We start from the raw sequence: 57671 nt of genomic DNA, 5'->3' as shown, positions 1-57671 counted from the left end.
GTGCACCTCGCCGATGCTCCGCGCCCACCAGCGCGGGCCACCCTCGGCACTCGCGGGCAGCGGGAAGAGCTCCCGGTAGGTGGTGATGTCCCAGGCCCGCGGGTGCGCGCCGTGGAACTGCAGCTCCAGCGGTACGGTCGTCGACCAGCGCCCCATCACCTCGTGGTTGCCGATGGTCGGGAAGATCGGCGTGTGCTGGAGGATCGGCGCGCCCACGTACCGGCGCCCCGCCAGCTCGCGGTCGGCGCGCCCGGTGAAGCTGGCGAAGAAGGCGGCGCCGTCGGCGTGGTCGAACCAGTCGCTGGCCCGGTCCGGCACGTTCACCATGTCCCCGGCCATCAGCACGCCGTCCAGCTCGACGCCGACCGTCTCGGCCACCTTGGCCAGGTTCGCCGGGACCATCGGCTTGAGCTGGTGGTCGCTGCTCAGCAGCAGCCGTACCGGGGCGTCGCCGGGCCGGGCCGGGGCGAGCGACCAGGCCGGCGTCACCGTCGCCGCGCCGGCCTCGTCGACCGAGACGACCCGGTAGGGGGTGCGGCCGGGGCCGAGCCGGTCCACGGTGGCGAACTGCCGGTACACCGGCCGGGCCCGGACCGTCTCGTAGGCCGGGCCGGGCAGTACCGACTCCGGGTCCTCGCGGGTGCGGCTCAGCGCGCTGGTGACCGCCGCGACGGCGCGCCAGCCGGGCCCCGCCCCGGCCGGCTCCTCGGCCGCGGCGCGGGCGGCCGCGTCGGTGAGCCCGGCGACGCCGGGGCCGACGAGCACCACGTGCCGCCCGCCGGGGGTGTCCGTGTGCCAGATCACATGGACCCGGTCGGCTCCCGGGTCGAGAAGGTACGGGTCGCAGAGGAGGGCCACGCCGTGCAGTATGCGCGGGGCGGCGAAACCCGCCGGAGCGGGTGATCGGATAGCGTCGGGGGATGCCCGAGACCGGTTACCCCTGGCCGATCGAGACGACCCGGCTCGACAACGGGTTGCGCGTCGTGGTCAGCGAGGATCGCAGCGTTCCCGTCGTCGCCGTCAACCTCTGGTACGACGTGGGCTCCCGGCACGAGCCCGCCGGACAGACCGGCTTCGCCCACCTCTTCGAGCACCTGATGTTCGAGGGCTCGGTCAACGTCGCGAAGACCGAGCACATGCGGTACGTCCAGGGCTCGGGTGGCACCCTCAACGCCACCACCAACCCGGACCGGACCAACTACTTCGACACGGTTCCCGCCGAACACCTGGAGCTGGTGCTCTGGCTGGAGGCCGACCGGATGGGCGGGCTAATCCCGGCGCTGACCCAGGAGACGCTGGACAACCAGCGCGAGGTGGTGAAGAACGAGCGGCGCCAGCGCTACGAGAACGTCCCGTACGGGGACGCGTGGCTGCGGCTGCTGCCGTTGCTCTACCCGCCCGGACACCCGTACCACCACGCGACGATCGGCTCGATGGCCGACCTGAACGCCGCCGACCTGGAGACCTTCAAGGCGTTCCACACCACGTACTACGCGCCGAACAACGCGGTGCTGACGGTGGCCGGCGACGCGGCGCCGGACGAGGTCTTCGCGCTGGCGGAGCGCTACTTCGGCGGGCTCGCCCCCCGCCCGGACATCCCGCCGGCCCCGGACGGGCGCCACGTGCCCGCCACCGGCGCGCCGGCCCGGGAGGCGGTCGTCGCCGACGTACCGTCGCCCCGGGTCTACCTGTCGCACCGCACCCACCCGTTCGGCAGCGCCGAGTACGACGCGGTCACCCTGCTCGCCACGGTGCTCGGCGGCGGCCGGGGCAGCCGGCTGTACCAGCGGCTGGCGGACGGGGCGCGGCTGGCCCAGCCGGACAGCGTCGGGGCGTACGGGGTGGACCTGGCGCACGCGCCGGCCCCGCTGATCGTGACCGCCACCGCCCGCCCCGGGGTCACCATCGAGCGGCTGGAGGAGGGTCTGGTCGAGGTGGTGGACGAACTGGCCAGCGGCGGCGTGACCGAGGCCGAGCTGGAGCGGGCCCGCGCCCTGCTCACCACCGGCTGGTGGCGGCAGATGGCCACCGTCGACGGCCGGGCCGACACCCTCGGCCGGTACGCCGTGCAGTTCGGCGACCCGGCGCTGGCCGGGCAGCGGCTGCCGAACTGGCTCGCCGTCACCGCCGACCGGGTGGCCGAGGTCGCGGCGGAGGTGCTCCGGCCGGCCGACCGGGTGACGCTGACCTACACGCCGCCGGCGGAGACCGAACCGGCGGAGTCGAGCGCCGGCGAGCGCGGGAAGTGAGCCGGGTGAGCCAGCCGCGCAGTCGCGAACGAGAGGTGTGGTCATGACGTTGATCAGCGAGCGCCCGGGCCCGGGAGCGGCCCGTCCGTACCGCTTCCCGCCGGTCGTACGCCGCTCGGTGGCGGGCGGTGACGTGGTCGCGGCGCACCTGCCGGGCCACAACCTCGCCGTCGCCGCCCTGCTGCTCGACGCGGGCGCCGGCCGGGAGCCGGTCGGGCGGGAGGGGCTGGCCGTGGTGGTGGCCAAGGCCCTGGAGGAGGGTACGACCCGCCGCGACTCGACCGCGTACGCGTTGGCGCTGGAGAACCTCGGTACCGAGCTGTTCACCGCGTCCGACTGGGACTCCTTCCAGGTCAGCGTGCAGGTACCGGTGCAGCGGTTGCTGCCCGCCGTGGAACTGCTCGCCGAGGCGGTGCGTACGCCCCGGCTCGACCCGGAGGACGTGACCCGGGTCCGGGACGACGAGGCGACCGCGCTGCGGATGGACTGGGCCAACCCGGGCCCGCGGGCGGACGCGGCGCTGCGGGCCGACCTCTTCGGGCCGGGGATGCGCCACGGCCGGCCGATGGACGGCGACCCGGAGTCCGTCGCCGCGCTCGGCGTGGACGACGTGACCGGGTACCACGCCGAGTGGCTGACCCGGCCCGGCACCCTGCTCGTCGCCGGCGACCTGGACCGGATCGACCTGGACGCGCTCGCCGCGGCGGCGTTCGCCGGGGCCACGGGGCGGCCGGCCGACGCGGGCGGCCCGTTCGACGTGGCGCTGCGTGACGAGCGGCGGATCATCCTGGTCGACCGGCCGAGCTCGGTGCAGTCGACGCTGCGCCTCGGGCACGTCGCGCCGCACCGCGCCCACCCGGACCACGTACCGATGGTGCTGGCCGGCACGGTCCTCGGCGGCGCGTTCACGTCCCGGCTCAACCACCTGATCCGCGAGGTGCGCGGCTACACGTACGGCATCCGGGCGGACTTCGGCACCTCGCGGCGGTTCGGGCGCTTCACGGTCAGCTCCGGCGTGCAGACGGCCGTCACCGCGCCCGCGCTGGTGGACGCGGTCGGCGAGATCTCCCGTACCCAGGCGGACGGGGTGACCGAGGAGGAGCTGGCGGTGGCGCGCTCCTGGCGGGCCGGGCAGCTCTCGGTGGAGCTGCAGACCCCCCGCGCGATCGTCTCGGCGCTCGCCACGCTGGTGGTGCACGGCCTGCCGGACGACTACCACGCGACGCTGCGGGAGCAGCTCCTCTCCGCCACCGAGGCCGAGGTCTCCGCGGCGGCGGCACGTTACCTGCACCCGCAGGGGCTGACGCTGGTGGTCGAGGGGGACGCCGCCCTGATCCGGGACGAGCTGGTCGCCGCCGGGCTCGGCGAGGTGGTCGACGGCTAGGCCGATGGTGTGTCGGGCGGCGGCGCGGTGGGAATCGGATTGCCGGACCGCGCCGTCGCCCCGGTAGCCTCGCTGACATGAGGATCGGCATTGTGGGAGCCACCGGCCAGGTCGGCGGCGTCATGCGCCAGGTGCTGGCGGAGCGGAAGTTTCCGGTGGAACAGCTGCGGTTGTTCGCCTCGGCGCGCTCGGCGGGGCGGACCCTGCCCTGGGCCGACGGCGAGGTCACGGTGGAGGACGCCGCCACCGCCGACTACCGCGGCCTGGACGTCGTGCTCTTCTCGGCCGGCAAGCAGACCTCGAAGGAGCTGGCGCCCCGGGTGGCCGAGGCCGGCGCCGTGGTGATCGACAACTCCTCCGCCTGGCGGATGGACCCCGAGGTGCCGCTGGTGGTGGCCGAGGTCAACCCGCACGCCGCCGCCGTACGCCCCAGGGGCATCATCGCCAACCCCAACTGCACCACGATGGCCGTGATGCCGGCCCTGCGCCCGCTGCACGCGGAGGCCGGGCTGGTCGCCCTCGTCGCCACCACGTACCAGGCGGTCTCCGGCGCCGGGCTGGCCGGCGTCGCCGAGCTGCACGAGCAGGTGGACAAGGTCGCCGGGCAGGCGGCCGGGCTGGCCTTCGACGGCGCGGCCGTCGAGTTCCCCGAACCCCGGGTCTTCGCCCAGCCGATCGCCTTCAACGTGCTCCCGCTCGCCGGCTCGATCGTCGACGACGGCTCCGCCGAGACCGACGAGGAGCAGAAGCTCCGCAACGAGAGCCGCAAGATCCTGGAGATTCCCGACCTGAAGGTCTCCGGCACCTGCGTCCGGGTGCCGGTCTTCACCGGGCACTCGTTGCAGGTCAACGCCCGGTTCGCCCGCCCGCTCGACCCCGCCCGGGCCCGCGAGCTGCTCGCCGGGGCACCCGGGGTGGAGCTGACCGAGGTGCCGACGCCGCTGCGGGCGGCCGGCGCGGACCCGACCTTCGTCGGCCGGATCCGGGTGGACGAGACGGCGGAGAACGCGCTGGCCTTCTTCTGCTCGAACGACAACCTGCGCAAGGGCGCCGCGCTGAACGCGGTACAGCTCGCCGAGCTGGTGGCGGCGGAGGGCTGATCGGATGACGACCAACGAGGAGAGGCTGCTCGACCTGCTCGGCAGCGGGCAGCTCGGGGTACTCGCGACGATTCGGCGGGACGGCCGGCCGCAGCTCTCCAACGTCAACTACACCTTCGACCGGGCCCGGAAGCTGATCCGGGTCAGCGTCACCGAGGACCGGGCGAAGACCGTCAACCTGCGGCGCGACCCGCGGGCGAGCTTCCACGTGAGCGCGCCGGACGGCTGGTCGTACGTGGTGGCGGACGCCGCGGCCGAGCTGAGCCCGGTGGCGGCGGATCCGCACGACGCCACGGTCGAGGAACTGATCGACATCTACCGGGCCATCGGGGGCGAGCACCCGGACTGGGACGACTACCGGCGCGCGATGGTCGCCGACCGCCGCGTCGCCCTGCACCTGCGGGTGGAACGGGTCTACGGCATGCCGCCGCGGGCCTGACGCCCGTACCGACGGGCCGCGCCGCCACCGGCCGGCCCGCCGGCTCAGCCTGGCCGGGGTATCCGGCGGAGGTAGTCGTCCAGGGTCATCGGCCGGTGGCCGGCGACCCGCTCGACCGCGTCACTGACCCGGGCCAGCTCGCCGGCCGCGATCGCGGTGTAGGTGCTGACCCAGGCGTCCACCTGCCAGTCCGGCGCGCCGAAGCGGGCCCGGGAGGCGTACGCCTCGGCGAGGCTCTCCGGCTCGTACCGGATCAGCCGCCCGGTGGCCCGGGTCAGCCGGGCGGCGACCTCGGCGAGCGTGAGCGCCTCCGGCCCGGTGAGCTCGTACACGGCGCCGACGTGCGCCTCGGGGCGGCGCAGCACCGCCACCGCGACGTCGGCGATGTCGTCCTGCGCCACCGCGGCCACGCGGCCCGTGCCGGCCGGCCCCCGGATCACCCCGTCGTCGCCGGTGAGCAGCGGGAAGAAGTCGATGTAAAGGTTGTCCCGCAGCATCGTGGCGGCCAGCCCGCTGGCCCGGATGTGCTCCTCGGTGGCCCAGTGGTCCCGGGCGAGGGTGAAGGTGGCGTCCGGGGCGGCGCCGCAGAACGAGACGTAGACCAGGTGGCGCACCCCGGCGGCCACGGCCGCGTCGACGAAGGTGCGGTGCTGGTCGATCCGGTCGGGCGCCTCCGCCCCAGAGACCATGAGGACCGTCTCGACGCCGGCGAGCGCGCGCACCACCGCGTCACGGTCGGCGTACGCGGCCCGGGCCACCTCCGCGTCGTCCAGGTCGGGGAGCCGGGCGGGGTCGCGTACGACCAGCCGCTGCCGTACGCCCGCGGCGGCCAGCCGCCGGGCCACTCGGCCGCCGAGCCGCCCGGTGGCGCCGGTGACCGCGATGCGCGGGGCCGACGACGTCATGGCCGAAACTCTACGGCCCTGGTCCGCGCACCGGGCGTGGCTCGCGGTGCCCGGGCCGCCCGAGCACGGCTCGCGGCGGCTGGCGGCGGCCCACGGCCGGCGTGGCTCGCGGTGGCTGGCGTGGCTCGCGGTGGCTGGCGTGGCTCGCGGTGGCAACGGAGCCGGCGTGGCTCGCGGTGCGCGCCGACCGGCGCGGGTCGGCAGGCGGCGCCCCGGCTCCGCGTCCTGGCCGGTCCCGGCCCGGTCCGCGCCGGTTGGGGTGGGGCGTCCCCGTTAGCTTCTCGGGCGGCCCGGGTAGTCGGCGGCGATCGCAGACTGAGAGGGGTTGCACCATGACGACTGTCGGAGAGTTCATGACCACCCGTCTGGTGACCATGGACGGCAGCGACACGCTCACCGCGGCGGCGCAGGAAATGCGCGACAGCGCCATCGGCGACGTCATCGTCACGAACGGCGACGAGGTGGTCGGGATCGTGACCGACCGCGACATCACGGTGCGCGGGGTGGCCGAGAACATGGACGTCGACACCGCCACGCTGAGCCAGATCGTCACGCAGGACGTCGTCACGGTGACCCAGTACGACGACGCGGTGGCCGCCGCGGACCTGATGCGCACGTACGGCATCCGGCGGCTGCCGGTGGTCGAGGACGGGCGGCTGATCGGGCTGGTCTCCCTGGGCGACCTGGCGGTGGAGCGGGAACCGCAGTCCGTACTGGCGGACATCAGCGCCGACGAGCCGAACAACTGACCGGCGAGTCCCCCGACCCGGCCGGTTCACCCGGTCCGGGCGATGCGGGGACACCCGGGTGGGCGGGACGCTCACCCGGGTGGCGCCTCTGGCGCCGGACCGGCCCGTGACGGTGACGGAGGGAGCGACGCGGTGACCGATGCGACCGCCAAGTTCTTCGAGAGTCTGGAACGGCGTGGGCACGAACCGCTCCTGGAGAAGGCGACCGGCACGCTCCGGGTGGATCTGCGTACCGACCACTACACCGAGCACTGGACCATCCACATCAACCGGGGCGACCTGTCGGTGTCGCGGGAGCAGCGGGACGCCGAGGCGGTGGTCGGTTCCAGCCCGGAGCTGTTCGAACGGCTGGTCCGGGGGGAGGAGAACGCGGTGGCGGCGATGCTGCGCGGAGACATGACCGTCTTCGGCAACCTCCAGCTGATCCTGCGGGTCGAGCGGCTCTTTCCCGGCCCGCCCGACGCCCGCGGCCCGCGGCGGGGGTTCGGGAAGGGTAGGTAGGGATGGGCCTGACCGGTGTGCTCGACGGATACACCTTCGTCATCTGCGACGAGCGCGGCGACGTCGAGGGCTCCCCGACGGAGCCGACCGGACTCTTCACCGGTGACACGCGCTACCTCTCGAAGTGGCTGCTCACGGTCAACGGCGAGCGGCTCACCGCGCTGTCGGTGGACGACCTGCAGTACTACGAGAACCGCTTCTTCCTGGTACCGAACGTGAACGTGCAGTACGTCGACGCGAAGTACTCGGTGATCCGGCAACGGATGGTCGGCGGCAGCTTCCAGGAACAGCTGACCATCCTCAATCACAGCACCGACCCGCTTGACCTGGAGATCCGGCTGGAGGCCGGGTCCGACTTCGCGGACCTGTTCGAGATCAAGGACGACGTGCTGAAGAAGCAGGGGACCTACTACCACCACGTCGAGTCCGACCGGCTGCGCCTCGGCTACCAGCGGGGCAACTACCGCCGCGAGACCGTCATCTCCTCGGACCACCCGGCGCACTACGACGAGCACGGGCTCACCTTCCGTACCGAGATCGAGCCGCACGGGCGGTGGATCGCCAGCATCAAAGTGATCACCGCGGTGGTCGGGCCGACCGGCGAGGACCTGCGGATCGGGCTGGAGACGCACAACCGGGAGCGGCTGGCGCTGGAACAGGACCTCGCCGACTGGCTGGGCCAGGCGCCGAGCGTGGTCTGCGAGTGCGAGCCGCTGGCCCAGACGTACCGGCGCAGTCTCGTGGACCTCGCGGCGCTGCGCTTCTCGCCGCTCTCGCTCGCCGGGGCGGTGCTGCCCGCCGCCGGGTTGCCCTGGTTCATGACGCTCTTCGGCCGGGACAGCATCTTCACCAGCCTCCAGACGCTGCCGTTCACCCCGGTTCTCTCCGCCACCACGCTGCGGCTGCTCGCGTCGCTGCAGGGCACCCGGCTGGACGACTTCCGCGAGGAGGAGCCGGGCAAGATCCTGCACGAGATGCGGTACGGCGAGTCGGCGGCGTTCGAGGAGCAGCCGCACTCGCCGTACTACGGCTCGGTCGACTCCACCCCGCTCTTCCTGGTGCTGCTGGACGAGTACGAGCGGTGGACCGGCGACGTGGGCCTGGTGCGCGAGCTGGAGCACGAGGCGCGGGCGGCGCTGTCCTGGATCGACGGCTACGCCGACCTGGTGGGAAACGGCTACCTCTGGTACGAGCGCCGCAACCACAAGAACGGGCTGGAGAATCAGTGCTGGAAGGACTCCTGGGACTCCATCTCGTACCGGGACGGCCGCCTGCCGGGCTTCCCCCGTGCCATCTGCGAGGTGCAGGGGTACGCGTACGACGCGAAGGTGCGCGCCGCCCGGCTGGCGCGCCTGGTCTGGAACGATCCGGCGCTGGCCGACCGGCTGGAGCGCGAGGCGGCCGAGCTGAAGGAGCGGTTCAACCGGGACTTCTGGGTGGCCGACGGCGAGTTCTACGCGCTGGCGCTGGACGCCGACGGCGGTCAGGTCGACACGCTCACGTCCAACATGGGGCACCTGCTCTGGAGCGGCATCGCCACCCCGGAGCGGGCCGCCAAGGTCGCCGAGCACCTGATCGGGCCACGCCTCTTCTCCGGCTGGGGCGTGCGTACCCTCGCCGAGGGCTCGGCCCGGTACAACCCGATCGGCTACCACGTCGGCACGGTCTGGCCGTTCGACAACTCCTTCATCGCCTGGGGGCTGCGCAAGTACGGCTTCCACGACGAGGCCGCCACCATCGCCGAGGGCATCCTGGACGCGGCGCAGTACTTCCAGGGCCGGCTGCCGGAGGCGTTCGCCGGTTATCCGCGCGCGTTGACCAGCTACCCGGTGCAGTACCCGACCGCGTGCAGCCCGCAGGCGTGGTCGACCGGGGCGCCGCTGCTGTTGATCCGTACGATGCTCGGCCTGGAGCCGCACGAAGGGCACCTCGCCGTGGAGCCGGCGCTGCCGGTCAGCTTCGGCCGGGTGGAGCTGCTCGACATCCCCGGCCGCTGGGGCCGCGTCGACGCCTTCGCCCGCGGCCGGATCCGCACGAGGCTCTAGCGGGATCCACACCGGGTCGGGTCCACCAGCGGGTTCCGGCGGGGGCCGGCCGGAAACCGGTACGGGTCACTCCGGCCGAGGTACGGCGTAGCCGGGTACCGACGGCCAACGCACGGTGAGCACGATGGACTCCTCCTCGGCGTACCAGGAGTGGTCGACCCCCGGTCCCCAGACCACGTAGTCGCCCGGCGCGTCCAGCACCGGGCTGCACTTCCGGAAGTCGAGCCGGAACCGGCCGCTGATCAGCACCAGCAGGGCGGTGCGGGTCTCGCCCGTGGCCCATCGCGCCCGTTGGTCGCCGGCCGGGTGCACGCCCCACTTGATCTCCACGTCGGTGCTGTGCCGGATGTCGCCCACCGGCTTGAAGTGGCCGAGCAACCAGCCCCGGTCACTGGCGGCGTCCGGACCGGCCTTGCCCAGGTATATCCCCTGTGTCACGGACGGCGACGCTAGCACGGCGGCCCGCGCCGGGCCCGGCTCCGCTGCCCGGGCCCGGTAAGCCGGCGGTAAGCGGCGGGATAGCCGTGGCTGGGACGCTGCCCGCGGCGCGGCTGCCACCAGGTGGCCCGCGCGTGGGGAGGGTGGCTGCTGTGCGGCAATTCGGAGTACGCCGGTTTCTTCGGCGGCCGGGGCGGACGGGCGCCGCGGTGGGGGCGCTGCTGTTGATCTCATCCCTGGCGGTCGCCTCGGCACCGCTCGACGGACCGGCGCCGAGGTACCGCGGGCCGCGGGTCGCCGAGGCACCGGACACCGGTACGGCGATCACGGCGGCGGTACGGCAGGGCTCGCCGGTGGCGATCAGCGAGCTGACCACCGGGGACCGGCTGGTGCACGCGCAGCCGGACGGCACCCTGGAGGCGGAGCTGAGCCCCCGCACGGTGCGGGTGCGCCAGGGCGACCGGTGGGTCGCCGCCGACCCGGCCCTGGTCCGCCGCGCCGACGGTACGCTCGCCCCGCGCGCGGCCGACGCCGACCTGACCTTCTCCGGTGGCGGTACCGGCACGCCGCTCGTCCGCTACGGCCGGGGCGGAAAGTCGATCGCGCTGAGCTGGCCGGGGCGGCTGCCGGTACCCACAGTGGACGGCGCGAGCGCGACCTACGCCGAGGTGCTGCCCGGCGTCGACCTGGTGATGCGGGCCGACGTGGACGGGTACCTCCAGCATCTGGTGATCAAGAGTGCGGCGGCGGCGCGGAACCCCGCGCTGAGCCGGATCCGGCTCGCGCTGGCCGCGACCGGGGTGACCGTCCGGGCGAAGGAGTCCGGGGCGCTGGAGGCGCGGGACGCGGGCGGCGCGGTGGTCTTCGCGGCACCGCCCTCGGCGATGTGGGACTCCGGCACCGCGACGGCCGTGGCCCGCGTCGCCGTGGACCCGGGCGCGCTCACCCTCAGCCCTGACCGGCGGCTGCTCGACGACCCGGCGACCCGCTTCCCGGTGACGGTCGACCCGAACTGGGACAGCCCGGCCCGGACCGCCTGGGCCAAGGTCTTCTCCGGCTACTCGAACCAGCCGTACTGGTTCGGCGGGATCGACGGCGGCGAGGCGAAGGTCGGCCTGTGCTGGCCCTCGACGGCCTGCAACGGCATCGGCAAGGCCCGCAGCTACTTCCAGTACGACACCGGGTTCCTGGCCGGCAAGCAGATCCTCTCCGCCGCGCTGAACACCACGATCACGTACAGCCCGTCGTGCCAGTCGCGCGACCTGCGGGCCTTCCTCGCCGACCGGCCGATCGACGGCGGTACGACCTGGAACAACGCCCCGTGGGGAGCGGAACTGGAGGTCAGGTCGGCCGGCGTGGCGTACACCAACTGCGCCGGGTACAAGCCGCTCGGGTTCAACGCCACCGCGCGGCTGCGGCCCGGTGGCGTCTCGACGTACTTCATCGCGGCGGTCGACGAGGCCGACGGCTACGCCTGGCGCAAGCTCGACCCGAACGCCACCAACCTGGTGGTCAACTTCAACACCCGCCCGAACGCGCCGTACGAACTGGGCACCGACCCGCCGCTGCCCAAGCCGTGCCGCTGGTGCGCGGGCAAGTCGTACGTGGGTGACCAGTCGATCCGGTTGAAGACCCGGCTCTCCGACCCGGACAACGACCTGGTCCGGCCGAGGTGGGACATCACCGGCGGCGGTGCCACCGAACACCGCGACTGGGGGCCGAACCAGATCTCCGGGGCGGCCTTCAGCACCGACGTCGACCTGCGCAACCGCAACGGCCAGACCGTCTCGTGGACGGTCTGGGCGGACGACGGGACGAGCGGCGGCCCGGTCGGCACCGGCCCCGGACCGTTCGTGGTCGACCAGGTCGGTGTGGCCCAGCAGCCGGGCGTCTCGGCGCCGCTCTACCGGGAGGACAACCGCTGGCACGGCGGCGTGGGCGTGCCCGACCAGTTCACCTTCGACGCGGCCGGCGTCGCCGACATCGACCACTACCTGTACGGCTGGCAGGATCCGCCGTCGACCAGCGTGGACGCGACCGCGCTGGGCGGCCCGGCGACCGTCACGCTCGCGCCGTCCGGCGACGGCCCGCGCGACCTCTACGTGCAGAGCGTCGACCGGGCCGGGCACCGCAGCCCCACCCGCGTCTACCACTTCTACGTCCGGGCCGGCAACGGCCCGTACGCCCAGTGGCCGCTGGAGGGGAGCACCGAGGACACGGCGTTCCTCGGCGACCGGGACGGTACGTTGACCGGCGGCGCCACGTACGGCGCCGGCGCGGTCGGTACCGGGCTCAAGTTCGACGGCGGCCCCGGGGTGGTGACGGCGCCGAACGCGGTCCGTACCGACACCAGCTTCTCGGTCTCGGCCTGGGTGAGGCTGGACGCCGGCGGATTCGCCCGGGCCGCGGTCAGCCAGGACGGCACCGCCTTCGCCGGCTTCGACCTCTGGTACCGGCCGGAGAACGGCGGGAAGTGGGTCTTCGGCCTGCCGCTGGCCGACAGCGGCGCGGCCGGCGCCGACATGGCCTGGTCGGCCGCGCCGGCCCAGCTCGGGGTCTGGACCCAGCTCACGGGGATCTACGACGCGCCCCGCAAGCAGCTCAAGCTCTACGTCGACGGCGTGCTCTCCGGCACCGCCACCCGGACGGCGAACCCGTGGCACGCCGGCGGCTCGGTCCGGGTCGGCCAGACCCTCTGGAACGGCGCGCTGGTCGACAACTGGGTCGGGTCGGTCGACGAGGTGCAGCTCTACGACCGGGTGGTGACCGACGCCGAGGTGGCGGCGGCCGTCAGCCGGGACAACGTGCAGGTCGGCTACTGGAGGTTCGACGACGAGGTCGGCACCACCACGGCGGTGAACGCGGTGGCGGGCGGCGAGATGGCGGTCCTCGCCACCGGCGCGACGCTGGTCGCCGACGGCGCGGTCAAGGGCGCGGTGCGGTTCGACGGCACCCAGGGTTACGCCACCACGAACAAGCCCGCGTTCCGGACCGACCAGAGCTTCTCGGTGGCGGCCTGGGTGAACCTGAGCGACAGGAACGTTCCCCGTGCCGTGCTGAGCCAGGACGGGACGAACGCCGCCGGGTTCGGGCTCTGGTACCGGCCGGAGAACGGCGGCAGATGGGTCTTCGCCATGCCGCAGTCGGACGGTACCGCGGCGGCGTCCGACCTGGTGTCGTCGTCGGTTCCGGCCGAGACGGGCGTCTGGACGCACCTGGTCGGGGTCTACGACGCGCCGGCCAGGCAGCTGCGGATCTACGTGAAGGGGACGCTGGCCGGTACCGCGACCCGGACGGTGACGTCGTGGAACGCCACCGGCCCGTTCCAGATCGGCCGGGGGAGGTGGAACGGCGAACCGGCGGCGAACTACTGGGCCGGCGCGATCGACGAGGTACGCGCCTACAGCCGGGTGATCTCCGCGGCGGAGATCCAGGGCCTCGTCAGCCAGTCGAACGTGACCGCGGGCAACTGGAAGTTCGACGGCGACGCGGTGGACTCCTCCGGGCAGGGCCGCAACGGCACGCCGGGCGGTACCGCCGACTGGGCGGGCGGGCAGACCACCAGCCCGAACCCGGGCGATCTGGCGCTGCACCTGGACGGCGCGACCGGATACGTCAGCGCGCCGCACGCGGTCGACACCAGCACGAGCTTCGCGGCGGCGGCGTGGGTGCGGCTGGACCGGGTCGGCGGCCACTACGGCGTGGTCTCCCAGGACGGGAACACCACCAGCGCCTTCAAGGTCGAGGCGGACCCGGGCGGCGGCTGGTCGTTCACGATGTTCACCCAGGACGTCAACGGCGGCGGGGAGGCGCACCGGGCGATCGGCGGCGCCGCCCAGCCCGGCGTCTGGACCCACGTCGCGGGCGTCTACGACGCGGGCAACCAGCGGCTCAACCTCTACGTCAACGGGGTGCTGGCGGCCAGCACCGCGCACGCCGGCGCATGGAACAACGCCACCGGGAAGGTGCAGATCGGTCGCAACAAGTGGAACGGCGGCCCGATCGACTACCTGCCGGGCGCGATCGACGACGTGACGCTCTACAGCCGGGCGCTCTTCGCCGACGAGATCCGGGCGATGGCCGGGCGCGACCTGTCGCTGGTGCACAACTGGGCGCTGGACGAGTCGACCGGTACGAACGCGGCCGACGCGGTCGGCAGCCGGCGCGGCACCCTCTCCGGCGGTGCCGGCTTCGCCCCCGGCCGGGTCGGCAACGCGGTCCGGCTCGACGGGGTGGACGACGCGGTCTCGACCTCGGGACTGGACCTGAGCACGGCGCAGAGCTTCACGGTCTCCTCCTGGGTCTACCTCACCGGCAAGGACTGTGACCTGGACGAGTACTCGGCCTGCAAGACGAACGCGGTGACCGTGGACGGCCAGAACACCAGCAAGTTCCGGCTGGGTCACGTGATCGACGACGACCAGCACATGCGCGGCTCCTGGATGTTCGAGATGCCGGAGTCCGACGCGGCGAACGCAGCGGTGACCAAGGCCGTGGTCGCCACCGAACCCGCCGACCTCGACCGCTGGGTGCACCTGGCAGGGGTCTACGACGCGGCGACCAGGAAGGTCTGGCTCTACGTCGACGGCACCCGGGTCGGCGACGGTACCCTCAACAACCCCTGGTCGGCCGGGGGCGGGCTGCAGCTGGGACGGGGCAAGGGCGGCGGCACGGCCAGCACCCAGTACCGGAACTGGCCGGGCGGCATCGACGACGTCCGCCTCTACACCGGCGTGCTGGACTCCGAGCGGGTCTACGGGCTCTACCGGTCGTACCCGGCGCAGCAGGGGGCGGAGACGCTGCCGACGGCCGACGCCGGCAGCTGGAGGTTCGACGAGGGCGCCGGCACGACGGTGGCCGACGCCAGCGGCAGGGGCCGGACGGCCACGCTCAGGGGCGGTACCGGCTGGGTCGGTGGCCGCTCCGGCAACGCCGCCTGGCTCGACGGCACCTCCGGGTACGCCGAGACCGCCGGCCCGGTCCTCACCACGAGCGCCAGCTTCTCGGTGACCGCCTGGGCGTACCTGACCCGCGGCGGCGGCACCACCAACATGACGGTGGTCGGGCAGGACGGCGTCCGGGTCAGCTCGTTCGCGGTCGTCTACAACGCCGGCAACAACCGGTGGTCGGTGGTGGTTCCCCGGACCGACCAGGACAACGCGAGCGGCACCGTGCTCAGCTCGACCGAGACGGCGGTGGTCGGCGCCTGGACCAACCTCGCGGTGGTCTACGACGCGACCCTGCGCCAGCTGCGCCTCTACGTCAACGGCATGCTCTCGGCCGCGCAGGTCGGCGTCTCGACCTGGAACGCCACCGGGCCGTTCACGATCGGGCGGGGGAAGTGGAACGGGGCGAACGCCACCTTCTTCCCGCGCGGCATCGACGACGTGCGCGCGTACCCGCGGGCGCTCTCCGACGGCGAGGTCCGCAGGGTCCACGACGACGGCGGTACGCCGGTCATGGGCGCGTGGCGGTTCGACGACGGGACCGGCCGGGACTACACGTCGCGGCACCCGGACGCGGCGGTGGCGGGTGGCGCCTCGTACCCGGTCGGCGTCGGCGGCACCGCCCTGCAGCTCGACGGCAGCACCGGCGAGGCGCTGGTCGGCGAGCCCGTCGTGGACATGCGGGACAGCTTCACGGTCTCGGCCTGGGCCAGGCTCTCCCGCACCGACCAGCTCGCCACGCTGGTCGGTCAGGACGGCAGCCGGATGAGCGGGTTCGTGCTGCAGTACCGGCCGGCGCTGCAACGGTGGGTGTTCGGCGGGCCGACCGAGGACGCCGACTCGGCCGAGCTGGTCTACGTCCCGTCGCTGCTCCCGCCCAAGGTCAACGAGTGGACGCACCTGACCGGCGTGTACGACTACGCGGCGCGGCAGCTGCGGCTCTACGTCGACGGCAAGCTCGCCGGCTCGCGCGCCAACGTGGCGCTCTGGGCGGCGACCGGCACGTTCTCGATCGGCCGGGGCAAGTTCAACGGCGCGCTCACGGACCACTTCCCGGGTGCCGTGGACGAACTGATGATCTTCCAGGGCGCGGTCTCCGACGACCGGACAGCGGTCCGGGCGGGCTGGCCCGCGCCGGCCGGCGGGCAGTTGGGCAGCTTCGTCAACGCGGCCGGCGACCACTACACCGGCAGCACCGACGCGCCGATCCGCGACGGCTACCACTTCGAGGCCACGCTCGGCATGCTCCTGCCCAGCCAGCGGGACAACACCCGGACGCTCTACGCCTGCCAGGCCGGCGCCGACGGGTTCACCTCCGCCGACCCCGCCTGCGAGGGAAAAACGACGGTGGGCGAGATCGGTTCGGTCTACGCCACCCCGCCGACCAACGTGGCGACCATCCCGGTCTACCGGTGCAACACCGGCCCCGACCATTTCGAGTCGCGGCGGGCCGACTGCGGCGGCGCGACGAACGAGATGGTGCTCGGCCACGCGCTCGCGTACGCCCCGCTGACCCGCTACCGCTACTCGTACGAGGCGACCGACCACATGTCGGTGGCGGACGGCACCCCGCCCGGGTACGTCGCGGAGGGGGCCGCCGGACTGGTCTCGCTGGTGGAGCAGCCGGGCACCCAGCAGCTCCTCAGCTGCCTGGCCGGTACCGACGAGTTCCCGTCGCTGCTGGCGAACTGCGAGGGCCAGCGGGTGCGCGGCGTGACCGGGCAGATCTGGTCCGCGGCCCCGACCGACCAGGAGAGCCGGGCGATCTACCGCTGCCAGTTCGGCAACGAGCACTTCGTGTCGCTGGAGGACGACTGCGAGGGCCAGACCGTCGAGGCACGCCTGGGCTACGTGCTCGCCCAGGTCCCCGACCTCCTGCCGATCTTTCCCGAGGCCGTACCGACCGTCGACTGACCGCACCTTCGAGCTGGAGAGAGAGAACCCGTGGGAGTAACACGTCGGCGGATAGCGGCGGTCATGGCGGCCGTGCTGGCCGCCAGCATGGCGGCCGTGCTGGTCCGCCCGGAGGTCGCGGTCGCGGCGGGCGGCCCGTCGGTGCCGCTGCCGGAGACCGGGTCGACGGCGGTGGAGCCGGAGACCGTGTCGGCCCGGTCGGCGGACCAGGCGACCGACAGCGCGCTGCACGGCGACCAGCCGCCGCACGAGACGCCGGCGGACGGCGGCGGGACCGCGAAGGCGACCCCGCTGTCCCCGTCGGCGACCTGGGAGGTCTCCGGCCAGACCGGCGACTTCTCCTGGTCATACCCGCTGCGGGTACCGCCGTCGCCGGGTGGCCTGGATCCCGAGCTGTCGCTGAGCTACTCGTCGTCGCTGGTGGACGGCCGCACCAGCGCGACCAACAACCAGGCCTCCTGGGTCGGTGACGGCTGGGACCTGTCGCCCGGCTTCATCGAACGCACCTATCTGCCCTGCGCCGAGGACACGACGGGCGGTACCACCCCGCCGACCGGCGTCGGCGACCTCTGCTGGCGCAGCGACAACGCGATCGGTACCTACAACGGTGGCGGCGGGATGCTGATCTGTTGCGACGGCGACGGCCGGTGGCGGAGCAAAATCGACGACGGATCACGCATCGAGCGGCTCACCGGTGCCGGGAACGGCGACAACGACGGCGAGTACTGGAAGGTGACCCGGGTCGACGGCACCCAGTACTTCTTCGGCTCGCGCCCCGAGGCGAAGTCCACCTGGACCGTGCCGGTCTTCGGCGACGACACGGGCGAACCGTGTCACGGGGCGACGTTCGACGCCTCGCACTGCGTCCAGGCGTGGCGGTGGAACCTGGACAGGGTCGTCGACCGCAACGGCAACACGATGATCTACACGTACGACGCCGAGACGAACTCGTACGGGCTGAACCTCAAGGACACGGCCGTCTCCTACACCCGCGGCGGCACGCTGAGCGGCATCGAGTACGGCCTGCGGGACGGCCAGCCGGCGACCGGGCGGGTGGTGTTCGCGGTGGCCGACCGGTGCGTACCGGGCAGCACCTGCACGCCGGACCGGAAGGACAACTGGCCGGACGTGCCCTGGGACGACAGGTGCGACACGGCAACCTGCAAGGACCGTTACTCGCCGACGTTCTGGTCCACGAAGCGACTTACGAAGATCACCACGCAGGTCCGCCGCGGCGCCGGCTTCACGGACGTGGACGCGTGGACGCTGGATCAGCAGTTCCCCGATCCGGGCGACGCCGAGAAGGCGACGCTCTGGCTGCACGGCATCACCCACACCGGTCTGGTCGGCGGGTCGGTCGCGCTGCCGGCGGTCACCTTCGAGGGCACCAAGATGCCGAACCGGGTGTACGAGATCGACGGTGTGGCGCCGCTGAACCGGTACCGGATCACCGGGGTGATCTCGGAGAGCGGCGGGCTCCTCTCGGTCAGGTACGCCGACCCGGACTGCGTCGCCGACGTCTCGATGCCGGCCAACCCGGAGACCAACACCAAGCGCTGCTTCCCGGTGCGGTGGAACAAGCGGGACTACGCCGAGCGGACCGACTACTTCCACAAGTACGTCGTCGCGGAGGTCACCCAGTCCGACCGGAGCGGCGTCAACACCGAGCAGGTCACCGACTACGAGTACCTCGACGGCGCGGCCTGGCACTACGACACCTCGGAGTTCACCAAGGACGACAAGCGGACCTGGGACGAGTTCCGCGGGTTCGCCCGGGTGGTGATCCGGAGCGGCAAGCGCGACGACCCCAGCGGGCCGACCGGCAAGATCGAACAGCGGTTCTACCGGGGCATGAACGGCGACAGGCTGCCGACGGGCACCCGGAGTGTCAGCGTCTCGGCCACCGAGGGCGCGCCCCGGCCGGACGAGGACTGGTTGCAGGGCCGTGAGCTGGAGACCATCACCTACGACGGTGACACGGATCGGGTGGTCAGCAAGGCCATCACCGATCCGACCTGGCAGGGGCCGACCGCCACCCGGGGCGCCTTCAAGGCGTACCTGGTGCGGACCGGGGCCGAGCAGACCTACACGGCGCTGGCGGGCGGCGGCTGGCGGACCACCCGGACCGAGTCGACCTACGACGACCGGGGATTGCTCACCCGGACCAACGACCTGGGCGACACCGCGACCGGCGCGGACGACCGCTGCACCCGGGTCTGGTTCGCCCGCAACACCGACCGATGGCTGCTCGACTTCCCCTACCGGCAGGAGACCGTCGGGGTGGCCTGCGGCGCGACGGCGAGCTACCCGCGGGACGCCATCAGCGACGTGCGGACCGGCTACGACGGGAACGCGCCGGGGCAGGTCCCCTCGGCCGGCAACCCGACCGTGACGGAGCAGCTGAAGGACCACCCGGCCGGCGCCGACCCGAGCTACGTCCGCAGGGAGGCCACGGAGTACGACGCCTACGGCCGGGTCACCGCCGTCACCGACGCGCGCGGCAAGGTCACCCGGACCGCCTACACGCCGGCCGCCGGCGGGCCCGCCACCCAGACCGTGGTGACCAACCCGCTCGGGCACACGGTGACGACCACGCTGGAGCCCGCGTGGGCGAAGGAGACCGTGGTCGTGGACGAGAACAAGCGCCGTACCGAGACCGGCTACGACCCGCTGGGGCGTACCGCCGCGGTCTGGTTGGCGAACCGCCTCAGGTCCGACTACCCGGACGGCCCCAGCTCGAAGTTCGCGTACCTGATCCGCAACGACGCGCCCAACGTGGTCACCACCACCTCGGTCGGGCCGAACGGGAACTACACCACCAGCAAGGAGATCTACGACGGTCTGCAGCGGCTGCGCCAGAAGCAGGAGCCGGCGGTCGGCGGGGGCCGGCTGCTGACCGACACCCGCTACGACTCGCAGGGGCGGGTCTACAAGGCCACCCAGCCGTACTTCAACGACGCGCCGGTGGACGACAACCTCTGGGTGGCCAGCGACACCGCGGTGCCCGGCCTCACCCTCACCCGGTACGACGGCGCCGGCCGCAAGACGGCCGAAATCTTCCAGGCCGGCGGGCAGGAGAAGTGGCGCACCACCACCGGGTACGGCGGCGACCGGGTGCACGTCACGCCCCCGCAGGGCGGCATCGCCACCACCACCATCACCGATGCCCGGGGCCAGACCGTCGAACTGCGCGAATACCACGGCGGCCAGCCGAGCGGCGCCTACGACGCCACCACGTACACGTACACCAGGGCGGGCCAGCCCGCCTCGATCACGGACCCGGCCGGCAACACCTGGCGGTTCGAGTACGACCTGCGCGGCAACCAGACCCGGGTGGAGGACGTCGACAAGGGCGTCGCCACGATGACGTACGACGACGCGGGCCAGCTCGTCTCGGAGACCGACGCGCGCGACACGACGCTGACCTACGGGTACGACGACCTGGGGCGCAAGACGTCCCTGCGGTCGGGGAACACCGTGCTCGCGTCCTGGAGCTACGACACGGCGCTCAAGGGCAAGGGGCGGCTCGCCTCCGCCACCCGCTACGTCGGCACCTCCGCCTACACCAGGACGATCGCCAGCTACACCGCGCTGTACGACGTCGGCGAGTCGGCGGTGACGATCCCCGAGTCCGAGCAGACGCTCGCCGGTACCTACACCACGTACGAGTCGTTCAATCCGGACGGCACCGCGTACGGCACCGCCTACCCGAGGATCGGCGACCTGCCCGAGGAGACCGTCAGCCGGGAGTACGACGACGTGGCCGGCCCGAGCAGGCTCAGCGGTGGTCCGGCGGGCGGGCCGACGGTGAACTACGTGACCGACACGGCGTTCACCCGGTACGGCGAGGTGGCCCGGGTGCAGCTCGGCGACGCCGGCAGGCGGGTCTGGCAGTCGTACTACTACGACGACAGCACCCGGCGGTTGGACCGGACCGTCGTCGACGCCGAACTGCCCCGGCCGATGCAGGCCGACCTGCACTACGCCTACGACCCGTCCGGCAACGTCACCTCGGTGGCGAACACGCCGCTGGAGCAGCCGGCCGACGTGCAGTGCTTCCGGTACGACCACCTGCAACGGCTGACCGAGGCGTGGACGCCGGCGGGCGGCTGCGCCACCGCACCGGACGCCGCCGCGCTGGCCGGCCCCGCCCCGTACTGGCAGTCGTTCACGTACGACCTGGTGGGCAACCGGCTCACCGAGACGCGGCACGCGCTCTCCGGTGACACCGTCCGCCGCTACGGCTACCCGGCCGCCGGCGCGCACCGGCTCGCCTCGGTGACGACGACGGAGCCCGGCGGCGCGACCCGCACCGACGAGTACGGCTACGACGCCGCGGGCAACACCACCCGCCGCGACCTGAGCAGCGGTGACGCGGTGCTGACCTGGGACGAGACGGGGAAACTGACCAGGCTGACCGAGGGCGACGACAAGACCACCGAGTACGTCTACGACGCCGACGGCAACCGCCTCATCCGCCGCGACCCGACCGGCAGCACCCTCTACCTGGACGGTCAGGAGCTGCGGTTGGACAAGGTCGCCGGCAGGCTCACCGGCACCCGGTACTACCAGCACGGCGACAACACCGTGGCGATGCGGACCGCCGCGGGGGTGACCTGGCTGGCCAGTGACCACCAGGGCACCGCCCAGCTCTCGGTCGACAGCGCGACCCAGCGGGTCGTCCAGCGCCGGCAGGCGCCGTTCGGCGCTCCGCGCGGGGCCGCCGTGACCTTCCCGGGGGAGCGGGGGTTCGTGGGCGGCACGATCGACTCCTCCACGGGGCTGACCAACCTGGGCGCGCGGCAGTACGACCCGCTGCTCGGCCGGTTCATCTCCGTCGATCCGGTGATGGACCTCTCCGACGCGCAGCAGATGCACGGCTACACGTACGCCAACAACAGCCCGATCGCCAAGGCCGACCCGACCGGCCTCTTCTGGGGCGAGCTCTGGAACGGCGTCAAGAACGCCGTCGGCACCGCGGCCAGGGCGGTGGGCAACGCGGCCAAGACGGTCGGCAACGCCGTGGCGACGGCCGCCAAGTACGCCGCGCCGGTCATCGGTACGGCCGCACTGGTCGCCTCGATGTTCACCCCGGTCGGTGCGATCGCCACCGGGATCGTGGTGGGGCTGAACGTCCTCTCCTTCGGCGTCGGTGCGATCAACGCGATCCACAACTGCACCGGGGGCGGGTCGGGAGTCGACTGCGCCATGGACATCTTCGGGGCGGTTCCCGGCGTCGGCAAGATCGGCCTGGGGATGGTCCGGACGGCCCAGCTCGCCGGGAAGCTGGCCAGCCGGGAGGTCGCCAGCACCGCCCGGCTCTGGAACGCGGTGGAGGCGAACGGGACGAACGCCGTCCAGTGGCTCGAGAAGCCGCTGCTGGGCAAGACCGGCGAGGTCTGGGACACGATGGGCGGGGTGACCGGCACCATCCACGGCGTCATGTGCGACTACGTGGGCCTGGACACCTGCAACTACCAGTCCGACGCGGCGCCCGTGATCCAGCCGAACCAGCCGTACGCGCAGGGCGTGAAGCCCAAGCCCCTGACGGTCTGGGGCAACTACCCGCACGGCAAGAAAACGTACTGCCCGTGCAAGGCGAGCTTCTTCGACCTCTACGGCGGTGGGATCTACGGCGCCGGCGGGAGTGGCAAGAATTCCGGCGGTACCTGGCCCGCGCCGCCGAAGCCGAAGAAGCCCACCGGCGTACCGGACAGCCGGGGCAACTACTACACGCCGGACGGGAAGTTCTGTAACCAGCACGGCCGCACCTGCGCCGTGTAGGCGCGGGCAAACCTCCGGCGGCGGCACCGTCGCCGGAGGACGCACCTCGGGCCCCTCGTCAGCCGCGGGAGCTGGCGAGGGGCCCGCCGGGCGTCATCGACGGCGGAGGGCGAGGGCGGTGGCGGCGGCCAGGGCGACCGCGAGCGGCGCGAGGACGAACCCGACCGTGACGCTGCCGGTGCCGTCCAGCAGCGCCCCGTTGACCGCGGAGCCGACCGCGCTGCCGACCGTGAAGGCGGAGGCGGCCCAGGCGAACGCCTCGGCGGCGGTACCGCGCGGGGCGACCCGGTCGATGGTGACGAAGGCGACGGTCAGCAGCGGCGGCAGGGCCAGCCCGCTCACCGCCATCAGCACCAGCATGACCGGCACGGGCGGGGTGAGCAGCAGCGGCAGGTAGCCGGCCGCGAAGGCGAGCGTGGCGGCGAGCAGGGTGTTGCGGGCGCGTAGCCCCGCGAAGCGTACGTAGAGCAGGCCGCCCGTGAGCGCCCCGGCGGCCTGGGCCGCGAGCAGCCAGGCGGCCCAGGAGCGGGTGCCGGCCGCCTCGGCGTACGCGGTCGCGGCGACCGCCACGCTGCCCACGCCCGCCCCGACCAGCAGCAGTACGGCCAGGATGATCCGCAGTCGGCCGGCGCGCAGCGGCCCGGCCCAGTGCCGTACCCCGGTCTCGCCCCGCCACCGGCGGACCACCGGCGCGGTGGTGTACCACGCGGTGCCGGCCAGTTGCAGCAGCGCGGAGGCGTAGAGCCCGCCGGAGGGTCCGGCCGCGGCGACCGCGGCCAGCGTCACCACCGGCCCCACCACGAAGATCAGCTCCTGGGCGGCGGTGTCCAGCGTGTACGCGGTGTGCACCTGCCGCTCGGGCAGCAGGTCGCGCCAGAGCACCCGCAGGCCGGACTCGAACGGCGGGGCGCCCGCGCCGGCCAGCGCGGCGGCGAGCAGCACCACCGGCAGGTGCGGGTACGCCGCGGTGAGCGCGAAGCCGGCGGTCGAGGCGGCGACGCCGAGCCACATCACGGGCGGCTGGCGGCGGCGGTCGGCGATCCGGGCGAGCATCGGCTGGCCGATCGCGACGCCCGCGGTGTAGGCGCCGACCAGCAGGCCGGCGGCGGCCAGGCTCATGGTCTCGCGAGCGAAGATCAGCAGGGCCAGCGGAGCGGTGCCGGCCGGGATCCGGCCGAGCGTGCTGGCGGTCAGTACCCGGGCGGCCTGCGGGGCGCGCAGTACGGCGAGGGCGCCGGTCTCGGCGCGGGGAGGTGGGGCGGTTCGTGACACGGTGAGATCGCTCCCGACGGAGGGGGGGCATGGACAGGTCTGCGCCGGACCCGGTGTCGCCGGGTCCGCGGGGTGCTCGGATGCGCTGCTTGCCGGCCCGGCGGCGGCGCCGGGCGGCGGGACCTGTCAGGGAGCGAAGTCGGTGCGCTCGTGGTCGTTGCCGTAGAGCGGCAGGTCGGGCGTGATCCACCGGCCGTACGCGGCGGCGATGGCCTCGATGGGGATCACGGATGGCATCCTACCCGTCCCGGCGGATGGCAATAATCTTCATAATTGACAGATCAATGGTTACTATTTGACGATCACGGTGACGGGTGCCACGATATCGAGATGTATCGGATCCGCGTGCTGTTGAGCCTTCTCCTCATCGTCGCGGCGGCGCTGGTCGTGCCGGGCCGGGCCGAGGCCGCCGCCGCCTTCCCGAAGATCGACGCCGGCGCCTTCCGGCTCGTCTCGGGCAACACCTTCACCGAGTACGGCAGCCGCGTCACCGCCCTCGAACGCGACCCCCGGCTCACCCCCGTCGGGCTCGCCGCCGTCCTCGACGGCGCCAACCGGCAGGGGCGGAACCTGTGCCACTCCACCTACCTGACCGCCTCGCTCAACCCGCGGGGCTTCTGCTGGCAGGACGGCGAGGACGACGACGAGAACGTCTGGATCCCGCAGGGGGTGACCGGCTCCGGCGACGCGCAGTCCGCGGGCACGGTACTCAACGGGCGGCGGGTGGTCGCCGCCACCTGGCACTACTCGGACGACTCGTTCATCCGGGTCTCCTTCCTCGACCTCGCGACCCTGCGGTACCGGCACGTGCTGCTGGTCGAGCCGACCGCCGACGGGAACTTCCAGGCCGTCGCCGGGCACGGGCACGGCCTCTTCTGGTACGGGAACCGGCTGTTCGTGGCCACCGGCGGCGCCGTGCTGCGGGTCTTCGACCTGAGCCACATCTGGGCCATGGACACCGCCACGGCCGAGGTGGGACGCGGTACCGACGGCAAGTTCCACGCCCGCTACCACGCCTACGCGCTGCCGCAGACCGGCGCCTACTGGTACGAGGGCGGCGGCTGCGCCAGCGGTACCGGCGACCGGCCCTGCTTCGCCAGCCTCGCACTCGACCGCAGCGGCACCGGCTCCTTCGTCGCCGCCGAACACACCACCCGGGGCGGCGGCCGGATCGTGCGGTGGCCGCTGGACGGCGACACGGAGCTGCCGAAGGTCGGCACCGACGGCTACGTGCACGCCGTGGAGGCGTTCGCCTCGCCGGTCTGGGGCATGCAGGGCGCCGTGTCGTACAACGGCTACTTCGTCATCTCCGGGGTCTGTCCCGAGTACGCCGACGAGATCGGCAACGGCGTGGACTACCCCAGCTGCCTGCACCGCGGCACCGGCGGGGTTTCCACCACCACCTGGACCCAGGCGCCCCGCAACACCGAGAACCTCTCCTACTGGCCCGCCACCGGCGAACTCTGGCTGATGAACGAGCAGCTGCGGGAGCGGGTCACCGTACACGTGGGCTGGCCGGGCTGACCCGCGCCGCGCGTTTCCCGCCCCCGGGTCCGGGCCGCTCAGCGGTTCGGCGGATCGAGGATCGTGTCGACGAAGGCGCGGGTCACCGCGCGGACGTCGGCACGATCCAGCTCCAGCGCGTGGCCCCCGTGCGTGATCAGCGAGTGCACCGGATGGCCGGCGGCGAGCAGCGCCGCGCCGAGCGCGACCGGCTGACCCACCGGCACGGCCGCGTCGGCGGTGCCGTGCACCAGCAACACCGGCACCCCGTTGCCGAGGTGGGTCGCCACCGTCGCGTCGACGGTGGCGGCGTCGCCCGCCGCCGGCTCGTGCCCGATCAGGTCCGCCCACGGATTGTCGTGGCGCCGGCGTCGCACCCACTCCTCGTCGAGCGGGTCCACCGGCGCCCAGTAGGCCAGCACCCCGGCGACGTCGTCGGGACGGTCCACCCCGCGCAGCCCGAGCTGCAGCGCCAGCGTGCCGCCCGCCGAGTCGCCCCCCACCAGCAGCGGTAGGTCCGGGGCGCGCCGCCGCGCGGCGCGGGCCGCCGCCCGTACGTCGTCGAGCTGGGCCGGCCACCGCGCCTCGTGGCTGAACCGGTAACCACCCTCGACGACGAGGAGCCCGTGCTCGGCCAGCGCCGCCCCGTTCTCCGTCGACCGGCCCCGCCAACCGCCGCCGTGCAGCCACAACAGCACCGCCCTGGGCGCGCTCCGCCCGGGTCCGCTTCCCGCCCGCAACTCCTCGCGTTCCATCGGGCCATCCTGGCCCGGGTCCGCCCGGCGGTACGCCCGCGTGGCCTCGAATTCGCCCACAGCAGATCCGCTCAGGGCGTAACCAGCGAGTGCGCGCAGCGGCGCCGGTGTGTCTGGACCGACGCGTCGCGGCGAACGACCCGTCACCCACACCGTTGCGGAGGGGAAGACACCGCCTCCCAGGCGCCGCGAAGCGCGCGAGCGCGGGGATACACAGCGAGTGTGCGGAAGATCGGCTGATCGGGTCGGGCCCGGGACCCCTCGGGCCCGACCCGATCAGGATGCCGAGCCGGGCTGACCGGAGCGCCAGTATTCCGGCGTACCGGTGCGAGGAGCCCGGGTGGGGGAGGGTTGGCTCCGCGCGGCTCGGCGGTAGTAGTCGTCTCGGTGCAGGAACTCGATGACCAGCGACCCGGGCAGCTGGATGCCGCGGTCCGGGTCGGCGAGTTCGTCGGCGAACAGCCTCGAACCGGCGCGGCTGGTGAGCGCGTCGCGTTCCGGCGGCGACAGCTCCACGGTGCCGGAGTGTGCCAGCCGGAAGCGGGCGATCGCCCGGCGGACGAGGTGCAGCAGGTCACGGGCCGCGCCCGGGGTGCCGAGGTCGCCTCCGGCCAGGGCGAGCGCCGGCTGCCGGATCGTCCGGAGGCTGTCGCAGACCAGCAGGACCTGCTCGGGCCGGGCCGGCGCGTACGCCGTCGCGGCGGCGGCCGGTAGCAGGTGCAGCCGCGACGGCCACTGCCAGCGGACCTGCCCGGCGGCGACCCGGTTGCCCGCCCGCGGCGGCCGGCGGCGGTGCCGACCCGTGGAGAGCGGCTCGGGATCGGCGTCCGCCCCGGCCGCGACGCGTTCGAGGTGGCTGCCCTCGCGGACGAACGCCAGCCGCCGGTCGGTCACCGTCACCTCGACCCGTCCCGGCAGCGACCAGTGCAGTACGCCGTTGCCCATTCGCGGTCCGAGCAGGTAACCGGAGAGTCCGACCCGGCCCCGCCAGAGCACCCGCTCGCTCGCGTCCAGCGCGATCTGCCGGCGGCCGTCCAGCCGCGGATAGGTACGGTCGTCCTCGCCCGGGTCGTCGAAGCGGTGCGGGCGGATGAAGAACGGGGATGCGTCGGTGCTCATGCGCGAAGGCCTCCTGTGAGGAACTTCTTCGCTATGAGACTGGCCGACGGCGCGGGCCGCGTCATGACGGTCGTTAGGGGGTCGGCTGGTCGGGCGGCGAGGCGTACGACCGGTAGTTGCCGATTTCCTCCGCCCGTACGAGTCCGTCCTCGATCGCTCGGGCGAGCAGCGCCGCCTTCGTGGCCGCCGGCCGCCCCGCCCGGGCGTACTTGATCCGGGCCCGGTCGACGTACTGCTTGACGGTGTGCTCGCTGATGTTCATCCGGCGGGCCACCGACGCCTTCGACATCGACTGGAACCAGAGCAGCAGCGCCTCGCGCTCCTTCTCGGAGAGCGTGGGCCGGTCCGAGCGCCGGTCCCCGACGATCGCGCCCGCGAGCGCGGGCGGCACGTACGGCCGGTCGGCCGCGGCCGCGAGCACGGTGGCGACGCAGTGTTCCCGGCCCTCGTGCTTGGCGAGGAAGGCCACCGCGCCCGCGTCGAGCACGGCGAGGATCGTCTCCGCCTCGGTGTGTTCGGAGTAGACCACCACCCGCTGCCCGGCGGTGCTCAGCTCGGCCACCTTGTCGATCGCGAGGTGTCCGCGCAGCCGCAGGTCGAGCAGGACGACGTCGGGTGCCTGAGCGCCGGGACCCAGCACGACGTCCGGGTCGTCGCCGGTCGCGATGACGCTCAGCCGCGGTTCGGCGGCGAGCCAGGAGCGGACGCCCTCGACGACCACCGGATGGTCGTCGATGATCGCGACGGTGAACTGCCGTTCCCCGCCGTTCACGGCACCCGCCACCGGGTCTGCGCCCATACCAGCTCCCCGTCCTGCTCGTACCCGAATTCAACCTCGCCGGCGCCACCGTCCGCCGCCGGCGTCCCCGCACCGTCCACGGCGGTCCGCCCACGGTCCGCCGGCGACGGGTCACCGCCGTCCGCCTCGGGTGCGCCGCCGGCGGGGGCGACCAGGCTCACCACCACCTCGTCCGGCTGCCCGACCACGGTGAGCCGGGCCCACTGCCGGGCCGCGGCCAGCGCGGTGGTGAGCGGTTCGGCGAGCTGGCGGCGGATGTGCACCGGCAGCGCGGGCAGCGTTCCCACCGCGACCAGCTCGACCGGCAGGCCGTTGCGCTCGGCGATGTCGATGGCGGCCCGCAGCTCGTGCAGCAGCGGATCGGGTACGTCGTCCGACTCCGCGATCAGGCGGCGCAGCCGGGCGGCCTCCAGCGCGCAGCGCCGCTGCACCCGCGGGTCGGCCGGGTCGGCCCGACCGTCGGCCAGCTCCGCCAGCACGGCCCCGGCGGTCTGGCTCACCATCGACAGCCGCTCCCGCCGGTCGGCCCGGGCGCGCCGGGCGGCGATTCGTTCGGCCTCCAGCCTGGCCCGCGCCGCCGCCGTGCCGGCCGTGCTGGCGGCCAGGGTACGCAGGGCCGCGCCCGCGAAGGCCAGGAAGACCGGCAGGGTGGCGGTGCCGTAGACGTACATGGCGTAGCGGCTCAGGTCGGCGGCGCTGCCGTCGGCCAGCAGCAGCACCGCCACCAGCGCGACGACCGCGTTGACCGTGAGCGCGGCGACCAGCCAGGCGATCCGCCGCTCCCAGAGCACCAGCAGCAGGAACCAGCCGACCGTGCCCCAACCGAAGTTCGCCGAGTCGAAGAGCAGCGCCGCGGGGACGCTGGCGAAGACCGCCGCGTCGACCAGCAGCAGCGCTCCGGCCAGCAGCGATGCCGGCACCCGGCCGCCGCGCAGCAGGCGTACGGCGGCGACGAGCCCCACGACCACGAAGAGCAGCCAGCCGGCGCCGACGACCCAGGGCAGGCGCAGTTGGCTCCACTTGTCGACGACCGCGGGGAGGCCGATGGCCGTGTGCCAGCCGAAGGCGATCAGGACCAGGGCGATCCGGGTGCCCCGGTCCGAGATCGACGCGACGTCCGCCATGGCCGTACCGGTGTCGGCGGCGGCCGTGGCGGCGCCGTCCGGGGCGCCGGTCGCGGTCGCGGCGGCGCCGTCCGGGCCGCCGGTCGCGGTCGTGCCGCCGCCGTCCCGGCTGGCCGGTACGGGCCCGCCGGTGCGGGCCGGGATCCGCGCCGTCACCGGGACCACGTCAAGCGGATCAGGGTGCCCCGGCCGGGGGCCGAGTCCACCTCGGCCCGCCCACCAGCGGTCGCCATCCGCCCCAGCACCGACTCGCGCAGCCCGAAGCGGTGCAGCGGTACCGCGCCCGGGTCGAAGCCCGGCCCGTCGTCGGCGACCTCCACGAGCACGGTCCCGCCGCGCTCGGTGAGCCGCAGGCCGACCGCGGCGTCCGGCGCGTGCCGGGCCACGTTGGCGAGCGCCTCGGCCGCGCTGTCGACGATCGCCTCGGCGACGGCCGGCGGCACGGCGGCGACCGCCGCGACGTCGTTGGTCAGCCGCAGTCGCGGGTACCGCCCGGTGAGGTCCCGCAGCCGCTCGTCCAGCCCGACGGCCCCGGCCGGGTCGGCCCGCGGGCCGTCCTCCCGGGTCCGCGCGCTGGCCTGCTCGGTGAGCGTACGCAGGTCGGCGGCGGCCCGCTCGCGCAGCGCGGACGAGCCGGTCCCGACCGCGCCGAGGCCGACGACGGTGAGCGTGGAGAGCACCGTGTCGTGCAGGTCGCGGTTCTGCCGCCGCTCGGCCTCGCGGGCGGCCCGGGCGATCAGCGCGTCGCGGGAGCTGCGCTGGTAGCCGTCGAAGACCGCGTCGGCGGTGCGGCTGCTGCGGCGGGTGAGGAAGACCAGCCCGGCGGTGCAGAGGGTCTGCACCACCAGGGTGGTGGCGTGCGCCACCGCCTCGGTGTCGTCGCCGGACCGGTGCGCCCCCAGCGCGTACGCCGCCGCCACGAGCAGCCCGGCCGGGATGGAGGCCGGCGCGCGCAGCCCGAACTGGGCGAGGATGACCGAGGTGCTGGCCAGGATCGCCACCCAGCTCACCTCGCCGGGCAGCACCTCGGCGGCGACCAGGCGGTCCATGAGCAGGCAGGTCGCCGCGGTCAGGGTCAGGTCGACGAGGACCACCGGGGTACCGAGCCCGCTGCCCAGCGTCCAGACCGCGAACAGGACCGACCAGGCGGTGAGCACCCCGACCACCGGTACGAGCAGGGAGGTCTGCACCGGGGCGCCCCGTACCGCGAGGGCCACCACCGCGCCGGCCAGGCCGCAGGTGAGCCGGATCAGCGCGGGGAAGATCGCGAATACCCGGACCAGCGCGCTGCTGGCCGGTCTGACCCCGGCCGCCCGGGGGCCCGGGATCTCACCAGCGGTCGTTGCGGACGTCAACGCGTTCCTCTCGGCGACCGGCGCGCGGATGTTCGGGCCGACCGCTCCGACCGGGGGCGGGCCCGGGCCGGGGCAATCGTCACATCGACGGAGGATAATAGCACAAATGGCCCGGCCGGCTCGGATGTGCCGCGGCGGCGCCGGGCCGTTTCGCGTGGCTGTGTTCTGTCGATCATGAGGGGCCGGGGCGGAATAGCGGCGGTGCCCGGGGAGGTTTCCCACCCGTACTGTGCGCTTCCGTTCAGTTTTGGAGTTGACATGACGGACACCACCGCCAACGCGACCGCGAGCGGCACCTTCCTGCTCGGCGGAGACCTCCGGGTGACCCGGCTCGGGTTCGGGGCGATGCAGCTCACCGGCCAGGGCGTGTGGGGCGACCCGCGCGACCCCGAGGAGGCCGTGCGCGTACTGCGGCGCTCGGTGGAACTCGGCGTGAACCTTATCGACACGGCCGACGCCTACGGGCCGTACACGGCCGATCTTCTGATCAAGAAGGCGCTGCATCCGTACCCGGAGGGCCTGGTCATCGCGACCAAGGTCGGCTTCACCCGCCAGGGTCCGGGCCGATGGATCCCGGTCGGTCGTCCCGAGTACCTGCGGCAGCAGGTGGAGCTGAACCTGCGCCACCTCGGGGTGGACCGGATCGACCTGCTCCAGCTGCACCGCATCGACCCGAAGGTTCCGCTGGCCGAGCAGATCGGCGAGCTCAAGGCGCTCCAGGACGAGGGCAAGATCCGGCACATCGGCCTCAGCGAGGTGACGGTTGCCGACGTCGAGGCGGCCTCGGAGTTCGCGAAGATCGTGTCGGTGCAGAACCGGTACAACCTGAGCGACCGGTCCGCCGAGTCGCTGCTCGAGTACTCCACCGAGCACGGCATCGGCTTCATCCCGTGGGCCCCGCTCGCGAGCGGGCCGCTCGCCGGTGCCACCGGACCGCTCGCCGAGATCGCGCGTAGCCACGGCGCCACGCCGTCGCAGCTCGCGCTGGCCTGGCTGCTCCAGCGCTCGCCGGTGATGCTGCCGATCCCCGGCACGTCCTCGGTCGCCCACCTGGAGCAGAACATCGGCGCGGCCGGCATCAAGCTGACCGACGCCGAGTTCGAGGCGCTGGCATCGGCCGCCTGACCGGCGTACGCCCCGCGGGGTCGGGTGGTTCCCCCGCGAACCGCCCGACCCCGCCGTGGCACGGACTCGTCCCGCCGCGCGGCTAACCGCGTCCCCTCAGGGCCCCGCCACCAGCGGCGGCCATCGGTGCCGGTGCTCGCCGGGGTGATGCTCCGGGTGACCGACGGGAACCCGCACGTCTCGGGCTAGGCGATGGCGCGGCGCCGGGCCCGGGAGCGGCCGGCGACCAGCCAGATCAGCAGGTTCGCGAGGAGCAGCAGCGCCGTGAAGACGCTGACCCCGCCCCACCCGAAGCGCTCGTGCAGGGCTCCGGAGATCCCGGAGGCGGCCGCCCCCGCCACGAAGACGGTGGTCATGAAGACGGTGTTGACCCGGGCCCGCGCGTCGGGTCGGAGCTGGTAGATCTCCTGCTGACTCAGCACCTGGTGGCCCTGGACGGCGAGATCCAGCAACACCCCGCCGGCCGCGAGCAGGACCACGTAGCCGGCGCCGAAGCCGGCCAGCGCGATCGCGACCAGCCCCAGCGCCACCGCCGCGCCGCTGGCCCGCCAGCCGTGGCCGTGGTCCCCGAGCCGGCCGGCGATCGGCGCCGCCGCCGCGCCCGCCGCGCCGACCAGCGCGAATACCCCGACGCCGGTCTGCGAGAAATGGTGTACGTCGATGAGCTGGTAGGCGATCGAGGTCCAGAAGCTGCTGAACGCGCCGAACATCAGCGCCTGCGACACCGCCCGGCGGCGCAGCACCGGCTCGGTCCGGACCAGCTGCACGATCGAGGCCATGAGCCGCGGGTAGGTGGTGCGCGGCGCGGGCCGGCGGTGGGGGAGCATCCGGGCCAGGGTCAGCGACAGGGCGAGCATCAGCACGCCCGAGACCACGTAGATGCTGCGCCACCCGCCGTGCGCCGCCACCAGGCTGGAGAAGGTACGGGCCAGCAGGATGCCCAGCAGCAGTCCGCTCATCACCCGGCCGACCAGCCGGCCGCGGGTGGCGGCGGGCGCCAGGTGCGCGGCGAGCGGTACGAGGATCTGCACCACCACCGAGGTGACGCCGATCAGCACCGACGCGGCCAGCAGCACCCCGAAGTCCGGTGCCGCGGCGGCGGCGAAGAGCGCAGCGGCGGTGGCGAGCAGCGTACGGGAGGCCAGGGCCCGGTTCTCCAGCAGGTCGCCGAGCGGGGCGAGCAGCAGCAGGCCGGCCGCGTACCCCAGCTGGGTCAGCGTCACCATCAGGGCGGCCGTGCCCTGGCCCAGGCGGAAGTCACCGGCGATGAGGTCGAGCAGCGGCTGGGCGTAGTACAGGTTCGCGACCGTGACACCGCAGGCCACCGCGAGGAGCACGGTCAGCACCCGCAGGCTGCGCGGCGCCGGGTCGGGAGCGGCGGTGGGCGCCTGATCGGTGGCCGTGGGCGCCGGGGAGGAGTCGACCGGTCCCCGGTCCGGACCGACGCGGGGCGAGGTGTCTGTCATACCGACTTTCCGCTGCGAGGGGTGCCGTCAACCCTGGCAACGCTACTGCCGCGCGGACCGGCGCCGGACAAGATCAGCGCGCGGCGTGAGGGATCACACGCCCCGGCCCGCGTGTCGCGACCACACGGCTCGACCCGCCCGTCGGAATCACATGCCTCGCCGGGCGCGGCGCCGCCTCACCAGCGCGAAGAGCAGCACCAGCGCCGCGAGCCCACCGCCGGCGAGCGCGGCCAGCAGCAGCGGCGAGCGCTCCCCGGTACCTCCGGCGGGGCGCACCTCGGCCGCGCCCTCCGCGGCGGCCCGGGCGACCGCGGAGGGGGCTGCCGCGGCCGGCGACGCCGTGGACCTGTCGGGGGTGCGGTCGACGAGCCGGCCGACGGCCGTGTCGGGGCGCAGCCCGAAGCCCCAGTCGAGCAGCGCGGCACCCTGCTGCCAGCCGGCCTGCGGCTGGTTCTCGGCGCCGAGCAGCGTCACCAGCAGCCGCCGGCCGTCGCGCTCCGCGGCCCCCACGAAGCTGTGCCGGGCCAGGTCGGTGTAGCCGGTCTTGCCGCCCAGCGCGCCCGGGTACTTGAAGAGCAGCTGGTTGTCGTTGAACATCGCGAAGCCGCGCGCGTGGGCCGGCGGCTGCGCCGGCACCTGCGCCTCCCGGGTGGAGGCGTAGCGGCGGAAGTCCTCCCGGGCGAAGCAGGCCCGCGCGATCAGGGCCAGGTCGTACGCGCTGGTGTACTGGCCCGGGCCGTCCAGGCCGGACGGGGTGGCGGCGTGCGTCTGGTACGCGCCCAGCCGGCGCGCCTCCGCGTTCATCTCCCGCAGCCCGCCGGCCAGCCCGTCCGGGCCGCCGCCGAGCCGGGCGAGCGTGTTCGCCGCGTCGTTGCCGGAGTTCAGCAGCAGCCCGAGCCAGAGGGTCTCGACCGTGTACTCGCCGTCGAGCACCAGCCCCATGGCCGAGCTGCCCGGCTCGAAGTCGAGGTCCCCGGCGGTGACCCGTACCTTCTGCTCCGGCTTCAGGTCGGGCATGAACGCCGCCGCGAGCAGCAGTTTCTGTACGCTCGCCGGCACGCCGTACTCGTGCGGGCCGCAGGCGCCCAGCACCGCGCCGGTGTTCAGGTCGGCCACCACCCAGGAGGTCGCGGTGACCGGCGGTGGCGTCGGGGTGCCGGGAGCGGTGGCGAGCCCCGCCGTGGCGAGGGCCGGCCCGCCGACCGCGCCCTGCGTGGCGTCGGGGGTCGGCCGGGCCGGGTGCGACGGGCGAGGCACCGCCGGTGACGGTTCGGGACACGGCCGGTGCGGGGCGCGGGCGGCCACGGCGACCTGTCCCGGGTGCGGTACGAGCGCGGCCACCCCGGCCGGCGCGGCCAGGGGCGTGGTCCCCCCGGTCAGCAGCGGCGACACCGCCAGCAGCGCGCTCACCAGGGCGGCGGCCGAACGCGAACGAGCCATGTAACGGAAGGTAATCCCCCGGGTGCCGCCGTGAAGTCGATTCGCCGGGATATCGTGCCTGCGATGCCGGTCGGCGCCGGGCGGGGTAGGGGGTGCGGTGGTGGGCGAGGACCTCCTGCGCCGGGTCGTCGAGGTGCTGGTCACCATCGTCGAGGCGGCCGGAGCCGGAGTGATCTTCATCGGCGCCGCCTGGGCGGTGATCCGCTTCGTGACGGAGGGGGTCCGGCACCGGCACAGCGCCGTCTTCACGCACATCCGGCTCGCGCTGGGCCGCTTCCTCACTCTCGGGCTGGAGTTCCAGCTCGCCGCCGACATCCTGCGTACCGCCGTCTCGCCGAGCTTCCAGCAGATCGGGCAGCTCGCCGCGATCGCCACCATCCGTACCGCGCTGAACTACTTCCTCCGGCGGGAGATCACCCAGGAACAGCGGCAGGTCGACGCGGCCGGGTCGGACCCGCGCTCCAGCGCGGCGGACGCCGGGGCGGACCGGTCGTCGGGCCCGACGGCGGCCGGAGTGGGCCCCTCGTCCGGCGCGGCGGAGGCCGGGTCGGGCGGTGGCGGCCGGGCCGGTGGGGCCGGTCCGGCCGGCGAGCCGTGAACGCGCTCGCCACGCTCCTCACCGCCGCCGGCCTGGCCGCCGCCGGCATCGTCCTGGTGGCCACCGGCTCCTGGCGCGCCGCGATCCGCATCCTGCTGGACCTGCTGACCGCGGCGGGGCTGATCCGGCTCGCCGGCGCGCGGGACTGGCCGGCGCTGGCCGGCGCCGCCGCGATCGTCGTACTGCGGCAGCTCCTCTCGGCGACGCTGCTCGGCCCGGGTGCGCCCCGGTTTCGGGTGCCGGGCCGGCGGCACGGCGGGCGGGTGGGCGAGGCGGAGTCGGGTACCGGGAAAGCGGCCCGTCCGTGACCCCGGTTGCCCAATTCCGCGTCAGCTAGATGACAGAGGGACACCTCGGCGAAGATCGAGAAGTACGTTCTTCCTCATGTCTGCGGATCGTGACGAGCAGGTCATCGCCGCCTATGGGGCGGGCGAGGACGTCGGGCAGATCGGACGGCGCTTCGGCATCTCCGAAGAGGAGGTCCGTCGGATCGTCGCGATGGAGGTAGGCGGCGGGATCGGGGCGGGAGGAGATCCATCTCAGGCGGCCCGACGGCGGCGCGGCCCGCTCGCCGTGACGGGCATCGTGCTGATGGTCGTCGGCCTGCTCTGCCCGTGCGCCGCGGGCGTCGCCTGGCTCGTCACGTTCTACGTCTCGGGGGCGGACTATCCCGTCTCCTCCTTGGGGTACGGAAATCTGGCGGTCGGCCTCAGTGGAATGTGCTGCGGCCTGGTCCTGAGCGTCACCGGTCTGATCCTGTTCCTGGTGGACCGTGGCAGGCGCTGAGGACGACCCGGGACGCGTCCGTCCCTGAGCGGTGAATCAGTCGTCCGCGCGGGATCGCCGCTGACCAGGTCCGTCCCGCTAGCCCGCGGTGCGGGCGCGCAGCCGGCGGAGCATGCGCGCGTCCTCGAACCCGACCGCCCGCGCGGCGGACTCGACCGTCGCGCCGTGCCCGATCAGGTGCTCGGCGCGTTCCAGCCGGAGCAGGTGCTGGTAGCGCAGCGGGCTCATCCCGGTCGCCTGGCCGAACTGCCGGGTCAGGGTCCGCTCGCTGACCCGGCAGGCCGAGGCCAGCTCGGCCAAGGGGAGCCGGTCGGTGAAGCGGGCGTCGATCAGGTCCTGCGCCCGGTGCACCACCTCGGCGAGGTGCGCGCGGTAGCGCAGCAGCACGCTCGCCTGCCGCTCGTGGCCGTTGCGCCGGGCGTACACCACCATCTCGCGGGCGATCCGGGCGGCGGTGGCCGGACCGTGCCGGGTCGCCACCAGGTGCAGCGCGAGGTCGATGCCGCTGGCGATGCCGGCCGAGGTGACGACCCGGTCGTCGACCACGTAGAGCACGTCCCGTACCACCGTGGCCGCCGGGTAGCGGCGCGCCAGCTCCTCCTGCAGGTCGTGGTGGGTGGTGCAGCGCCGCCCGTCGAGCAGTCCGGCGCTGCCCAGGGCGTGGGCGCCGCTACAGACGCTGGCGACGGTACCGCCGGCCGCGTGGTGGGCCGCCAGCCGCCGCCGGCTATCGGCGCCGATCCGGGGGTCACCGAGCGTGGGCGACCGCCACCCGGGTACGAGCACCAGGTCGTCCGGGCCTAGTTCCGGCCAGGCCAGCCCGGCGCGTACCGGCAGACCCTGCGCCGTCGGCACCTCCTCCCGCTCGCCCACGTAGTGCAGCCGGTAGTCGTGGCCGAAGTCGGCCGCGGTCGAGAAGACCTGGGCGGGACCGGCCAGGTCCAGCAGGTGCAGCTGCGGGACGAGCAGGAAGACCACGTGCGGCACGGTCCGGTCAGCCTCCCACCCCGGCCGGCACGCCGGTCAGTTCGGCGACGGTACGGATGGTGGCGAAGCGCCCGGCCAGGGCGTACTCGGTCCGGGCGATGATCTCGTCGGTGCCGAGGGTGCGTGGGTCGGCGAGGATCTCGGCGACCGTACGGTCCGCCGGCGCGTCCCGGTGCGGGATCGGGTTCGTGGCGGTCGCGTCGGTCACGAAGTCGACCTCGAAGCCCAGGTCGGAGGCGATCCGGGCGGTGGTCTCGCAGCACTGCTCGGTACGGATGCCGCAGACGGCCAGCCGGCGGATCCCCCGTACGGTGAGCAGCTGCTGGAGGTTCGTGGTGGTGAACGCGTTGTGCGACGTCTTGGTCAGCGTCGGCTCACCCTCGTGTGCCTGGAGCCCGTCCATCAGCCGGACGCCGCCGTGCGCCGGGTCGAACGGGCCGCCGCTGCCCGGCTCGCTGTGCAGGACCCAGACCACCAGGTCGTCCGCGGCCCGGGCGGCACCGACCAGGCGGTTGACCTGATCGACCAGGTCGGGATTCGAGTTGGCCGACCAGAGTTCCCGGCGGTGGAACGACTCCTGCACGTCGATCACGATAAGTGCGCTGCTCATGGCCCTAGCCTGCGCCCCACGGGCGAACCGCCGGAAGGCATCATCCCGCCCGGGGGCGGACCGATCCGGTCACGCGGGCGGCGCGCGACGGCGAACACGACAGATTCACAGAATGAGTCGCTATCCGTCCGGCGATAGCCACTCATTCTGTGAACCTGCGCGATGCCCGCGTCGTGCCCGCCCGGCTGCCCGCCCGCGTCGTGCCCGCCCGGGCGCTGCCGCCGGACGCGGCGTCGCCGGCGGGCGGTCAGCCGATCCGGAAGCCGAGCGCCTGGGCGATCACCACGGCCTGCTCGGGGACGATGAGCGCGTCGCGCAGCCCCCGGCTGGTCGTCGGGTCGAGCGCGCTGAGGTCGCTGCGGCGCAGGTCGCAGCGCTCGACGTTCACGCCGTGCAGCTGGGCGCCGGAGAGATCCGTACCGGTGACGGCGGCGCCCGCGAGGTTGGCGCCGGTCAGGTCCACCTCGCGCATCCGTACCCCGTCGATGGTGACGCCGTGCAGGTCGGCGCCGGGCAGGCCGACGAACGACCAGTCGCCGCCGGTGATCCGCAGCGGGCGCAGCGTGCACTCGGCGAAGGTGCTGCCCACGAGCTTGCAGCCGGTGAACTCGGCCTCGAAGAAGTTGCTGCGCTGGAAGGTGCAGCGCAGGAACGCCGAGTCGGTGTGCCGGGAGGCGTTGAAGCGTACGTTGCCGAAGGTGCACTCGGTGAAGACGGCGCCCCGGGTCAGCGACTCGGTGAGATCGATGCCGTGGAACGTGCACCTCTGGTAGGCGCGTTCGACCATCTCCTCGCCGTACCAGTCCTCGTTCCGGAACGACTCGCCCTCGATCACATCCGCCACCGGCCCAGGCTAGGCCGTGTCCTGACCGGAGAGCCCGGAGGCTGAGGCGACGGGCACGGCGGAAGTCGGCACTCCGGGAGTGACTGCCGTAAGTCGGTCATGTCCGGCTCATGAGGTCATCGCATTCTTCCTGCTGATTGGGTGTGACATGGCCCACCAGTGTGCCCGCGGTCGTTGCCCGCGCGTCGCCCCGGCGGGCAGGGTCCATGCTGTCGCTTGTCGCGCCGGTACCGCCGCGAAGTGGCGTGCCGCCGCCCGCTCCGCCGGACGGTCGCCCGGACCGTTGCCCGGCGCTTCGCACCGAGTCCCAGGGAGCCACCCGTGCCCGCCCACCGCCGCCCCCGCCCACCCGTGAACCGCGCCGCCGTCGGTCTGCTCGCCGCCGCCATCGTCGGCGGTACCGGGCTGGGCCTGGTGCTGACCGGCAGCGAGGAGACCGCCCCGACCTCGGCCGCGCCCCGTACCGAGGCGCGGGCGTCGGCCGGCCCGACCGGCGGCGGGACCGCGACCGGGCAGGCCACGCCCGGCGCGCCGGCCACGGCCGATCCCCGCCCGGCCGACTCCGGCACGCCGCTGGCGGTAACCGGCACGCCCGATCCCGCGCTGCCGCCCGCGGTACCCGTGCCCGGCGGCGCTCCCGCGACGGCGGCCGGCGGTTCGGCGCCGCAGACCACCGCGCCGCAGACCACTACGCCGCAGGCCACCGGGCCGGCGGCTCCGACGACGTCCCCGTCCGCCCACACCGGCACACCTCGCCCCTCGGGCGGCCCGACGACCCCCGCCGGTAGCCCCGGCCCGTCGGGCAGTCCCACTCCCTCCGGGAGCCCTTCGCCCGACCCGAGCCCGACGCACTCCTGGCCGAGCGGTCCCACTCCCAGCGGTCCGGCGCCGAGCGGCCCCGCCCCGACGAGCCCGGTCCCGACGAGCCCGGTCCCGACGGCTTCCGCGCCCGGCGATCCCGAGCCGGGTGAGAGCGCCACCGACCCGGCCGCGACCTCGTCACCGGCCCGGACCACCGCGCCCACGGAGACCGCGTCGGGCCGCTGAGCTTCCGGCCCTGCGGTACCGACCCTCGCCCGGGTACCGACCCCGGCGGCGCCGCCGGCCTGGTCGGCGTGTCCCGGTCGCCGGCATCGCCGGCCGGGCCTGGTCGGCGTGTCCTCGGTCCCGTCGCCGCGGGCCGATCTCCGTCGACCCGGCACGGACCGGGACAATCGGGGAACACGGGCCCGGTGCGCTCCGCCGGCAGCGGCGAACTCCGCCGTAGCGCGGTGCGGGCAGGCGGCGCGAGACGGGGGAAGGGGTACGGGATGGCCGCGGACGGGGTGCCGGACGTCGAACTGGTACGTGCCGCCCGGTCGGGTGACGGCACGGCGCTCGGCGTGCTGCTGTCCCGGCACGCCGCCGGCATGCAGGCCGTCGCGGTGAGCCTGCTCGGGTACGGCGCCGACGCCGAGGACGCCGTCCAGGACGCGATGCTAATGGCGATGCGCCGGATCGAGGAGCTGCGCGATCCGGCGGCCGTGGGTCCGTGGCTGCGGGCGATCGTCCGCAACGGCTGCCGGATGCGGCTGCGGGCGGCCCGACCGGTGGTCCTGGGCGACGTGGAGGGGCTGGTGTTGCCCTCGGCCGAGCCCACCCCGGAGGAGCTGCTGGACCGGCGCTCGCTGCGGGACTGGATCTGGCACGCGCTCGGCGGGCTCACCGAGCCGCTGCGGCTGGTCGCCCTGCTGCGCTACTTCAGCGACGTGTCGTCGTACGACCAGATCGCCGCGCTGCTCGGCGTCCCGGTCGGTACCGTCCGCAGCCGGCTCAACCAGGCCCGGAGCAAGCTCGCCGCCGCTCTGATGGAGAGCGCGAGCGCCGCCCACGACGACGCCGTCGCCCACAACGCCGAGCGCCGCCGGGAGGCCGAGGAGACGCTGGCGGCCGCCCGACGGGGCGAGTTCGCGGCCGTCGTACGCGAAACCTGGGCGCCGGACGCGGAGATGATCGGGCCCGGCGGCGAGCGCGGCGGCCAGGACTTCGCGGTCCTCGGCATGGAGCGTGACCTGAGCCACGGCGTGCGGCAGCGCATCACCAATGTGGTGGCCAGCGGGGACGTGATGATCTGGGAGGCCGACCTGATCAGCCCGCCGGACGACCCGGAGCACTGCCCGCCCGCCGTGCTCTGGCTGCACCGCCTGCACGCGGGCCGGGTCCAGCAGCTGCGGCTCTTCCACCCGCGTCCGGCGCTCACCGTCGCCTGAGCCGGCCCGCGCGGGTGTCGCCTGATCCGGGCCGAGCGGGTGCCGCCTGCGCCGGGCCGAGCGGGCGTTGGCTGAGCCGGCCCGGGCGGTGGCGGCCCGGCTGGAAAAAATCTTGGGCGGCGATCGAACTCGACCGGGGGTCGCGGCATCTCGGTGGTGTCAACCGAATCGGGCCTGACCCAGGCCGCGACCGTAGGGGATCGTCACATGAGTTCCACCAGCACCACCGGCACCGGCACCGACGCCCTCGCCCCGGGCCGCCATGTACTGGAGATCGAGGGGGTGCGGCAGGTTTACCACGTCGCGGGGACCGGCCCGGTCTGCGTGGCGCACTCCGGGGGACCGGGGATCGACTGGCCGTACCTGCGCATGCCGGCCCTGGAGCAGCGCCTGACGATGGTGTACCTGGAGCCGGTCGGTACCGGTACCTCCGGACGGCTGGCCGACCCCCGCGACTACCGGCTCGACACGTACGTGCGGTTCCTGCACGGCGTGATCGAGCACCTCGGCCGGCCGGAGGTGTTCCTGCTCGGCCACTCGCACGGCGGCTTCGTCGCGCAGCGCTACGCCCTGACGCACCCCGGGCGCCTCGCCGGCCTGATCCTCTTCGACACCTCGCCGGTCACCGGCGAGGAGTTCTGGGCGGCGGCGATGGCGAACGTGGCCGCCTATCCGGCGCGGCATCCGGACCGGCCCGAGGCGGCCGAGCTGCCGGTGGCGTTCCAGGCGGCGCTGGCCGCCGACACCGACGAGGCGTACACGGAGGCGCTGCGGCGCATCCTGCCGCTCTACTTCGCGGACTACTGGGCGCGCCAGGCCGAGCTGGCGCCGGCGTTCGCCGGACTCCGGGCCTGGATCGACCCGATGCGCGGGGAGGAGCCGGCGCCGTTCGACGTACGGGAGCGGCTCGGCGCGCTGGCGCTGCCCACGCTGATCCTGGTGGGGGAACACGACTTCATCTGCGGTACCCGTTGGGCCCGCATGCTGCACGACGGAATCCCCGGCTCCCGCCTCGTGGTGCTGGCCGAGAGCGGGCACATGGGGCACATCGAACAGGCAGATCTCTTCGTCACCGAGGTGCTCCGGTTCGCCACGGAGGAGTGACGACCGGAACAGCTTCGACCGACGGCCGGGACCGCCCCGACTGACGAGCGGACCTGCCCCGGCTGACGACCCGGGGCGCCGTCGGCCGGGACTATCTCGCGGCGACCGCGGCGGCGAGCCGTTCGAACGTCTCGACGAGTACGGCTCGTCGCCGCTGCCGGGCCTCGGGGCTCGGTATCAGCTCCTCGACCGCCTCGTCCCAGACGGCCAGGTAGCGCCGCCGCCACTCGGCGACCGTCGCCGCGTCGGGCAGCGTCACGCCGACCCAGCGCTGCTCGGCGAGGAGGCAGAGCAGTTCGAGGTTGCAGGGTACGGCCACACCCCAGTACTCGTCCGGCTCGATCTCGTCGGGGTCGCTCGCCATCGCCTCGGTGACCTCGTCGAGGAGCCGAGCGGTGACGATGGAGAGGTGGTCGGCGGCGGTGTCGTTGTCGAAGTTGCCGATGCCCCAGCTGCCCATGGTCTCCTCAGTCCGTCAGGACGAGCCAGGTCCGGCCGTCGGTCAGCTCGCGGGCCGCGTCGAGATGTCCGGCATGGCACGCGGTCTCGGTGATGACGTGCAGGATCGTCTCCCGCAGGCTCTGGGCCCGCTGTCCGCCGAACATGTCCTCGGGCCACCAGGCCGGCCCGGCGTCGAGGTCACCGGCCCTGATGATCTCGTCGGCCCGGTCGATCTCGTCCCGGTACAGGTCGAAGACGGCCTCGGCCGGTACGTCGTCGGCGACCTGCCAGGCGGCGTCCCCGGATTTCAGCTCGACCTGCTCGCCGGCGATGACGGCGCGGAACCAGAAGCGCTCCACGTCGAGCGCGAGGTGCTGCACCAGCCCCAGGCACGTCCAGCCCGAGGGGAGGGCCGGCCGGCGCAGCGCCTCGTCGGGCAGCCCCTCCAGGATTCCGAGCACGTGCCGGCGCTGACCGGTCAGGCTGGCGAGCAGGGCCCGGGTCTCCTCGGCGAGCAGGGTCGCGGACTCGTCGGGCACGGCCGTTTCCGCCATGGCTCCTCCATTTGCGCTGCTACCGCCCTTGCTCCAGCCGCCGGGGCGCGGTACGGGCGATCTTAGCGGGCGGGGGCGACGCAACGCGCTCGGCCGATTCGGGCCGGGAGGGAGCGGCATCGGGCCATATTGATCTTCACGTGGTAGGGCTGTACGCAGAACCCGGTGCCCGGATATCGGCTCTCTATCAGGCCGGTGGGCGCCGGAGAGGACTCCGGCGCCCACAAGAGATGATCTGGCAGATGGTCGGTACCGTCCGCGACGGGCGGGACCCGGCCGGGCGGCGTGCCCATGACCGAAACCGGCGCCGGGTCCCGTGCCGCCGCCACCGTCAGGACGCGGACCGCTCCAGCGCCGGGGTCTCGGACGCGGTGCCGGAGAGCACCTGGCCGGAGCCGCCGACGGTGACGGGGATGCGGCGCGGCTTGGCGTGTTCGGCCACCGGGATCGTCACGGTGAGCACGCCGTCGGAGTGGGTGGCCGTGATGCGCGTCGCGTCGACGCCGTCACCGAGCGACAGCCTCCGCTGGTACCGGCCGGTGCGCCGCTCCCGGCTCAGCCACCGCACGTCGTCCGGGCGAGCGCTGCGCTCGGCCGTGATGGTCAGCACGGAGCCCTCGACGTTGATCTCCACCGACCCGGGATCGACACCGGGCAGGTCGCAGTGGAGTACGTAGTGGTCGCCGGACCGGTAGAGGTCCATCGGCATCGCCAGCGGGCCGCGTACCGAGCCCGTGCCGGCGAGCATCTGCTCGGCGAGCCGGTCGAACTCACGGAACGGATCGAATGCCAGTACCACGTGGACCACCTCCTACTCGCGCGTCCGCCGGGCTCTCCGGCGGGCGGTGGCACTGCCTTCCGCGCCCGCGCGGCGGTGGTCTTCCGCACCGCGCTGGCTGGGCGCGACACCTATCTTTTTAGCACTCTCCCCCTCCGAGTGCCAAGCGTTCCCGGAAGGATCCGCGTCCCGTCCGCCGGCACCCGCGGAAGCTCCCCCGTCGCCGTCCGGGCGCGGCGCGGAGACCTCCCGGCCGGGGGGATTGGCCGGAGCCATCGGACCCCGATTGGCCCTTACGGCGTGCCAATCGCGGTCCTAGCGTGGCGGGCATGAGTGTGCGGAGCGACATCGGGCGAGCCGGGGTCCTGCGGGCGTTGCACCGTCCCGGCGACCCGCTCGTGCTGCCCAACGCCTGGGACGCCGGCACGGCCCGGGCGGTCGAGGCCGCGGGGTTCCCGGCCGTGGCCACCAGCAGCGCCGCCGTGGCGGAGTCCCTGGGGTACGCCGACGGCGAGGCGACACCGCCCGGCGAGATGCTGGCCGCGGTGGCCCGCGTCGCCCGCGCCGTGGCCGTGCCGGTCACCGCCGACCTGGAGCGGGGGTACGGGATGGCGCCCACGGAACTGGTCGAGCGGCTCGCCGCCACCGGCGCGGTCGGCTGCAACCTGGAGGACAGCGACCCGCGTACCGGCGAACTCGTCGATCCGCAGGAGCAGGCCGACTTCCTCGCCGCGGTCCGGGCCGCCGCCGACGACGCCGGCGTGGACCTGGTGCTCAACGCCCGGGTCGACGTCTACCTCGCGGGCGGTACGGGCGACCCGACCGAGCGGCTGGCCGAGGCGGTGCGGCGGGCCCGGCGGTACGCGGCGGCCGGGGCCGACTGCGTGTACCCGATCGGCGCCACCGGGCCGGACGACCTCCGGGCGCTGGTACGGGACGCCGGCGCGCCGGTCAACGTGCTGTTCCGGCCGGGCGCGCCGAGCCTGCCCCAGCTCGCGGAGTTCGGGGTGGCCCGGGTGAGCTTCGGCGGCGGGCTCTACCGGGCCGCGCGGGCCGACCACGGGCGGATGCTCGACGCGGTCCGGGCCGGGCGCGACCCGTACCGGCCGTGACCGGGGAGAACGCCCTGGAGGGGGGTTAGTACGCCTGTTCGAGCAGGCGTAGGGTGGCCGTATGACGCACGCGGTCTACCAGCCCTCGATGCTGGACCTGGCGCCGGAGGCGACGCTCGGCCCGCTCGCCGGTAGCCTCCGCCGGCACCGGCTCACCCGTGGCGCCTGGGTCGACCACCTGCCCGGCTGGGTGCGCGGGTCGGACCTGGTGCTGCCGACTTTGCTGACCGAGGTCGACTGGCGCGCCGAGCGCCGCACCATGTACGAGAACCGGGTCGACGTGCCCCGCCTGCTGCGCTGGTACGGCCGGGACGAGCCGCTGCCGCACGACCTGCTCACCGAGGCCCGCCGGCGGTTGAACGAGCACTACGCCGACGAACTGGGCGAGCCGTTCGTCACCGCCGGCATGTGCCTCTACCGCGACGGCCGGGACAGCGTCGCCTGGCACGGCGACACGATCGGGCGCGGGTCCCGCGTCGACACGATGGTCGCCATCGTCTCGTTCGGGTCGCCCCGGCCGCTGCTGCTCCGCCCGCGCGACGGCGGCGCGAGCCTGCGCTTCCCGCTCGGCCACGGCGACCTGATCGTGATGGGCGGCTCCTGCCAGCGCACCTGGGAGCACGCCGTGCCGAAGACCGCCAAGCCGGTCGGCCCCCGGGTCAGCGTCCAGTTCCGCCCCGCCGGCGTCGCCTGACCGCCCGCGCCGGCGCGGGGGAGTCGCCGCCGGGCACGGGTCACCTGGCGATGGCGAGGCCGAACGGGACCGGCCCGAGCGCCGCGACCAGCGGGCGGACCATGAGGATGAAGCTCTCCGGCCACCACGCGGTCGCCAGCCCGCCGAGGTCGACGATCCACTCGGCCGGCCAGCCGAGATCGGCGAGCAGTTCGCGGGCGACGGCCCTGGCCCGGGAGTCGTCGGCCGAGAGGAAGGCCGACGGGGGAGCCGACGCGGTGGCGGGGGCGGCCATCAGCTCCGCCGGCCCCATCGTGTTGAGCGTCTTGACCACCCGGATGTCGGGCAGCTCCCGCTGGATCGCCTCGGCGAGGCTGCCGCCGGGGTACAGCAGCGCGCTGGCGAACCCGTCCGGGCCGTGCTCGACGGCGTTCGCCACGTCGACGAGGACCTTCCCGGCCAGCGCGCCGCGCAGCTCGCCCAGGCTCCGTACGGCGACGTGACCCGGCAGCGCGTTGACGACCACGTCCGCGGCGGCGGCGCCGGGCAGGTCGGTGAGCCGGATCCGCCGCCCCGGGGCGGCGTCCACCCAGGCGAGCGGGCGCTCGGGGGTTCGCGAGCCGACGGCGACGGTACGCCCCGAGGCGGCCAGTCCGGTGGCGAGCACCCGGCCGACGTTGCCGGTACCCAGGATCCCGATCGTGCGCATGTTCTTCCCTTCGCTGGTCCGTGGCGGCCGGATGGCGGCGTCACCTCCGGCGAAGCTAAGGTCGGCGCGCGCGATCGGGGCAGTACGCACCTTGGGGTGCCCAACGCACGCGGAGGTACGCCGATGACCACCCGGACCGCCGCCCAGCGGCGCGAGCAGGCGCGGGCCGAGCACCTGCGGCGCATGGCGCTGTGCCCCACTTTGCGGATGCTGGATCGGATGGGCGACAAATGGGTGGGTCTCGTGCTGCGGGAATTGGCCTCGGGGCCGCTGCGCTCCGGTGAGCTTTCCCGTGCGCTCGCCGGGGCCAGCCAGAAAATGCTCACCCAGACCCTGCGGGGCCTGGAACGCGACGGGCTGCTCTCCCGGTCGGTCACCGGGTCGGTTCCGGTTCGGGTGGAATACCGGCTCACGCCGCTCGGCCGGAGTCTCCTGCCGGTCATCGAGGCGGTCACGGACTGGGCCGAGCGGCACGTGGTGGAGCTGGACCGGGCCCGGAAGCGGTACGACCGGACGATCGAGGCACGCGACGCGGGCGACCGGGGCGTAGTGCAGTAGATCGAAGTCGGCAAATTCATTCGCGTATCGGTCCGGTTCGGTTCGCACCGATCGGCGCGAATGGGGACGTCCGCCCCGACGGGTCGGCGAACGCGCGGTGAAATGGCATTTCCATGCGGATGGGATGCGTTCGGCACCGGTGACATGACCTCGACCGGCCTCTATGCTACGAACCAGGCGAGGTTTCCGCCGCCGCCAGTTCCCGATCCGTCCGCGCGCACCGTCCTTGGGGGAATCGCCGTGGATCATGTCGTAACCGCTCAGACCAAGCAGCCGCCGGCCGACCTGTTCGCCATCCGGCGCACTCCGCTGCACCAACTCTCCGCCGCCCAGGTGCGTCCCGTCGTCGACCGGATCGTCCAGCGCGGCACCAGCACGGCGACCGTGGACGTCGCCACCTTCAACTCCTCGATCTGACGTCGCTCCGGTGTCGACCGCACGAGGCGCACCGCCCGTGCGGTCGCGCCCGCTCACCCAGTACGTCCTCAAGGTGCACAGCCGGTGCGACCTGGCGTGCGACCACTGTTACGTCTACCGGCACGCCGACCAGAGCTGGCGTGGGCGACCGAGGGCGATCGACCGGGAGACGGTACGCGCCGCCGCCGCCCGGATCGCCGAGCACGCCCGGGCGCACCGGCTGCGCCGGGTCCGCGTCGTGCTGCACGGCGGCGAGCCGCTGCTGCTCGGGCCGGTCCGGCTGCGCGCCCTGCTCGCGCAGCTGACCGCCACGATCGCCCCGGTCGCCGAGCTGGACCTGCGGATGCAGTCCAACGGCGTCCTGCTCACCCCGGCGCTCTGCGAACTCCTCGCCGAGTACGGCGTGCGCGTCGGCATCTCGCTCGACGGCGACGCCGAGGCGAACGACCGGCACCGGCGCTTCGCCGACGGTACGGGCAGCCACGCCCAGGTACGCCGCGCGCTGGCGCTGCTGCGCCGGCCCGAGTACCGCCGGAGCTACGCCGGCCTGCTCTGCACCATCGACGTACGCAACGACCCGATCCGGGTCTACGAGGCGCTGCTCGCCGAGGAGCCGCCCCGGATCGACCTGCTGCTGCCGCACGCCACCTGGAACCAGCCGCCGTACCGCCCGGACGGGGCGGCCACGCCGTACGCGGACTGGCTGTACCGCATCTACCGGCGCTGGCTCGCCGACGGCCGGCCGGTACCGATCCGGCTCTTCGACTCTTTGATCTCCACCGCCGCCGGTGGTCCGAGCGGCACCGAGGCGGTCGGGCTCGACCCGGCCGACCTCGTCGTGATCGAGACGGACGGGGCCTGGGAGCTGGCCGACTCGATGAAGACCACCTACGACGGGGCGGCCGGCACGGGCCTCGACGTCTTCGCCCACGCCGTCGACGAGGTCGCCGGACACCCGGAGGTCGCCGTCCGGAGCACCGGCCTGGCCGAGCTCTGCCAGACCTGCCGGCAGTGCCCGGTGGTCCGGCAGTGCGGCGGCGGCCTGCGGGCCCACCGCTACCGCGACGGCACCGGCTTCGACAACCCGTCCGCCTACTGCGCCGACCTCAAGGAGCTGATCCGGTCGATGAACCTGGACCCGCCGCCCGCCGTACCGGCCGTCGGGACCGGCGCCGAGCCGGCCGCGGGCGCCGTCGACCTGCTCCCGCAGGGGCAGGTCCGCGCCGCGCTCCTCGACGACCTCGGCTCCGGCCCCGGCTCGGCCGCCACCGTCGGCTCTCTGGCCGCCTCCCAACTCGCCATCGTCCGGGCGCTGCTGGCCGAGGCCGCCGGCGGGCTGACCGGCGCCGTGCCGGCCCGCGCCTGGGAGCTGCTCGGCCAGCTGGACGGCGCGGCGCCCGAGGCCGTCGACGCCGTGCTCGCCCACCCGTACGCCCGGGGCTGGGTCCAGGGCCGCCTCGACCCGCGTACCGCGGCGGCCACCGACCCGGCGCACCTCGCGGCGCTGGCCGCGGCCGCCGCGATCCAGGCCGGGGTGAGCACCGACGTCGAGGTGCCGGCCCGGTCCGGGCTGCTGTGGCTGCCGGGGCTCGGCGCGCTCGCGCTGGACCAGCCGGCCGGCGGCGGTACGGTCCGGCTGGCGGTCGACGCCGCCGGCTTCGTGGCCCAGGCGGGGGACCGCACGGTACGGGTGCCGCTCGACGGCTCGGGTCCGACCCCGCCCGGCTGGCAGCCGGCCCGGTTCGTCGAGGCGGAGTCCTGGCGGCTGCTCGTGGAGGACCTCGACCCGTACCGCGACTGCTACGACCGGCCGGCCACCGCCCGGCTCACCCCCGAGCGGGCGGCGACCTGGCGGCGGCACCTCGCCGCCGCGGCGGCCCTCGTCCGGCGGGACGTCCCCGGCCACCTGCCCGGCCTGCGGGTCGGGCTGCGCGCGGTGACCCCGCTGGCCGACGACCCGCACGGGCGGCTGCACAGCGGTACGTCCCGGCACGCCTTCGGCGCGGTCGGTACCGTCCTCGCCCCGGCCGAGGAGCTGGCCGTGCTGCTGGTGCACGAGTTCCAGCACGTCAAGCTCGGCGCGGTGCTCGACCTCTGTGATCTCGTGGACCCGACCGAGCGGGTCCGCCTGGTCGTGCCCTGGCGGCCCGATCCGCGCCCGGTGGAGGGGGTGCTCCAGGGCACGTACGCCCATCTCGCCATCGCGGAGATCTGGCGGGCCCGGCCGGGCGACGTGGCGGCCGAGCGGTTCCGGATGTACCGGGACTGGACGGCGGGCGCCGTCGAGGCGCTGCTCGCCACCGGTGGGCTCACCGGCGACGGGGAGCGTTTCGTCCGGCGGATGGGCGAGACGGTGGCGGCCTGGGCCGATCGCGGGGAACGGTCTGACCGGCCGGGCGAGGCCGACCGGTCCTGAACGCCATGGTCGGGCTGGCGCGGGTACGCCTAACCTGGGAAGCGAGGTCAGTCGATGGCGGGGAGGGTGGTCGGTGCCGGATGACCGGGTGCAGGTGGACCCCCTCGCCCCCCTGTTCTTCCTCAGCTACGCCGTGGTCAAACCACCCCGGCGGTCCACGGTCGGCCCGCGCGACCCCAACGCCAACGTGCTCGAACTCTTCGCGGAGTTGTCGGTCCACGTGAACCATCTCGTCAGCCGCCCCACCGGCGCCGATCCCGGTTTCATGGACCGCACCATGCGCGGCGGCGAGCGGTGGAACGCCGAACTGTTGGAGGCGGTCGGCACCTGCCAGGTCTTCGTGGCCCTGCTCTCGCCGGCCTATCTGGACAGCGAGTGGTGCGCGATGGAGTGGGACGCGTTCGCCAGCCGCAAGGTGCACAAGCGGGACGAGAACTCCTCCGACCGCGAGAGCTGCATCCTGCCGGTGAGCTGGTCGCCGATGGACTCCGCGCCGCTGCCGGACAGCACCGGGCTGATCCAACGCTTCTCCCCGGAGGGTACGCCGGACGACTCGATCGTCCCGCAGTACCAGCAGGAAGGGCTGTACGGGCTGCTCTCGATGCGCCAGGAGGTGACCCACGGCGTGATCGTGTGGAAGCTCGCCCAACGCATCGTCCAGCTCTCCCGGTCGCACTGGGTCGAGCCGCGGGTGCTGACCGACACCTCCGGACTGGCCCGGAAGTTCCCCCGGGAGGGCCTGTGAACAGCATCGGCGCCACGGCCGCCACCCCGGCGCGGACCGGCGAGGCGACCTACTTCTTCCTCAGCTATGCCCACTCGGCCCCGATGGTGGAGGATCCGCGGCTGGATCCGGACAAGTGGGTGAAGGTCTTCTTCGACGACCTCTCGGCCGAGATCCGGGGCCGGATCGGTCTCACCGAGGAGCTGCCGGTCGGCTTCTTCGACGGCCGGCTGCCGATGGGCGCCGACTGGAAGGCCGCGCTCGCCGAGGCGCTCGGCGCGGCGCAGGTCTTCGTACCGCTCTACTCGCCCGGCTACTTCAGCAACTCCTGGCCGCTGGGGGAGCTGGAGTCGTTCCGGCGGCGGTTGAAGGCGTCCCCGGCCGAGCAGAAGTACCGGCACATCGCCCCGGTCCTCTGGATCCCGCTGCCCTCCTGGGACCAGACCGCCGAGACCCGGGAGGCGCTGGAACTCGCCAGCGACGTTCCCGCGTACGGCGAGAACGGGCTGCGGGCGCTCTGCATGCTCTCCTCGTACCGCAGCCAGTACCGGGAGATCCTCGGCCGGATCGCCGCGGAGATCACGGAGGTCGCGCACCGGTACCCGCTGCCGCCCTCCTCGGTGCCCCCGCTCGACGGGGTGTCGGAGATCTCGCGGCTGGACGCCGAGTTCGTGGTGGTGGTGGCGGCCCCGACCCGGGCCGACGAGGCGGCACCGCACGACCCGACGGTCTACGCCGAGCGCAGCGAACACTGGCGCCCGTTCGGGGCCGGCCAGGCGCTGCCGGCCGCCAGCTACGTCGCGAGTACGGCCGAACGGCTCGGCCTGGCCACCTACGTCACCGGCTTCTCCGAGGTCGGCGACGTGCTGGCCCGGCGGCCGGCGGTCATCCTCGTCGACCCCTGGATCATCGCCGGCACGGCGGGGGAGCACGACCTGGCCGCTGTGCTGAAAAGACTTCCACAATGGGCGATTCCGTTGATCGTCACCGATGCGCGGGATCCGCGTAACGCCGAGCGGGGGGCGCGGCTGGCCAAGCGCGTGACCGATATGCTTGCCGCATCCGGTCGACCGCGCACGATGCAGGTACGCAATTTGCAGGATTTCGTGCAGGTCATGCCGGGGCTGGTCACCGAGGCCCGGCGCCAGTACCTGAAGAACGCCCCCGTTTTCCCCCCAGACCAACCACGGACGCGGCGCCCGCGCCTGGGCGGCACCGAACTGTCGGATGGTTCGCAGGCCCGGAAGAGAACCGATGACTGAGAATCGTAACGGCCAGGTGGTCACGTTCTACTCGTTCAAGGGCGGCACCGGCCGGACCATGGCGTTGGCGAATGTCGCCTGGATTCTCGCCGAGAGCGGGAAACGGGTGCTCGTCGCGGACTGGGACCTGGAGTCGCCCGGCTTGCACCGGTTCTTCCATCCGTTCCTGGACCCGAGCGTGCTGCGCGGCACCGGCGGGATCATCGACATGATCCGCGCGTTCGAGGCGGAGACGACCAAGAACAAATCCCGCCCCGAGGGGTGGGAGGCCGAATTCGCCCGGGTGGAGCGCTTCGCCTTTTCCCTGAAGTACACCTTCCCGGGCGGCGGCAGCCTCGACTTCCTCTCGGCCGGGCGGCAGAACCAGGATTACGCCGCGGGCGTGAGCGGGCTGGACTGGGACGTCTTCTACGACCGGCTCGGCGGGGCGTCCCTCTTCGACGCGCTGCGCGCGGACATGAAGCACAACTACGACTACGCGTTGATCGACAGCCGGACCGGGCTGAGCGACGTCGCCAACATCTGCACCATCCACCTGCCGGACGTCCTGGTCGACTGCTTCACCTTCAGCGAGCAGGGCATCGACGGCGCGGCGATGGTGGCGCGGGAGGTCGCCGGGACGTACGCGACCCGCAAGATCCGCGTACTGCCGGTGCCGATGCGGGTCGACCTCGCGGAGAAGGACAAGGCCGACGCCGGGCGCTCGCTCGCGATGCACCGGTTCGCCAACCTGCCCTCGGGGCTGGACGAGCAGCAGCGGCAGCGGTACTGGTCCGACGTGGAGGTCCCGTACCACGCCTACTACGCGTACGAGGAGACGCTGGCGACCTTCGGGGACCGGCCCAACGCCAAGGGCTCGCTGCTGTCGGCGTACGAGAACCTCACCTCGGCCATCACCGAGGGGGCCGTGACCTCGCTGCCGGCGATGGACGAGGCGGTGCGGACCCGCTGGCGGTCCCGGTTCGAGCGCAAGCAGTTCGTCCCCAACGAGGAGATCGTGCTGCGGTACGTGCTCCGGGACCAGGTCTGGGCGGAGTGGATCGAGCGGGTCCTCGCGCCGGCCGGGATCAGGGTGATCGACTCCTGGGAGACCGAGGAGACGGCGCCGGCCCGTGAGGCGTTGCCGACGCGGACGCTCACGATCGTCTCGTCAGCGTACGCGGAGAGCCCGCCGGACAGCCTGGCCCCGCCGGAGCCGCCGGGCTCGGACGCCCCGCTCGCGGTGTACGTGGACGACGTGCGGCCGCTCGCGGAGTTCCAGTCCGACTCGTCGGTCTTCCTCGACGGGCTCTCCGCCGTCGAGGCGGCCAACCGGCTGTTGCAGCTGATCGGGCGGGACGGGTTGCCCGCCGAGGACCCGTCGACCGGCCGGGGCGCCCGGTTCCCCGGCACCGGCCCCGAGCTGATCAACGCCCCGGTGGCGAACGTGCAGTTCACCGGCCGGGAGTACGACCTGCGCGAACTGCGCCGGGTGCTCCGGCTCACCCAGAGCGGCGGCTCGCCGCTGGTGGTGCTGCACGGCCTCGGCGGGGTCGGCAAGACCCAGATCGCGCTGGAGTACGTGCACCGCTTCCGCGGCGCGTACGACCTGATCTGGTGGGTCGGCGCGGACCCGGCGCTCTTCATCGACACCGCCCTCGGCGACCTCGGCAAGCGGATGGGCCTGCCGGAGCAGGCGAACCTGCCCGCCATGGTGCGGGCGGTGCTCGACACGCTGGGCAAGGGCGAGGCATACCCGCGCTGGCTGCTGGTCTTCGACAACGCCGAGGAGTTCGAGGAGATCAAGAACTTCCTGCCGCAGGGGGTGCGTGGCCACGTGCTGGTCACCTCCCGGAACCAGACCTGGGGCGACAGCGCCACCTCGCTGCCGGTGGACGTCTTTCACCGCCGGGAGAGCATCGAGCACCTGCGGCGGCGGGTACCGGGCATCCCCGACGACGACGCCGACCGGGTCGCCGAGGCGCTGGGCGACCTGCCGATCGCCCTGGCGGTCGGCGGCGCGCTGCTCGCCGCCAGCGGCACCACGGTCGGCGCCTACCTGGAGCAGATCGCCGAGGGCGACGCGTCGCTGGAGTCCAACTGGGACCTGTCGCTGAACCGGCTGCGGGAGGAGTCGCCGGCCGCGTACCGGCTGCTGGAGCTCTGCTCGGTGCTCGCCCCGGAGATCGCGCTCGACCTGCTCAACAGCAGGAGCATCGGTCAGCTGCTGCGCGACTACGACCCCTCGGTACCGAGCCGGTGGGGCGCGGCGAAGCTGATCCAGCAGATCAACCGCCTGGCGCTGCTCAAGCTCGACACGCGGGCCCAGCAGATCCGGGTGCACCGACTGCTCCAGGGCGTGGTCCGGGGCCGGATGGCGCCGGACGAGCTGAGCACCACCCGCCAGCAGGTGCTGAGCGCGCTCGCGGCGGCGCGCCCCGAGGCCGACGTCGACGACGCGGACGGCTGGCCCCGGTACCAGATGCTCTGGCCGCACCTGGAGGTCACCGAGCGCGCCCAGCGTGAGGCGCTCGAATCGGACGACCCGGCGCTCTGGGAGCTGCTCGTCGACCGGGTCCGCTACGTCTGGCTGCGCGGCGGTCTCGTACAGGGTGGCGAACTGGCCCGCCGGATCGACCAGGTCTGGTCGGAGCGGATCGGGTCCGGCCCGGAGGCCGACAGCCACCCGCTGCGTACCCCGCTGCTGCGGCTGCGGTTCAACCTCGCGAACATCCTGCGCGAGCAGGGCAGGTTCGACGAGGCGCACGCGCTGGACGAGGCGACCCTGGAGCAGCAGCGCCAACTGCTCGGCGAATCCCACACCGACACGCTGATGACCGCGGGTGGGCTCGCCGCCGACCTGCGGGCCCTGGGCTTCTACGGCCAGGCGCTGGAGCGCGACCAGGGCACCCACGCGGCGTGGGCCCTGGAGTTCGGCGAGGACTACCCCCGTACGCTTGCCGCGCAGAACAATCTCGCCGCGAGCTGGCGGCTCACCGGCAACTTCGCCGAGGCGCGGCGGCTGGACGAGCTGACCCTGGAACGGCGGCGGATCGTGCTCGGCCGGGACAACTACTGGACCTACTCGTCGGCCAGCATGCTCGCCCGGGACCTGCGCGAGGCCGGCGACTACGAGCGCTCGGTCGCGCTGCTGCGGGACGTGGTGAGCGGGCTGCGCAACCTGCGCGGACCGAACGCGGCGGCCACCCTGAGCGCCCAGGGCAATCTGGCCGTGTCGTTGCGCAGCACCGGCGAGGTGACCGAGGCGGCCCGCCTGCTCGGCTCGACGTACGAGACGCTGCGACAGCACTTCGGCGAGGACCACCCCGAGACGCTGTCCTGCCGGCTCAGCCGGGCGACGACGCTGCTGGCGCTCGGGGACGCGCCCGCCGCCGACGCCGAACTGCGGGAGGTCAAGAAGTCCTACACGCAGTTCCTCGGGCCGGAACACCCGCACACGCTGGTCTGCGAGAGCAACCTGGCGGTGGTGGCCCGGGCCCGGGGCGACCGGCAGCGGGCCCTCGCCTCGGCCGCGGCGGCCTCGAACGGACTGGCCAAGGCGCTGCACGCGGAGCACCCGTTCCTGCTCGCCTCGGTGATGAACCTGGCGGTCTGCCGGGCCGAGGCCGACGACATCGGCGGCGCGCTGGAGCTCGCCGAGCGGCTGATCGGCCAGATGCGCAAGGCGCTCGGCGCGCACCACCCGGACACCCTGCGCTGCGGGGCCAACCTGGCGCTGATCCGACTCCGGCTCGGCAACCGCGGGTACGCCGTGGACGAGTCGTCGGTGGATGTACGCGAGCTGGCCTCGGTGCTCGGCGCCAGCCACCCCGACGTGCAGACGCTGCAGGAGCGGCGGCTGCTGGACCGGGTGCTCGACCCGCACCCGTTCTGACCGGGCTCCCGCCGGTCCGGCCGGCGCGGTCCCGGTCGGGCCGGACTCCCGCCGGTCGGGCTGGGCGCGTGCCGGTCAGGCCGGGGCGGTGCCCGGCGCGGCCACCAGGGCGTCCTGGGGCGCGGTCAGCCAGGCCAGGATCTGCGGCAGGATCTCCATGGCGCCGAAGTGTCCGGCCCCCTGCTGGACCTGTACCTCGGCGCTCGGTATCCGCGAGGCGAGCCAACGGGCGTGCGCCACCGGGGAGAACGTGTCCTCGGCGCCGTGCCAGAGCCGGACCGGTACCTTGATCGAGGAGAGGTCGAAGCCCCAGTCCTTGCGCAGCGCCAGCGCGTCGTCGATCCAGCCGTCGGCGCCCCGGCGGACCGCCTCGGCGTAGCTCTGCGCCAGCAACCGGCGCATCGCGACGTCCTCGACCACCTTGCGGTCGGCCGGGGTGAGCCCGGGGCGCAGGAGATCGACCAGGCTCTCCGGGTCGCGGCGCATCGTGTCCGCGCGGCGGGTCAACGTACCGGTCAGACTCAGTGGGTCGTTGGACGCCTGGGTGTACTCGTCGACGTTGGAGTTGGTCATCCCGCCGTACCAGTCCAGGTCCGAGGCGTCGGAGGGGGCGAGGCTGACCAGCACCGCGACCCGGGTGACCCGGTTGGTGAGCAGGTTGGACGCCGCGCAGGCCAGCGCGTGCGGCCCGCCGCCGGAGCGACCGACCACGGCGAACCGGTCGAGTTCCAGCGCGTCGGCGATGGCCCGTACGTCCGCGGCGGCGTCCGCGACCTGGCGTCCCTCGTGCCGGTCGGAACCGCCGTAGCCCGGACGGTCGTAGCAGACGAGCCGGACGCCCAGGCGGTAGAGGACGATCCCCCGTGGCTTCGGGCCGCTGCGGCTGCCCGGGGTGCCGTGCAACAGGAAGACGGGAAAGCCCTGTCGGTCGCCCGATGTCTCCACCGCCAGGTTCCGGCCGTCGAGGGAGACGTCCCACCGGGTCGGCCGTTCCTGTGACACCTGCACCCTCCCGTATTCCTCGCGCCCTGGCGAAGCGGCGTCGGTTGGGCACCCCGGCAGGCATCACACGGTCGAGTCGCGCCGATAAGGGTTCGCTCTCCAGGTTGCCGGCTGGGCGAATCCAGCGCCTCAGCATAACGCCCCAAAGCGGTTGGTCACCAGCCGACGGGCGATGTTGGACGATGATCGGCGGCGGGGTCGGTACCTTCGGCCCGGGTCCGCGATCCCGCCTCCGACCTGCTGTTTTCCGCCCCAGGAACGTGATCGCGGGGGCGTCGCCGGGTCGGACGCCCGAGGTCAGGCAGCGCCGGGGCAGGCGCCCCGAGGTCACCCGCCGCCGGGTCGGGTGCTCCCCGGTCAGGCGTCGCCGGTACCGGCGGATGCCCGGTGGAGCGCCCGGTACCGCGAGGGCGGCACGCCGTAGCGGCGGACGAAGGCCAGCCGCAGCGTCTCGGCCGAGCCGAATCCGCAGCGGGCCGCCACGGCCGGCAGCGGCAGCGAGGTGGTGACGACGAGGTGGGCGGCGGCGGCCGTACGGGCGTCGCGGACGAAGCGCCCCGGCGTCTGGCCGAGGTGGGTGAGGAAGAGCCGGTTGAGGTGGCGTGGGCTCATCCCGGCCACGGCGGCCAGCGCGACCGTACCGACGTCGCCGTCCAGGTTCGCCGTCACGTGGTCGACCACCCGCCGTACCGTGTCGTGCTCGCCCGGTGGCGCCGCGACGAACATGCTCACCTGCGCCTGGTTCCCCGGACGCTGCAGGTACGCCACCAGGTCCCGGGCGACCAGCCGGGCGAGCTGGACGCCGTGGTCCTCTTCCACGAAGGCCAGGGCCAGGTCCAACGCGCTGGTGACGCCTGCCGCGGTGGAGACGTTGCCGTCCCGTACGAAGATCGGACCCGGATCGACCTCGATTCTGGGATAGTCGGCGGCGAGCACGCCGGCGAAGCGCCAGTGGGTGGTGGCGCGGCGGCCGTCGAGCAGGCCCGCGGCGGCCAGTACGGTGGCCCCGGTGCAGACCGACGCGACCCGCCGGCTGATCCGGGCGAGCCGCTGGACGTGCGCGACGAGCAGCGGATTCGCGGCGGCCCGGGCGTGGCCGAGGCCGCCCGAGACGATCAGCGTGTCGAGCGGGCCGGTGACCCGTTCCAGGGCCTGCCCGCTCCGCAGCTCCACACCGGACGAGCAGGTGATCACCCGTCGCCCCGGGCTGACCACCGTGACCTGGTACGGCGTGCGCGGTCTGCCGATCATGTTCGCCATTCCCAGGCACGTGGTGAGGCAGGCGATGTCGAGTAGCTCCGCGTCGTCGTAGCCGACGATCGCGACCGGACGGCCGTCCATGCGCCGAGCGTAGAACCTTCGGCCCAGGCCGTCGGGGCGTGCGGGGGCTCTGTCCCGGCCGGTACTCCCGGACCAGGGTCCGTCGGCGGATGCCCTGGCACGTTCTCCCATTGTGCCGGAGTGGCGGACCGGCGATCATCTCGTCGACCATTCGGCGGTTACCGGAATCGATTCAGTTTGGGGCAGACCACAATGACCAGCACAGCCGCAGTGGCGTCGG

45 protein-coding genes and 1 pseudogene (2 of these 46 cut by a window edge) are annotated in these 57671 nt (G+C 73.7%); 26 read left to right on the top strand and 20 right to left on the bottom strand.

Annotated elements, in window-relative coordinates:
- Positions 1-858: the 5' portion of a metallophosphoesterase gene (locus tag AB0J86_RS13665; RefSeq protein ID WP_363856759.1), read on the bottom strand. The gene continues 756 nt to the left of window position 1, outside the view; the window shows 858 of its 1614 coding nt (coding positions 1-858); the start codon lies at positions 856-858; its stop codon lies off the left edge, out of view.
- 62 nt (positions 859-920) lie between these two features.
- Between AB0J86_RS13665 and AB0J86_RS13660 the strand changes: the two genes are divergently transcribed.
- The 4 genes from AB0J86_RS13660 (at position 921) to AB0J86_RS13645 (ending at position 5172) form a co-directional block, all read left to right on the top strand.
- Positions 921-2249 (top strand): pitrilysin family protein, encoded by a 1329-nt coding sequence (locus AB0J86_RS13660; RefSeq protein ID WP_363856757.1) that lies wholly within the window; start codon positions 921-923, stop codon positions 2247-2249.
- Between the two features lie 43 nt (positions 2250-2292).
- Positions 2293-3633 carry a pitrilysin family protein gene (locus AB0J86_RS13655; RefSeq protein WP_363856755.1) on the top strand — a complete coding sequence of 447 codons (1341 nt, stop codon included), beginning with the start codon at positions 2293-2295 and terminating at the stop codon, positions 3631-3633.
- A 77-nt stretch (positions 3634-3710) separates the two neighbouring features.
- Positions 3711-4733 (top strand): aspartate-semialdehyde dehydrogenase, encoded by a 1023-nt coding sequence (locus AB0J86_RS13650; RefSeq protein WP_363856753.1) that lies wholly within the window; start codon positions 3711-3713, stop codon positions 4731-4733.
- Positions 4734-4737: 4 nt separating this feature from the next.
- Positions 4738-5172 carry a PPOX class F420-dependent oxidoreductase gene (locus AB0J86_RS13645; RefSeq protein WP_363856752.1) on the top strand — a complete coding sequence of 145 codons (435 nt, stop codon included), beginning with the start codon at positions 4738-4740 and terminating at the stop codon, positions 5170-5172.
- A 44-nt stretch (positions 5173-5216) separates the two neighbouring features.
- On the opposite strand, the gene AB0J86_RS13640 is transcribed toward AB0J86_RS13645, so the two are convergent.
- Positions 5217-6077, bottom strand: a complete 861-nt coding sequence (locus tag AB0J86_RS13640; protein ID WP_363856750.1) for an SDR family oxidoreductase — start codon at positions 6075-6077, stop codon at positions 5217-5219.
- A gap of 332 nt (positions 6078-6409) precedes the next feature.
- Between AB0J86_RS13640 and AB0J86_RS13635 the strand changes: the two genes are divergently transcribed.
- The 3 genes from AB0J86_RS13635 to AB0J86_RS13625 all read left to right on the top strand — a co-directional run bounded on the left by AB0J86_RS13635 (position 6410) and on the right by AB0J86_RS13625 (position 9372).
- Positions 6410-6826: a CBS domain-containing protein gene (locus AB0J86_RS13635; protein ID WP_363856749.1), complete on the top strand. Its 417-nt coding sequence runs from the start codon at positions 6410-6412 to the stop codon at positions 6824-6826.
- A 132-nt stretch (positions 6827-6958) separates the two neighbouring features.
- Positions 6959-7327 carry an SCP2 sterol-binding domain-containing protein gene (locus AB0J86_RS13630; RefSeq protein WP_363856747.1) on the top strand — a complete coding sequence of 123 codons (369 nt, stop codon included), beginning with the start codon at positions 6959-6961 and terminating at the stop codon, positions 7325-7327.
- Positions 7328-7329: 2 nt separating this feature from the next.
- Entirely contained in the window at positions 7330-9372 is a 2043-nt protein-coding gene (locus AB0J86_RS13625) for a glycogen debranching N-terminal domain-containing protein (RefSeq protein WP_363856745.1), read from the top strand.
- A gap of 66 nt (positions 9373-9438) precedes the next feature.
- Here AB0J86_RS13625 and AB0J86_RS13620 read toward each other — a convergent pair whose 3' ends face one another.
- Complete coding sequence (locus AB0J86_RS13620) at positions 9439-9810, bottom strand: signal peptidase I (RefSeq protein WP_363856743.1); 372 nt, start codon at positions 9808-9810, stop codon at positions 9439-9441.
- A 224-nt stretch (positions 9811-10034) separates the two neighbouring features.
- Here AB0J86_RS13620 and AB0J86_RS13615 point away from each other — a divergent pair, with 224 nt between their 5' ends.
- Complete coding sequence (locus tag AB0J86_RS13615) at positions 10035-16670, top strand: LamG domain-containing protein (RefSeq protein ID WP_363856741.1); 6636 nt, start codon at positions 10035-10037, stop codon at positions 16668-16670.
- Between the two features lie 30 nt (positions 16671-16700).
- Positions 16701-22454 carry an RHS repeat-associated core domain-containing protein gene (locus AB0J86_RS13610; RefSeq protein WP_363856739.1) on the top strand — a complete coding sequence of 1918 codons (5754 nt, stop codon included), beginning with the start codon at positions 16701-16703 and terminating at the stop codon, positions 22452-22454.
- Between the two features lie 93 nt (positions 22455-22547).
- Here AB0J86_RS13610 and AB0J86_RS13605 read toward each other — a convergent pair whose 3' ends face one another.
- Positions 22548-23726: an MFS transporter gene (locus AB0J86_RS13605; RefSeq protein ID WP_363856736.1), complete on the bottom strand. Its 1179-nt coding sequence runs from the start codon at positions 23724-23726 to the stop codon at positions 22548-22550.
- 330 nt (positions 23727-24056) lie between these two features.
- Between AB0J86_RS13605 and AB0J86_RS13600 the strand changes: the two genes are divergently transcribed.
- On the top strand, positions 24057-25250 hold the full coding sequence (locus AB0J86_RS13600; protein ID WP_363856734.1) for a hypothetical protein: 1194 nt from the start codon (positions 24057-24059) through the stop codon (positions 25248-25250).
- Positions 25251-25288: 38 nt separating this feature from the next.
- On the opposite strand, the gene AB0J86_RS13595 is transcribed toward AB0J86_RS13600, so the two are convergent.
- The 5 genes from AB0J86_RS13595 to AB0J86_RS13575 form a co-directional block, all read right to left on the bottom strand.
- Positions 25289-25984, bottom strand: coding sequence for an alpha/beta hydrolase (locus AB0J86_RS13595; protein ID WP_363856732.1), 696 nt, complete (start codon positions 25982-25984; stop codon positions 25289-25291).
- A 276-nt stretch (positions 25985-26260) separates the two neighbouring features.
- Complete coding sequence (locus AB0J86_RS13590) at positions 26261-27103, bottom strand: hypothetical protein (protein ID WP_363856730.1); 843 nt, start codon at positions 27101-27103, stop codon at positions 26261-26263.
- A 73-nt stretch (positions 27104-27176) separates the two neighbouring features.
- On the bottom strand, positions 27177-27902 hold the full coding sequence (locus tag AB0J86_RS13585; protein WP_363856728.1) for a response regulator transcription factor: 726 nt from the start codon (positions 27900-27902) through the stop codon (positions 27177-27179).
- On the bottom strand, positions 27872-29182 hold the full coding sequence (locus tag AB0J86_RS13580) for a hypothetical protein (protein WP_363856726.1): 1311 nt from the start codon (positions 29180-29182) through the stop codon (positions 27872-27874). Before AB0J86_RS13580 ends, AB0J86_RS13585 begins: the two co-directional genes overlap by 31 nt.
- Entirely contained in the window at positions 29179-30381 is a 1203-nt protein-coding gene (locus tag AB0J86_RS13575) for an ATP-binding protein (RefSeq protein WP_363856725.1), read from the bottom strand. Before AB0J86_RS13575 ends, AB0J86_RS13580 begins: the two co-directional genes overlap by 4 nt.
- Positions 30382-30639: 258 nt before the next feature.
- On the opposite strand from AB0J86_RS13575, the gene AB0J86_RS13570 reads away from it, so the two are divergent.
- Entirely contained in the window at positions 30640-31506 is an 867-nt protein-coding gene (locus tag AB0J86_RS13570; RefSeq protein WP_363856723.1) for an aldo/keto reductase, read from the top strand.
- A gap of 185 nt (positions 31507-31691) precedes the next feature.
- On the opposite strand, the gene AB0J86_RS13565 is transcribed toward AB0J86_RS13570, so the two are convergent.
- Complete coding sequence (locus AB0J86_RS13565) at positions 31692-32972, bottom strand: MFS transporter (protein WP_363856721.1); 1281 nt, start codon at positions 32970-32972, stop codon at positions 31692-31694.
- Positions 32973-33119: 147 nt separating this feature from the next.
- A complete protein-coding gene (locus AB0J86_RS13560; RefSeq protein ID WP_363856719.1) occupies positions 33120-34412 on the bottom strand; it encodes a D-alanyl-D-alanine carboxypeptidase in 1293 nt (430 codons plus the stop codon).
- 97 nt (positions 34413-34509) lie between these two features.
- On the opposite strand from AB0J86_RS13560, the pseudogene AB0J86_RS13555 reads away from it, so the two are divergent.
- The 3 genes and pseudogenes from AB0J86_RS13555 to AB0J86_RS13545 all read left to right on the top strand — a co-directional run.
- Positions 34510-34848: pseudogene (locus AB0J86_RS13555) on the top strand (DUF1622 domain-containing protein); the annotation flags it as partial.
- A 158-nt stretch (positions 34849-35006) separates the two neighbouring features.
- Positions 35007-35318 (top strand): hypothetical protein, encoded by a 312-nt coding sequence (locus AB0J86_RS13550; protein ID WP_363856718.1) that lies wholly within the window; start codon positions 35007-35009, stop codon positions 35316-35318.
- A gap of 76 nt (positions 35319-35394) precedes the next feature.
- Positions 35395-35796 (top strand): cell division protein CrgA, encoded by a 402-nt coding sequence (locus AB0J86_RS13545; RefSeq protein WP_363856716.1) that lies wholly within the window; start codon positions 35395-35397, stop codon positions 35794-35796.
- A 78-nt stretch (positions 35797-35874) separates the two neighbouring features.
- Here AB0J86_RS13545 and AB0J86_RS13540 read toward each other — a convergent pair whose 3' ends face one another.
- From AB0J86_RS13540 to AB0J86_RS13530, 3 genes are all read right to left on the bottom strand, one after another.
- Positions 35875-36783, bottom strand: coding sequence for an AraC family transcriptional regulator (locus AB0J86_RS13540; protein WP_363856714.1), 909 nt, complete (start codon positions 36781-36783; stop codon positions 35875-35877).
- A 7-nt stretch (positions 36784-36790) separates the two neighbouring features.
- Positions 36791-37393: an isochorismatase family protein gene (locus AB0J86_RS13535; RefSeq protein WP_363856712.1), complete on the bottom strand. Its 603-nt coding sequence runs from the start codon at positions 37391-37393 to the stop codon at positions 36791-36793.
- Between the two features lie 247 nt (positions 37394-37640).
- Complete coding sequence (locus AB0J86_RS13530) at positions 37641-38237, bottom strand: pentapeptide repeat-containing protein (RefSeq protein ID WP_363856710.1); 597 nt, start codon at positions 38235-38237, stop codon at positions 37641-37643.
- A gap of 321 nt (positions 38238-38558) precedes the next feature.
- On the opposite strand from AB0J86_RS13530, the gene AB0J86_RS13525 reads away from it, so the two are divergent.
- The 3 genes from AB0J86_RS13525 to AB0J86_RS13515 all read left to right on the top strand — a co-directional run bounded on the left by AB0J86_RS13525 (position 38559) and on the right by AB0J86_RS13515 (position 41590).
- Positions 38559-39284 (top strand): hypothetical protein, encoded by a 726-nt coding sequence (locus AB0J86_RS13525; protein WP_363856708.1) that lies wholly within the window; start codon positions 38559-38561, stop codon positions 39282-39284.
- 263 nt (positions 39285-39547) lie between these two features.
- Positions 39548-40486 (top strand): sigma-70 family RNA polymerase sigma factor, encoded by a 939-nt coding sequence (locus AB0J86_RS13520; protein ID WP_363856706.1) that lies wholly within the window; start codon positions 39548-39550, stop codon positions 40484-40486.
- A gap of 207 nt (positions 40487-40693) precedes the next feature.
- Complete coding sequence (locus AB0J86_RS13515) at positions 40694-41590, top strand: alpha/beta hydrolase (protein ID WP_363856704.1); 897 nt, start codon at positions 40694-40696, stop codon at positions 41588-41590.
- A gap of 91 nt (positions 41591-41681) precedes the next feature.
- On the opposite strand, the gene AB0J86_RS13510 is transcribed toward AB0J86_RS13515, so the two are convergent.
- The 3 genes from AB0J86_RS13510 to AB0J86_RS13500 form a co-directional block, all read right to left on the bottom strand.
- The gene (locus AB0J86_RS13510; protein WP_363856702.1) at positions 41682-42050 is read right to left on the bottom strand and encodes a DUF4259 domain-containing protein; all 369 of its coding nucleotides are present in this window, start codon (positions 42048-42050) and stop codon (positions 41682-41684) included.
- A 7-nt stretch (positions 42051-42057) separates the two neighbouring features.
- The gene (locus AB0J86_RS13505) at positions 42058-42585 is read right to left on the bottom strand and encodes a DinB family protein (protein ID WP_363856701.1); all 528 of its coding nucleotides are present in this window, start codon (positions 42583-42585) and stop codon (positions 42058-42060) included.
- Between the two features lie 331 nt (positions 42586-42916).
- Positions 42917-43384: an Hsp20/alpha crystallin family protein gene (locus AB0J86_RS13500; RefSeq protein WP_363856699.1), complete on the bottom strand. Its 468-nt coding sequence runs from the start codon at positions 43382-43384 to the stop codon at positions 42917-42919.
- A 308-nt stretch (positions 43385-43692) separates the two neighbouring features.
- Between AB0J86_RS13500 and AB0J86_RS13495 the strand changes: the two genes are divergently transcribed.
- Together AB0J86_RS13495 and AB0J86_RS13490 are read left to right on the top strand one after the other, a co-directional pair.
- Positions 43693-44475 carry an isocitrate lyase/phosphoenolpyruvate mutase family protein gene (locus AB0J86_RS13495; RefSeq protein ID WP_363856697.1) on the top strand — a complete coding sequence of 261 codons (783 nt, stop codon included), beginning with the start codon at positions 43693-43695 and terminating at the stop codon, positions 44473-44475.
- Between the two features lie 61 nt (positions 44476-44536).
- Positions 44537-45169 carry an alpha-ketoglutarate-dependent dioxygenase AlkB gene (locus AB0J86_RS13490; RefSeq protein ID WP_363856695.1) on the top strand — a complete coding sequence of 211 codons (633 nt, stop codon included), beginning with the start codon at positions 44537-44539 and terminating at the stop codon, positions 45167-45169.
- Between the two features lie 40 nt (positions 45170-45209).
- On the opposite strand, the gene AB0J86_RS13485 is transcribed toward AB0J86_RS13490, so the two are convergent.
- A complete protein-coding gene (locus AB0J86_RS13485; RefSeq protein WP_363856693.1) occupies positions 45210-45857 on the bottom strand; it encodes an NAD(P)-binding domain-containing protein in 648 nt (215 codons plus the stop codon).
- Positions 45858-45980: 123 nt separating this feature from the next.
- On the opposite strand from AB0J86_RS13485, the gene AB0J86_RS13480 reads away from it, so the two are divergent.
- The 6 genes from AB0J86_RS13480 to fxsT all read left to right on the top strand — a co-directional run bounded on the left by AB0J86_RS13480 (position 45981) and on the right by fxsT (position 55108).
- Positions 45981-46415, top strand: a complete 435-nt coding sequence (locus AB0J86_RS13480) for a helix-turn-helix domain-containing protein (protein ID WP_363856691.1) — start codon at positions 45981-45983, stop codon at positions 46413-46415.
- 240 nt (positions 46416-46655) lie between these two features.
- Positions 46656-46832, top strand: a complete 177-nt coding sequence (locus AB0J86_RS13475) for a hypothetical protein (protein WP_363856689.1) — start codon at positions 46656-46658, stop codon at positions 46830-46832.
- 37 nt (positions 46833-46869) lie between these two features.
- Entirely contained in the window at positions 46870-49248 is a 2379-nt protein-coding gene (locus AB0J86_RS13470; RefSeq protein WP_363856687.1) for an FxsB family cyclophane-forming radical SAM/SPASM peptide maturase, read from the top strand.
- Positions 49249-49321: 73 nt separating this feature from the next.
- Positions 49322-49993, top strand: a complete 672-nt coding sequence (locus AB0J86_RS13465) for a TIR-like protein FxsC (protein WP_363856686.1) — start codon at positions 49322-49324, stop codon at positions 49991-49993.
- Positions 49990-51234 (top strand): TIR-like protein FxsC, encoded by a 1245-nt coding sequence (locus AB0J86_RS13460; RefSeq protein ID WP_363856684.1) that lies wholly within the window; start codon positions 49990-49992, stop codon positions 51232-51234. The genes AB0J86_RS13465 and AB0J86_RS13460 overlap by 4 nt, the downstream gene beginning before the upstream one ends.
- Complete coding sequence (gene fxsT, locus AB0J86_RS13455) at positions 51227-55108, top strand: FxSxx-COOH system tetratricopeptide repeat protein (protein WP_363856682.1); 3882 nt, start codon at positions 51227-51229, stop codon at positions 55106-55108. Before AB0J86_RS13460 ends, fxsT begins: the two co-directional genes overlap by 8 nt.
- Before the next feature lie 75 nt (positions 55109-55183).
- Here fxsT and AB0J86_RS13450 read toward each other — a convergent pair whose 3' ends face one another.
- Positions 55184-56059, bottom strand: coding sequence for an alpha/beta hydrolase (locus tag AB0J86_RS13450; RefSeq protein WP_363856823.1), 876 nt, complete (start codon positions 56057-56059; stop codon positions 55184-55186).
- A gap of 408 nt (positions 56060-56467) precedes the next feature.
- Positions 56468-57451 carry a DJ-1/PfpI family protein gene (locus tag AB0J86_RS13445; RefSeq protein WP_363856681.1) on the bottom strand — a complete coding sequence of 328 codons (984 nt, stop codon included), beginning with the start codon at positions 57449-57451 and terminating at the stop codon, positions 56468-56470.
- Positions 57452-57643: 192 nt separating this feature from the next.
- On the opposite strand from AB0J86_RS13445, the gene AB0J86_RS13440 reads away from it, so the two are divergent.
- Positions 57644-57671, top strand: the beginning of a protein-coding gene (locus AB0J86_RS13440; RefSeq protein ID WP_363856679.1) for a hypothetical protein. The gene runs 1211 nt beyond the window's last position; 28 of the gene's 1239 nt are visible here — the first part of the coding sequence; it begins with the start codon at positions 57644-57646; its stop codon lies off the right edge, out of view.

This window comes from Micromonospora sp. NPDC049559 (assembly GCF_040676675.1).
Taxonomy (GTDB): domain Bacteria; phylum Actinomycetota; class Actinomycetes; order Mycobacteriales; family Micromonosporaceae; genus JBFAPK01.
Note: the sequence above shows the minus strand (reverse complement) of the source record. Positions and strands in the feature narration are given on the sequence as shown.

Bases quoted from the DNA above. Each gene is read 5' to 3' on its own strand.
- AB0J86_RS13660 (WP_363856757.1), top strand. From the start codon at position 921: ATGCCCGAGACCGGTTACCCCTGGCCGATCGAGACGACCCGGCTCGAC.
- AB0J86_RS13655 (WP_363856755.1), top strand. From the start codon at position 2,293: ATGACGTTGATCAGCGAGCGCCCGGGCCCGGGAGCGGCCCGTCCGTAC.
- AB0J86_RS13650 (WP_363856753.1), top strand. From the start codon at position 3,711: ATGAGGATCGGCATTGTGGGAGCCACCGGCCAGGTCGGCGGCGTCATG.
- AB0J86_RS13645 (WP_363856752.1), top strand. From the start codon at position 4,738: ATGACGACCAACGAGGAGAGGCTGCTCGACCTGCTCGGCAGCGGGCAG.
- AB0J86_RS13640 (WP_363856750.1), bottom strand. From the start codon at position 6,077: ATGACGTCGTCGGCCCCGCGCATCGCGGTCACCGGCGCCACCGGGCGG.
- AB0J86_RS13635 (WP_363856749.1), top strand. From the start codon at position 6,410: ATGACGACTGTCGGAGAGTTCATGACCACCCGTCTGGTGACCATGGAC.
- AB0J86_RS13625 (WP_363856745.1), top strand. From the start codon at position 7,330: ATGGGCCTGACCGGTGTGCTCGACGGATACACCTTCGTCATCTGCGAC.
- AB0J86_RS13600 (WP_363856734.1), top strand. From the start codon at position 24,057: ATGTATCGGATCCGCGTGCTGTTGAGCCTTCTCCTCATCGTCGCGGCG.
- AB0J86_RS13595 (WP_363856732.1), bottom strand. From the start codon at position 25,984: ATGGAACGCGAGGAGTTGCGGGCGGGAAGCGGACCCGGGCGGAGCGCG.
- AB0J86_RS13590 (WP_363856730.1), bottom strand. From the start codon at position 27,103: ATGAGCACCGACGCATCCCCGTTCTTCATCCGCCCGCACCGCTTCGAC.
- AB0J86_RS13585 (WP_363856728.1), bottom strand. From the start codon at position 27,902: ATGGGCGCAGACCCGGTGGCGGGTGCCGTGAACGGCGGGGAACGGCAG.
- AB0J86_RS13570 (WP_363856723.1), top strand. From the start codon at position 30,640: ATGACGGACACCACCGCCAACGCGACCGCGAGCGGCACCTTCCTGCTC.
- AB0J86_RS13565 (WP_363856721.1), bottom strand. From the start codon at position 32,972: ATGACAGACACCTCGCCCCGCGTCGGTCCGGACCGGGGACCGGTCGAC.
- AB0J86_RS13560 (WP_363856719.1), bottom strand. From the start codon at position 34,412: ATGGCTCGTTCGCGTTCGGCCGCCGCCCTGGTGAGCGCGCTGCTGGCG.
- AB0J86_RS13545 (WP_363856716.1), top strand. From the start codon at position 35,395: ATGTCTGCGGATCGTGACGAGCAGGTCATCGCCGCCTATGGGGCGGGC.
- AB0J86_RS13535 (WP_363856712.1), bottom strand. From the start codon at position 37,393: ATGAGCAGCGCACTTATCGTGATCGACGTGCAGGAGTCGTTCCACCGC.
- AB0J86_RS13520 (WP_363856706.1), top strand. From the start codon at position 39,548: ATGGCCGCGGACGGGGTGCCGGACGTCGAACTGGTACGTGCCGCCCGG.
- AB0J86_RS13515 (WP_363856704.1), top strand. From the start codon at position 40,694: ATGAGTTCCACCAGCACCACCGGCACCGGCACCGACGCCCTCGCCCCG.
- AB0J86_RS13510 (WP_363856702.1), bottom strand. From the start codon at position 42,050: ATGGGCAGCTGGGGCATCGGCAACTTCGACAACGACACCGCCGCCGAC.
- AB0J86_RS13505 (WP_363856701.1), bottom strand. From the start codon at position 42,585: ATGGCGGAAACGGCCGTGCCCGACGAGTCCGCGACCCTGCTCGCCGAG.
- AB0J86_RS13495 (WP_363856697.1), top strand. From the start codon at position 43,693: ATGAGTGTGCGGAGCGACATCGGGCGAGCCGGGGTCCTGCGGGCGTTG.
- AB0J86_RS13490 (WP_363856695.1), top strand. From the start codon at position 44,537: ATGACGCACGCGGTCTACCAGCCCTCGATGCTGGACCTGGCGCCGGAG.
- AB0J86_RS13485 (WP_363856693.1), bottom strand. From the start codon at position 45,857: ATGCGCACGATCGGGATCCTGGGTACCGGCAACGTCGGCCGGGTGCTC.
- AB0J86_RS13480 (WP_363856691.1), top strand. From the start codon at position 45,981: ATGACCACCCGGACCGCCGCCCAGCGGCGCGAGCAGGCGCGGGCCGAG.
- fxsT (WP_363856682.1), top strand. From the start codon at position 51,227: ATGACTGAGAATCGTAACGGCCAGGTGGTCACGTTCTACTCGTTCAAG.
- AB0J86_RS13445 (WP_363856681.1), bottom strand. From the start codon at position 57,451: ATGGACGGCCGTCCGGTCGCGATCGTCGGCTACGACGACGCGGAGCTA.